This is a genomic window from Segatella copri (assembly GCF_026015465.1).
GTDB lineage: Bacteria > Bacteroidota > Bacteroidia > Bacteroidales > Bacteroidaceae > Prevotella > Prevotella copri_E.
Genome location: NZ_JAPDUQ010000002.1, coordinates 115,343 through 173,013, shown reverse-complemented (window position 1 = coordinate 173,013; position 57,671 = coordinate 115,343). Strand labels below are relative to the sequence as shown.

Annotated in this window: 44 protein-coding genes and 1 pseudogene (1 of these 45 cut by a window edge); 10 read left to right on the top strand and 35 right to left on the bottom strand. The window is 45.4% G+C overall.

The features are described from left to right. Positions 1 to 290: 290 nt before the first annotated feature. From ONT08_RS07555 to ONT08_RS07545, 3 genes and pseudogenes are all read right to left on the bottom strand, one after another. Complete coding sequence (locus ONT08_RS07555; protein WP_264959640.1) at positions 291 to 2,510, bottom strand: RagB/SusD family nutrient uptake outer membrane protein; 2,220 nt, start codon at positions 2,508 to 2,510, stop codon at positions 291 to 293. 354 nt (positions 2,511 to 2,864) lie between these two features. Further along, complete coding sequence (locus tag ONT08_RS07550; protein ID WP_147380073.1) at positions 2,865 to 3,200, bottom strand: hypothetical protein; 336 nt, start codon at positions 3,198 to 3,200, stop codon at positions 2,865 to 2,867. Next, positions 3,160 to 3,387, bottom strand: a pseudogene (locus ONT08_RS07545) (helix-turn-helix domain-containing protein); the annotation flags it as partial. The gene ONT08_RS07550 and the pseudogene ONT08_RS07545, both read right to left, overlap by 41 nt. A gap of 480 nt (positions 3,388 to 3,867) precedes the next feature. Between ONT08_RS07545 and ONT08_RS07540 the strand changes: the two are divergent. The 3 genes from ONT08_RS07540 to ONT08_RS07530 all read left to right on the top strand — a co-directional run bounded on the left by ONT08_RS07540 (position 3,868) and on the right by ONT08_RS07530 (position 7,461). Beyond that, complete coding sequence (locus tag ONT08_RS07540; protein ID WP_089543290.1) at positions 3,868 to 4,305, top strand: transposase; 438 nt, start codon at positions 3,868 to 3,870, stop codon at positions 4,303 to 4,305. 2 nt (positions 4,306 to 4,307) lie between these two features. Further along, entirely contained in the window at positions 4,308 to 5,210 is a 903-nt protein-coding gene (locus ONT08_RS07535; protein ID WP_182429326.1) for an IS3 family transposase, read from the top strand. Between the two features lie 694 nt (positions 5,211 to 5,904). Continuing rightward, a complete protein-coding gene (locus ONT08_RS07530; RefSeq protein WP_118200255.1) occupies positions 5,905 to 7,461 on the top strand; it encodes an IS1182 family transposase in 1,557 nt (518 codons plus the stop codon). A 215-nt stretch (positions 7,462 to 7,676) separates the two neighbouring features. Here the strand turns inward: ONT08_RS07530 and ONT08_RS07525 are convergent, their stop codons facing one another. The 5 genes from ONT08_RS07525 to rpsF all read right to left on the bottom strand — a co-directional run bounded on the left by ONT08_RS07525 (position 7,677) and on the right by rpsF (position 12,298). Next, positions 7,677 to 9,869: an alpha-amylase family glycosyl hydrolase gene (locus ONT08_RS07525; RefSeq protein ID WP_264959639.1), complete on the bottom strand. Its 2,193-nt coding sequence runs from the start codon at positions 9,867 to 9,869 to the stop codon at positions 7,677 to 7,679. An 89-nt stretch (positions 9,870 to 9,958) separates the two neighbouring features. Next, positions 9,959 to 10,846, bottom strand: coding sequence for an ACP S-malonyltransferase (fabD, locus tag ONT08_RS07520; protein ID WP_022121906.1), 888 nt, complete (start codon positions 10,844 to 10,846; stop codon positions 9,959 to 9,961). Between the two features lie 284 nt (positions 10,847 to 11,130). Next, the gene (gene rplI, locus ONT08_RS07515; protein WP_264959638.1) at positions 11,131 to 11,661 is read right to left on the bottom strand and encodes a 50S ribosomal protein L9; all 531 of its coding nucleotides are present in this window, start codon (positions 11,659 to 11,661) and stop codon (positions 11,131 to 11,133) included. 20 nt (positions 11,662 to 11,681) lie between these two features. Further along, on the bottom strand, positions 11,682 to 11,951 hold the full coding sequence (gene rpsR, locus ONT08_RS07510; protein WP_006847399.1) for a 30S ribosomal protein S18: 270 nt from the start codon (positions 11,949 to 11,951) through the stop codon (positions 11,682 to 11,684). A gap of 2 nt (positions 11,952 to 11,953) precedes the next feature. Then, positions 11,954 to 12,298 carry a 30S ribosomal protein S6 gene (gene rpsF / locus ONT08_RS07505; protein ID WP_006847398.1) on the bottom strand — a complete coding sequence of 115 codons (345 nt, stop codon included), beginning with the start codon at positions 12,296 to 12,298 and terminating at the stop codon, positions 11,954 to 11,956. 189 nt (positions 12,299 to 12,487) lie between these two features. Between rpsF and ONT08_RS07500 the strand changes: the two genes are divergently transcribed. After that, positions 12,488 to 12,685: a hypothetical protein gene (locus ONT08_RS07500; protein ID WP_118200024.1), complete on the top strand. Its 198-nt coding sequence runs from the start codon at positions 12,488 to 12,490 to the stop codon at positions 12,683 to 12,685. A 60-nt stretch (positions 12,686 to 12,745) separates the two neighbouring features. Here ONT08_RS07500 and rprY read toward each other — a convergent pair whose 3' ends face one another. The 3 genes from rprY to ONT08_RS07485 all read right to left on the bottom strand — a co-directional run bounded on the left by rprY (position 12,746) and on the right by ONT08_RS07485 (position 17,393). Then, on the bottom strand, positions 12,746 to 13,444 hold the full coding sequence (rprY, locus tag ONT08_RS07495; protein ID WP_264959637.1) for a response regulator transcription factor RprY: 699 nt from the start codon (positions 13,442 to 13,444) through the stop codon (positions 12,746 to 12,748). Positions 13,445 to 13,503: 59 nt separating this feature from the next. Continuing rightward, on the bottom strand, positions 13,504 to 14,997 hold the full coding sequence (locus ONT08_RS07490) for a sensor histidine kinase (RefSeq protein WP_118085843.1): 1,494 nt from the start codon (positions 14,995 to 14,997) through the stop codon (positions 13,504 to 13,506). A 233-nt stretch (positions 14,998 to 15,230) separates the two neighbouring features. Next, positions 15,231 to 17,393, bottom strand: a complete 2,163-nt coding sequence (locus ONT08_RS07485; RefSeq protein ID WP_264959636.1) for an elongation factor G — start codon at positions 17,391 to 17,393, stop codon at positions 15,231 to 15,233. Between the two features lie 228 nt (positions 17,394 to 17,621). Between ONT08_RS07485 and hemW the strand changes: the two genes are divergently transcribed. Continuing rightward, complete coding sequence (gene hemW / locus ONT08_RS07480) at positions 17,622 to 18,758, top strand: radical SAM family heme chaperone HemW (protein ID WP_264959635.1); 1,137 nt, start codon at positions 17,622 to 17,624, stop codon at positions 18,756 to 18,758. A 223-nt stretch (positions 18,759 to 18,981) separates the two neighbouring features. On the opposite strand, the gene ONT08_RS07475 is transcribed toward hemW, so the two are convergent. The 4 genes from ONT08_RS07475 to ONT08_RS07460 form a co-directional block, all read right to left on the bottom strand. Then, a complete protein-coding gene (locus tag ONT08_RS07475) occupies positions 18,982 to 20,538 on the bottom strand; it encodes an IS1182 family transposase (RefSeq protein ID WP_118200255.1) in 1,557 nt (518 codons plus the stop codon). 143 nt (positions 20,539 to 20,681) lie between these two features. Beyond that, complete coding sequence (locus ONT08_RS07470) at positions 20,682 to 21,053, bottom strand: hypothetical protein (RefSeq protein WP_264959634.1); 372 nt, start codon at positions 21,051 to 21,053, stop codon at positions 20,682 to 20,684. Positions 21,054 to 21,324: 271 nt separating this feature from the next. Then, a complete protein-coding gene (locus ONT08_RS07465; protein WP_264959633.1) occupies positions 21,325 to 22,671 on the bottom strand; it encodes a citrate/2-methylcitrate synthase in 1,347 nt (448 codons plus the stop codon). A gap of 34 nt (positions 22,672 to 22,705) precedes the next feature. After that, positions 22,706 to 24,964, bottom strand: coding sequence for an aconitate hydratase (locus tag ONT08_RS07460; RefSeq protein WP_254971255.1), 2,259 nt, complete (start codon positions 24,962 to 24,964; stop codon positions 22,706 to 22,708). 330 nt (positions 24,965 to 25,294) lie between these two features. Between ONT08_RS07460 and trmD the strand changes: the two genes are divergently transcribed. Continuing rightward, the gene (gene trmD, locus ONT08_RS07455; protein ID WP_006847387.1) at positions 25,295 to 25,969 is read left to right on the top strand and encodes a tRNA (guanosine(37)-N1)-methyltransferase TrmD; all 675 of its coding nucleotides are present in this window, start codon (positions 25,295 to 25,297) and stop codon (positions 25,967 to 25,969) included. Positions 25,970 to 26,114: 145 nt separating this feature from the next. On the opposite strand, the gene ONT08_RS07450 is transcribed toward trmD, so the two are convergent. After that, a complete protein-coding gene (locus tag ONT08_RS07450; RefSeq protein WP_117587121.1) occupies positions 26,115 to 26,966 on the bottom strand; it encodes a patatin-like phospholipase family protein in 852 nt (283 codons plus the stop codon). Between the two features lie 208 nt (positions 26,967 to 27,174). Here ONT08_RS07450 and ONT08_RS07445 point away from each other — a divergent pair, with 208 nt between their 5' ends. From ONT08_RS07445 to ONT08_RS07430, 4 genes are all read left to right on the top strand, one after another. Further along, positions 27,175 to 28,581, top strand: coding sequence for an aminopeptidase P family protein (locus tag ONT08_RS07445; RefSeq protein WP_264959632.1), 1,407 nt, complete (start codon positions 27,175 to 27,177; stop codon positions 28,579 to 28,581). An 83-nt stretch (positions 28,582 to 28,664) separates the two neighbouring features. Next, a complete protein-coding gene (locus ONT08_RS07440; RefSeq protein WP_264959631.1) occupies positions 28,665 to 29,876 on the top strand; it encodes an aminopeptidase C in 1,212 nt (403 codons plus the stop codon). Positions 29,877 to 30,140: 264 nt separating this feature from the next. Continuing rightward, positions 30,141 to 31,862, top strand: a complete 1,722-nt coding sequence (gene recJ / locus ONT08_RS07435) for a single-stranded-DNA-specific exonuclease RecJ (RefSeq protein ID WP_006847382.1) — start codon at positions 30,141 to 30,143, stop codon at positions 31,860 to 31,862. Between the two features lie 117 nt (positions 31,863 to 31,979). Further along, a complete protein-coding gene (locus tag ONT08_RS07430) occupies positions 31,980 to 33,875 on the top strand; it encodes a RecQ family ATP-dependent DNA helicase (protein WP_264959630.1) in 1,896 nt (631 codons plus the stop codon). A gap of 142 nt (positions 33,876 to 34,017) precedes the next feature. Here ONT08_RS07430 and ilvC read toward each other — a convergent pair whose 3' ends face one another. The 19 genes from ilvC to ONT08_RS07335 form a co-directional block, all read right to left on the bottom strand. Then, the gene (gene ilvC / locus ONT08_RS07425) at positions 34,018 to 35,061 is read right to left on the bottom strand and encodes a ketol-acid reductoisomerase (protein WP_089543564.1); all 1,044 of its coding nucleotides are present in this window, start codon (positions 35,059 to 35,061) and stop codon (positions 34,018 to 34,020) included. A 197-nt stretch (positions 35,062 to 35,258) separates the two neighbouring features. Beyond that, positions 35,259 to 36,059 (bottom strand): acyl-[acyl-carrier-protein] thioesterase, encoded by an 801-nt coding sequence (locus tag ONT08_RS07420; protein WP_117587124.1) that lies wholly within the window; start codon positions 36,057 to 36,059, stop codon positions 35,259 to 35,261. Between the two features lie 116 nt (positions 36,060 to 36,175). Next, a complete protein-coding gene (ilvN, locus tag ONT08_RS07415) occupies positions 36,176 to 36,721 on the bottom strand; it encodes an acetolactate synthase small subunit (protein ID WP_006847378.1) in 546 nt (181 codons plus the stop codon). A 104-nt stretch (positions 36,722 to 36,825) separates the two neighbouring features. Beyond that, entirely contained in the window at positions 36,826 to 38,541 is a 1,716-nt protein-coding gene (gene ilvB / locus ONT08_RS07410; protein WP_264959629.1) for a biosynthetic-type acetolactate synthase large subunit, read from the bottom strand. A gap of 83 nt (positions 38,542 to 38,624) precedes the next feature. Beyond that, positions 38,625 to 40,427: a dihydroxy-acid dehydratase gene (gene ilvD / locus ONT08_RS07405; RefSeq protein WP_264959628.1), complete on the bottom strand. Its 1,803-nt coding sequence runs from the start codon at positions 40,425 to 40,427 to the stop codon at positions 38,625 to 38,627. Between the two features lie 377 nt (positions 40,428 to 40,804). After that, positions 40,805 to 41,950, bottom strand: coding sequence for an OmpA family protein (locus ONT08_RS07400; protein WP_119235801.1), 1,146 nt, complete (start codon positions 41,948 to 41,950; stop codon positions 40,805 to 40,807). 238 nt (positions 41,951 to 42,188) lie between these two features. Further along, complete coding sequence (locus ONT08_RS07395) at positions 42,189 to 44,789, bottom strand: alpha-L-arabinofuranosidase C-terminal domain-containing protein (RefSeq protein ID WP_254972487.1); 2,601 nt, start codon at positions 44,787 to 44,789, stop codon at positions 42,189 to 42,191. A gap of 169 nt (positions 44,790 to 44,958) precedes the next feature. Next, the gene (folD, locus tag ONT08_RS07390) at positions 44,959 to 45,837 is read right to left on the bottom strand and encodes a bifunctional methylenetetrahydrofolate dehydrogenase/methenyltetrahydrofolate cyclohydrolase FolD (RefSeq protein ID WP_117587127.1); all 879 of its coding nucleotides are present in this window, start codon (positions 45,835 to 45,837) and stop codon (positions 44,959 to 44,961) included. A gap of 106 nt (positions 45,838 to 45,943) precedes the next feature. Then, complete coding sequence (gene ffh, locus ONT08_RS07385) at positions 45,944 to 47,296, bottom strand: signal recognition particle protein (protein WP_117587128.1); 1,353 nt, start codon at positions 47,294 to 47,296, stop codon at positions 45,944 to 45,946. Between the two features lie 142 nt (positions 47,297 to 47,438). Then, positions 47,439 to 48,098 carry a hypothetical protein gene (locus tag ONT08_RS07380; RefSeq protein WP_254972489.1) on the bottom strand — a complete coding sequence of 220 codons (660 nt, stop codon included), beginning with the start codon at positions 48,096 to 48,098 and terminating at the stop codon, positions 47,439 to 47,441. Positions 48,099 to 48,569: 471 nt separating this feature from the next. Beyond that, entirely contained in the window at positions 48,570 to 50,033 is a 1,464-nt protein-coding gene (locus ONT08_RS07375) for an NAD(P)-dependent oxidoreductase (RefSeq protein ID WP_254972491.1), read from the bottom strand. 281 nt (positions 50,034 to 50,314) lie between these two features. Then, positions 50,315 to 51,112 (bottom strand): prephenate dehydrogenase/arogenate dehydrogenase family protein, encoded by a 798-nt coding sequence (locus ONT08_RS07370; protein WP_022120890.1) that lies wholly within the window; start codon positions 51,110 to 51,112, stop codon positions 50,315 to 50,317. Positions 51,113 to 51,228: 116 nt separating this feature from the next. Further along, positions 51,229 to 52,296, bottom strand: a complete 1,068-nt coding sequence (locus ONT08_RS07365; protein WP_118085840.1) for a bifunctional 3-deoxy-7-phosphoheptulonate synthase/chorismate mutase type II — start codon at positions 52,294 to 52,296, stop codon at positions 51,229 to 51,231. A gap of 165 nt (positions 52,297 to 52,461) precedes the next feature. Next, complete coding sequence (locus ONT08_RS07360) at positions 52,462 to 53,631, bottom strand: pyridoxal phosphate-dependent aminotransferase (RefSeq protein WP_264959627.1); 1,170 nt, start codon at positions 53,629 to 53,631, stop codon at positions 52,462 to 52,464. A 99-nt stretch (positions 53,632 to 53,730) separates the two neighbouring features. Beyond that, complete coding sequence (locus tag ONT08_RS07355) at positions 53,731 to 54,564, bottom strand: prephenate dehydratase (RefSeq protein WP_264959626.1); 834 nt, start codon at positions 54,562 to 54,564, stop codon at positions 53,731 to 53,733. Positions 54,565 to 55,059: 495 nt separating this feature from the next. Continuing rightward, a complete protein-coding gene (locus ONT08_RS07350) occupies positions 55,060 to 55,341 on the bottom strand; it encodes a hypothetical protein (protein WP_022120894.1) in 282 nt (93 codons plus the stop codon). Between the two features lie 112 nt (positions 55,342 to 55,453). Further along, positions 55,454 to 56,362, bottom strand: coding sequence for a dihydroorotate dehydrogenase (locus ONT08_RS07345; RefSeq protein WP_118200035.1), 909 nt, complete (start codon positions 56,360 to 56,362; stop codon positions 55,454 to 55,456). 80 nt (positions 56,363 to 56,442) lie between these two features. Further along, a complete protein-coding gene (locus ONT08_RS07340; RefSeq protein ID WP_264959625.1) occupies positions 56,443 to 57,219 on the bottom strand; it encodes a dihydroorotate dehydrogenase electron transfer subunit in 777 nt (258 codons plus the stop codon). Between the two features lie 195 nt (positions 57,220 to 57,414). Next, positions 57,415 to 57,671: the final stretch of a helix-turn-helix transcriptional regulator gene (locus ONT08_RS07335; protein ID WP_264959624.1), read on the bottom strand. 289 nt of this gene lie beyond the right edge of the window; only the last 257 of its 546 coding nucleotides appear in the window; the start codon falls outside the window, past its right edge; it ends in the stop codon at positions 57,415 to 57,417.

The following is a 57,671-nucleotide window of genomic DNA, read 5'->3' as shown; positions in this document are numbered from 1 at the left end:
GACCATAAAATCACATTTTATCTGTCGAATAAAACATTTTCCGAAATAGAATTGTTACCTTTGCAACGTCTATCCCTATACCGGAAGCCTCGATGTGAAATTAATTTCGTATCATTTGCAAACGAAATTCCAAGGTGGACGACGATGGAGCATTTTACGTATAAGGATACAAGGGTCGAGTTGAAATACTTTGTAACCTTTACTCAACTTTTAGACTTTACAGACTACCAGAGTCTATTTCAAGAAAATAGGGAACGTTATGAAATATCAACGCTCCCTATTTTTGTATATCAATACCCTGGGTTTTGAGTCATATTTGGATTCATATTTATTTCATTTTGAGGAATAGGTAAAAGCAACTGATATTTTTCTAATCCGAGTTCTTTTATCGCCAAACCATTCCTTTTCAAGAAAGCAAAATAGTCTTGCAATTTAAGAGACTTCCTCAGTTGCTTAATTCCTTCAACAGAAACACTTGTTCCGGAAATACCATTCACATTATCTACTTCTGAAATATATTTTGAAGCCTTTGCATTATTACCCAAGTGAATTTCGCATTCAGCATATAAAAGCTTGACGTCCGTAGTAGTCATAATAGGCACTACATCTTCAGGACTTCCATCTACATATACTCTAGAGGCTCTTGACTCATTGCCAACCATCAAAGCCAATATCAAATCTTTGTTTTCAGATGTATATTTTGTTGGAACTTTTTCTATAGGATATATGCTTTTATCAACAACTTTTTGGAGTAAATTACTAGCTGCAGCCCATTTTTGCTGGTACATATATACTTTCGCCAAAAGAATACGAGCTACATCCTTCGATACGAACAGAGCATCATTGGCGTTGGTTGCAAAAGCTACACATTTCTTTTCATCCAAATTTCTTATTGCTTCTACCAGTTCTTCTTCCAGCATTTGTAGAATACTAGATTCGGATGTTCTTGAAGGATCTGCATAACTTTCAAAACCTGCATTAGGCACCACAACTACACCACCCCACCAAATCAACATTTGATAGTAGCACAAATCTCGATAAACATTCAGATAAGGAGAATATACTGCCCTATACATGGCATCTGCTCTATACAACATTGCAATTCTATTCAGCGCTTGATATGAGTACCTCCAACAATTATTGATATTCGGTTCACTGCTACTAATAGGAGCAACAAAATGAGGATCATTTATTATCTTTGTATAACGATAATTCATCTGAGCCTCAAGGGTTACAGCATTTGCCAATCTCTCCATTAATCCGGAAACCAATCTGATGCCATCACTTCCGAGTCGAGGCACTATGATTTCTGCATTAGGATTAGCTTGCTGAGTTAAGTTCAAACTAGCCACTACATTACCCATACCATCATATAAAGGAATTGAAACTGCTTGTTCCTTTCTAAAAGAGGCAGCCTTTACAACCACCTTTAAGATATTATTATTCAATTCTTTAGTATAGTTGATACAAGGTTCACTTCCGGTCTCATAAATTTCCATTCCCGAAACAGAAGTCGAATTATCGTATATATCATCACTAGGAATACTTGGTCGCTCTAAGTAAACAGGTACAGTTGTATTTACCTTTACCTCATAGCTTCCACCTTCCATAGGTACATTGATATTATTTGTTTCCAAACGGACAGGATGATTTTCAGGCGCAATTTCATTTCCTGCGGTTCCATCTCCATCCCAATCGAAATAATAGATAAGATTCTTAACGGCAACCTCTTTACCCATCTCTTGATAGCGTTTCTTGATATTCTCTGCTATTTGAGGCAATTTGCTTTCCAAAGAGAACATATCTTTACGAATTTGTAGTTTGGTAGTTTCTGAGAAATTACCATCCTCAGCAAACTCTTCTGAAAGTTGAGATAAATACTCAGTAATTTGTGCTTCAGAACGATTGTACAGAATTAAAGATGACACGGCAATAAGAGCAGCAGCTTCATCAGTACCAGAAATAATCGAGAAATGATTAACATCAGTCTTAGCATACTTTTCGAGGCCAAAAGTCTTGAGGACTTCTTCTTGTGCCTGATTGTTTGCTTCCTTAAATGACTTACCATCCTTAGCTACCAAATCCATAACTCTCTGATACTTAAGATGTGAAAGAATATTCAAATTCACATCAGCTGCATTTTGAAGATTAGCAACAGCATTTAAAGCCAAAGTTCCTTTAGAAAGTTCGCCAGTTACTTCATTAAAATAATATCCAGAAGCAGACAATTTTACATAGGGAGACTTTAACAATTTAGATCCAAAAGTAAAAGTACCCTCATTATCTGTAATCGTAGAAGTAAAAGATTCACCTGTTTCATCTAGTTCAGCATCTAAAGGCTGCATTTGAATGGCTGTACCTCTAACAAAAGGACCTTTTTCTACTTTACCACCTACATTAAAATTAGTAGGAGTGTAACCATCCAGGTCGTCATTACTAGAACAAGACTGTAGCATTGCCATCATTCCTATGGTAACAACCACAACGGCTTTCTTTAAAATTACTTTCATAATCTCATTATTTATTAGTTAAACTTTCATATACAAGAAGCGTGGTCTACATATACCACACCTAACTTTGGAGGTCCTGAGAAAACCCTGAGATACAGATATAGTAATAGTAGCCCACGCTATGCGTGAGAACCACTATGCTACCATTGTATCTCTTTTTGAAAATTTCTCAGGTTTCCAAAGTTACAAGATAAGCATAACGCCTCTTTATATTCTAATATGTCTTGGAGATGGCATACACCAAATCCGCTTCAAAATTACAAAACTTTCCCGACATAGCCACAAGTTTTGGGGGAAAATTTGCATATAAGCCTCACTTTTCTTTCCTTTTTTCTATTTTTAATCACTTTTCTTCTATCTCACCAGATATTTCGCGACCAAATCTCTAAGCATCGACTCCGGAAGATTAGATACTCCCGACTCTTGAATCAAAGCATATTCTGGCTTATTCTTTCCGATAATAAACTTACAGTCTCGCCCATCTATGCTTGCATACAAATGGAAGTTGGCTTTGTAAGCCTGCTCTATGCGAACATCAGTACAACTTTTGCCATCTATCTCAAAAGAAGCAGAACTGTTGTCTTTATCCTCCAACCCCCATGATACGAGATGAGCATTTATCGCTGACTCTATGGAACTGATCCACCTGTCATCGTTTTGTATGACGTATTCTCTGCGCTTTCTTCTCATCCTTTCTCATCAGATAAGGTGAAGGGGGTAGTTCTGGAAGCACATCATTGATGGCATCAATCTGACCCACCACCTTCAGCAAGAGGAGAAAAGTGGAAAGCGAAAGATAGCCCGCTGTACCATTCTCAAACTTGTGGATGGTGGTCAAACCAAGCCCCGTAAGCTCGGCAACCTCCTTCTGGGTGAGAGCCGCTTACAAATGACGCAGATTCGCCCATCCCTTTATCCTCGCACATAAATGTTTTTTCTTGAAAAAAGTCTCAAAGTATCATTATTTACAAATATATCACTGATACATAATGAATTACAAAATGATACTTCCAAATATATTTACAAAGAAGTATCATAGAAGTATCATGATTTCAATAGAAGTATCATTAAATCACCATGATGCATCATAAAAAAACACGAAATTATAGTCAACTAAATATAGAAAACTACAATTTGCTTGCTCAAAATAGTGCCCAAGAATCACCCCATGAAATGGGCATTCAATGCCCGCAGTACGGGCAATGAGTACCCAACACTTGGTCTATCGATGCCCGTCACTTGATCCCTTAGTGACCGTGTGACGGGCACTAAGAGACCAGCCAATGTGCTTACTTTCCTAACTACTCTATGTACTTCCCTGAAAAAGGTTGTCACTTAGGAACAAACAGAAGTGACAATGAAACGTAAGACAAGAATTGAACGTGTGTATAATGAGGACACAGGTTGGTTTGAGACCCGTGAGGTAGAGTTGAATAGCTACTCTTTTACAGATGATGATCGTATCATGATAGTTCGAGAGTATATGGAGAGTGGACTCCCAGCAGAAGAAATCATCAAGAAATACTATATAAGCAGTCGTACAGTGCTATTTTCTTGGATGGATAAGTTCTTAAATGAAAAAGATTTGTTATCTTTGCCGCCAGAAGACCAAAACCGTGACGATATGGCAAAGACAACAAATGAACAGTTGAAAGAGAAAGATGCAGAGATTAAGCGTCTCCGCAAGGCTTTGGAGTTAGAGAAGCTTCGCTCTAAGGCATTCTCCACCATGATTGATCTCGCAGAAGAAACCTTCAATATTCCTGTGAGAAAAAAATCTGGTACCAAACAGTAAGCTTGCTCCGCACAGAGTGCCAGAGCCAAGGTTTAGGCACTCTATGCGGGCTGTTTGGTTTCACCCGGCAAGCATATAATAAGCGCAATGTCTCTGACGGCTTTGCTGAAGAGGCCATTGAGTCTATCATCATTGAAAAGGCACGTGAGTATCGTAAGTCGAATCCTGGCTTAGGAGCTGCAAAGTTGCATGCCATATTGAAACAGATGTTTGAGGATACTGGCTGCTTCCCTGGTCGTGACACATTTATTGAGATGCTGCGTAAGCATGGACTCATGGTGCGTATAAAGCGCCGTAGGCGCTATAAGACAACAGATTCCGACCATAATTATCGCAAATACCCAAACCTGATTAAGGGAGTAGTTCCTACTCATCCGAACCAGATTTGGGCAAGTGACATCACCTATGTTGAAACCAATGAAGGTGTGTGCTATCTCTCGCTTATAACAGACCTGTATTCCCATAAAATTGTAGGATGGGCTGTTGGTCCAACATTAGAAACAGTATATCCATTAGAAGCGCTTAAAATGGCATATAAAAGCATTGATGAAGAAACTGCAAAAGGACTCATTCATCACTCAGACAGAGGAAGCCAGTATTGCAGTCAGAATTATGTATCTATCCTAAAAAGTCATGGCTCACAAATAAGTATGACTCAAACAGGAGATCCTTTGGAGAATGCTATAGCAGAACGTGCAAACGGCATTTTAAAAACAGAATGGCTTTATAGAATGACAATTCCTACTCGTAAAGTATGTAAGAAGGAACTGACCAGGATTATTGCGTTTTATAACGACGAAAGACCGCATATGAGTATCGGTAATCAAACACCATCAGTTGCACATACTCAAGTGGGGCCACAGCAGAAAATGTGGAAAAATCCTTGGGAAAATTCTTCTAATTAGTTGAAAATGTGTATCTTTGCATTTGAAAGAATATCATCACCGTAACCTTTCTAGGGATAGCTCCTTAAAAAGAGTAACCTAGTTAGGTATAATGGGTATTCGCTGACAACCCATATAGTGATAAAATTAAAAATGCGTAACCCATTTAGTGATACAAAAAATAGATAGTAACAAATTTAGTTTAACCATCCTAAAGGTGACAACTTTTTCACGTATAAGACACTATAAAACTGAAATACTAGACATTTCTTAGTTTTTGTGCCTGTATTTCTAGACATAAATCCTCAAAAAAGGCTTTTTTGCAAGCAACTTACCTGAGTTTTATGATACTTCTATTGAATTTATGATACTTCTATGATACTTTTTGTAAAATAAACAGAAAAGTATCATTTTTATAAACCACTATATATCAACCATATATAGCATTTTTAAACACGAATAATGAGACTTTGAGACTTTTTCAAGAAAAAAAACTTTTTATGTGCGCGAAAGAAAGAAGAAAGGAAGCGATGATGATACAAGAAAAAAGAGGGTGTGTCATAAGTCTGTGACGCACCCCTTTTTATTTTTTGCCTTTTCACAGATACGAAATCTTTAAAAAACATTTTTATTTACAACAAAGCCCAAACTTTCACAAGCTCGGGCTTTGCCTTTCCGCAAAAGATTTGTATCTTTGCAGAAAACTTCTTTAAGTATGGCAAAGATACAAATAAAATCTGAAACTCGGCACGAATTGAGCTTTTTTCCTAACTCTTTCGATGATTATGTGCCAAAAGACAGCAAAGTTCGTATGGTGGATCGTATTGTTCGCAGTATGGACATCAACCCTCTCATGGATACCTATGATGGGATTGGTGCTCCTCCTTACAGTCCGAAGATGCTTCTAAGTTTAGTTGTTTTTGCCTATATCAATGGCGTTTATTCCTGTCGTGGCATAGCGGACGCACTTAAATACGATGTTCGCTATATGTGGATTTGTGGAGGTAAGCAATTATCTTTCGCAACAATCAACCGCTTTAGATCCAATCATATGATTAAATGCATCGACTTTTATTTTGATGCAGTCGTCTCCATATTGGTTGAAAAGGGCGTGATTAGTCTGGAGGAACAATATGTTGATGGCACTAAGATAGAGTCGAAAGCAAACAAGTACACGTTTGTATGGAAGAAGACTGTGGAAAAGAACAGGGCTAAGCTCTTGGAAAAGACCTCTGCTGCATTGGCTCAGATAAAAGAACAAATTCGCCTGAATGGCGGGAGTGACATTAAGGAAGAAGACAGCGAGCCAGCCACTTCCGCCAAGGATGTAGAGAGAAGTGCACGTTTGTGTGAGAGGCAAGCTAAGAACCTTCCTAAGGCAAAGCTTACAGGAAGAGAGAAGCAAAAGCTAAATACTCAGATAGATCACTTGTTCAAAGCCTCGGACAAACTGTGCGAGTATGAAAAATCACTGGATATACTGGGCGAGAGAAACAGTTACTCCAAGACTGATCCCGATGCGACCTTCATGCGCCTCAAGGAAGATGCCATGAACAATGGGCAGACAAAGCCTGCCTATAACCTTCAAATTGCGACAGAGAATCAATATTGGACGAATTTCGCCCTTTATCCCAATCCAACAGACACCCTGACCTTCAAGCCTTTTTTGGATAAGTACAAGAAAAGATATGGAAAGCAATCCAAGAGCGTCACCGCAGACTCAGGGTATGGCTCGGAGGAGAACTACGAGTACCTAGAGATGGAAGAAATGATGGGTTATGTAAAGTACAACTGGTTTCACAAGGAACAGCATAAGCCTTTCAAGGAGGATGCCTTCAACCAAGCGAACTTCTACTACAACAGGGATGATGACTATTATGTCTGCCCCATGGGACAACACATGGAACCTTGTGGACAACGGCAAACGAAAAGTGACTCCGGCTATGTGTCTGTCATTACATTATATAGAGCACAACGATGTGATGGATGTCCGCTTGGAAGTCTCTGCAAGAAATCCAAAGGCAACAGAACCATATATGTCAACCATAAACTGAATGCATATAAAAAGGAAGCCTTCCTGCTACTAACGTCTGAAGAGGGCTTGAAACACAGAAGCCAGCGACCGATAGAGCCGGAAGCTGTATTTGGGCAGATGAAGGCGGATATGCATTATAAGCGATTCAGGCATTTTGGAATGGACAAGGTTTATATGGATCTAGGATTGTTCGGAATGGGATTCAATTTGAAGAAATATTTGGGTATAAAACGATAAAACTCAATTTTGGTTGTTTTATCGTCAGGGATAACTATGCCCTTTTGTGAACTTCTTGCCTGTTTATAATAGAGAAGATCGGAAAAAGTAAAATTTGCAGACGATATAATATGATTCCCTTTTTGGAATAGGCTACGATACTTCTAGGATTATGCAATAAATAACATAAAAGAGGGTGCGCCATAGACTTATGACACACCCTCTTATTTTATATTTTACTGAACAATCTTGAAGCGGATACGCAAAGAATGCGCATGCTCATCCCAATTGGTACCAAGCAATACGAACTTGCCAATCTGGGCGGTAGAACGGACATGCTTGCCAATACATGGACAAACATCATAATCACCTATACGAACCAGACGCAAGGTCTCGCTCGCATCATCCGGCAGACGGTCTAACTTGACGTTAGCTGGAATGTGATCACGATCTACGAACTCGTAAGTTACTGGCATATCAAGCTCTATCAGGCGATTCATCTCCGTCTCAATCTCCTTCTCCTCCTGGCGGGTAGGCTTATGATCGACTACGAAGGTCATCTTACTCTTCTTGCGCTCTACATGGGCATTCTTGCTACGCTCGCAACCAAACATACGAACCATCAACTGGTTTAGCAGATGCTCAGCCGTATGAGCAGGAGGGAACTCCTCCTTATGATGCTCATTCAATATAATATCACTTTCCTCCATCTTGACATTGAATTTATAGATTCTTACTCCGTTAGCATCCATGGATATCGGGAATACGCCATCCTTTTTCAGTTCAACCTTCTTCTTACCTCCCGAGAACAGTTCGGTAACGAGAACCTCCTCTTCAGTGATTTGGAAGAAATCGAAAGCATGACCAGGAATACATACCTGAAGCTGGCGAGCCTCCTGGGCAAAGTTGAGCACGATGAGCATCACCTCCTGATCCTTCTTGCGAAGGAAGGCAAAATTGGTACGTGGATCAAAGCCCTCTGAACCAGGATTCACATACATCAGGTCGAAAGTATCACCTTCTCGAAGCGCCTTTTCTTCATTGGCAAGACGAAGAAGTTGACGATAGGTAGCAGCCAGATACTTCTGCTCAGCTGTCAAAGTTTCATCGGCAGAATCCTGATAAGCATGCGCCAAAGTTGAAGGACTCCAGTAGTCGAATATTGTGGTACGACCATCTCTTCCGCTGAATCCCTCCTTGTCCATACCCTTCTCGCCAAACTCCTGTCCGCTATAAAGCATGAAAGGATTCTTCTGGAAGAAGAGGCTCATGGCTGCTGCAGGAATTGCCTTCATGGCATTGCCGCAGAAGAAATCGCTGGCGATGCGCTGCTCATCATGGTTTTCCAGGAAATAGAGCATGTGCTGGCGGATATCATCCACCACCTGCCATTCATGAGTGATACTGGCAGCAGGGCGCTCACCCCGAACCACACCACGCAGGCAATCATACATTCCCACCTTATCATAAAGATAATCGAATCCCGCCTTCACGTAGTTGCGATACTGGTTAGGATCATATACCTCGCCGATAACGATGATATGAGGGTACTTAGACTTCAGAATCGCAGTAGCGTATGACCAGAATGCCGTAGGCACCATCTCTGCCATATCGCAGCGGAAGCCATCTACACCCTTGCTTGCCCAGAAGAGGAGGATATCTGTCATCTTACCCCAAGTACTTGGCACTGGCTCATAATGATAGCTTCTGCCTCCGGCATCACAGTAATCCACACCATAGTTGAGTTTCACTGTCTCATACCAGTCGTTACAGCCAGGACGGTTATCAAACCGGTCGTTTCCTGTAGCTCTGGCTGGGCTCTCGGTATAGGGTTCATAAATCTTGGCATCTTTCGCAGAAAAAGCCTTGAACTCTGGTTTGGAATGACGGATTTCATTCAAATCCAAATCGCCCCATGCATAATAGAAATTATTCCTGGTAGAGAAGTGCATGTTCGGATCATCATCTTCTCCCAAATCTCGTACACCTGTTGGTTTGCAAATGGAATGATACTCTCGGGCTACATGGTTCGGAACGAAATCCATGATTACTTTCATACCTGCCTTATGAGTACGCTCTATCAGCTGCTCCCACTCTTTCATTCTCATACTGACATTCACTGCCAAGTCTGGATCGATGTCATAGTAATCGGTAATGGCATATGGCGAACCTGCTTTTCCCTTCACTACCTCTGCATGCTGAGTAGGAATTCCATAAGAAGAGTAGTTTGTCTGAGTGGCATGACGAATCACACCTGTATACCAAATATGTGTAAATCCCATATCGTGGATGCGAGCCAAAACTTCATCTGAGAAATTATTCAGCTTTCCACAACCATTCTCTTCGATGGTACCATTTTCCTTACAGGTTGTATTCTGATTTCCGAAGAGTCGTGGGAGAACCTGGTATATAATAACTTTTTCCTTCATTTAGCGGTTTTACTAAAAAAATGAAACGTTTTACCTTTCCAACAACGCCTTTGCTGAAAAGATAAAACGTTGAATAGTGATATTGTTGATTAAGCAATACCATGAGCGGCAACATTCTTGTCGATGCGGCCAATCATACCCTGCAATGCCTTGCCAGGACCACACTCTGTGAAGTCATCAGCACCATCAGCAATCATAGCCTGTACAGATGAAGTCCAACGTACAGAGCTTGTAAGCTGTGCGATGAGGTTCTGCTGAATCTCAGCTGGATCAGTATGAGGCTTACCATCTACATTCTGGTAAACCGGGCACTTAGGAGCTGAGAATGTAGTCTTCTCGATAGCTGCCTGAAGTTCATCCTTAGCTGGCTGCATCAATGGAGAGTGGAAGGCACCACCAACCTTCAAAGGCAATGCACGCTTAGCACCGGCAGCCTTCAGCTTCTCGCAAGCTGCATTGATTGCATCCACGTTACCAGAGATAACGAGCTGACCAGGGCAGTTGTAGTTAGCAGCAACTACCACGTTGCCTTCTGTGCTTACCTCAGCGCAGATTTCCTCAACCTTCTCATCTGGCAAACCGATGATGGCAGCCATAGTACCAGGGTTAGCCTCGCAAGCCTTCTGCATAGCATTGGCACGGGCAGCAACAAGTTTCAAACCATCCTCGAAAGCCATAGCACCGGCAGCAACCAATGCAGAGAACTCACCGAGAGAGTGACCTGCAACCATAGCTGGCTTGAACTCCTCACCCAGGCAAAGAGCAGAGATAACAGAATGAAGGAATACTGCAGGCTGGGTAACCTTGGTTTCCTTCAACTGATCGTCGGTTCCGGCGAACATGATATCAGTAATCTTGAAGCCGAGAATCTCGTCGGCCTTATCAAAAAGTTCTTTTGCCAATGCGTTGTTATCGTAGAGATCCTTACCCATACCTACGAACTGAGAACCCTGTCCAGGGAAAACAAATGCTTTCATTTTATCCTATTATTTTTTAAGTTTATAATAAATATTCCTGCAATATACATGAATTCTTTGAATCCGACTGCAAAGGTACAATAAAATTCTGAGAATCAGCAGAGAATATTAAAAAATAAAGTTATATATTCTAAATTACTACAAGAATGGTAAAAACTTTCCATTCTGAATGCGGAGCAGGCATAAAAAAAATCCCTAATGCCTTTCGGCAAAAGGGATCTTTATATTAATTTGCTTTACAGTGCGAAAAATATCGTACTTCATACAAATTGATTGAGCTAGGATTATTCAGCTGCTGGAGCCTCTTCCTCAGCTGCAGCCTCAGCAGGTGCCTCAACTGGAGCCTCCTCAGCAGCAGGAACTGCAACAGGAGCGTTCTCAGCAACAACGTTAACTGGAACCTTAACCTCAACCTCCTTGTGGTAGTGTACAGTAGCCTCGTACTCACCAACCTTCTTAGCATCCTTCATAGTGATGATCTTGCGATCAACCTCGATGCCCTTCTTAGCGAGTTCCTCAGCAACAGTTGCAGCGTTAACTGAGCCATAGAGCTGACCAGTAGCGCTCACCTTAGCAGCAATAGTAAGAACGATACCCTCGAGAGCCTCGCCCTTCTTAACAGCCTCAGCCTTGATAGCCTCAAGCTTGTGAGCCTGCTGCTTCAAATCCTCAGCCAACTGCTTCTTAGCAGATGGAGATGCGATAACAGCCTTACCTGTAGGGATAAGGAAGTTACGACCATAACCACTCTTTACATTTACGATATCGTTCTTATATCCAAGACCGATAATATCTTGCTTCAAAATAATTTCCATTCTTCTTTATCCTCCTTAAATTACTTCATCAAATCGGTTACGTAAGGAAGCAAAGCGATCTGGCGAGCACGCTTTACAGCCTGTGCTACACGGCGCTGATACTTCAAAGATGTACCTGTGATACGACGTGGAAGGATTTTACCCTGCTCGTTCAAGAACTTCTTCAAGAACTCTGGATCCTTGTAGTCGATGTACTTAATACCGCTCTTCTTGAAACGGCAATACTTCTTCTTCTTTGTGTCGATAGAAGGAGCAGTCAAATAACGGATTTCTGATTTCTGATCTGCCATGATTAAGCCTCCTCTTTTTTACCAAGCTTTGCACGACGCTTCTCTGCGTAAGCGGCAGCATACTTGTCAAGTTTAACAGTCATGTAACGAATTACTTTCTCGTCGCGGCGATAAGCTGTTTCGAGCTTAGCGATAACAGTTGGCTCAGCCTTGAACTCAACCAAGCTGTAGAAGCCTGATGTCTTCTTCTCGATGTTGTAAGCCAACTTCTTCAAACCCCAAGCCTCTTTGTTCAGAATCTCAGCACCATTATCGGTGAGTACCTTCTCGAACTTAGCGACCGTTTCCTTCATCTGTTCATCAGACAAAACGGGAGTCAAAATGAAAACGGTTTCGTATTGATTCATACTACTTTAAATGATTAAATATTAATATAAAAATTCTCATGCAAACCGGAAAATGTGTGCGGAAACACAGCCTTTTCACGAATTGCGGTGCAAAATTACGACTTTTTCTTGAATTAACCAAATATTTTTCGTACTTTTGCACAAAATAATTGTTAATAGTATAAAAACAACCTCTAAATTGTAAAGAATATGGCAAAAATGAACAAGAAACTGATTACTCTGCTCCATACCCTACCATCTATGGGCATGGCTTTCATCGTTTTAGGCGTCCTGCTGATGGTGGCCAGCTTTGCGTTTTCCATTCAGGGAAACAGCGTACTCTTCGCTGGCCTCTTTTTCATCCTGGCAGGAATAGCAGGATTTGTATATTCATTTAAAAAAGGATAAGCCGGTCATCGACTTATCCTTTTTATATCTTTGGGAATCTTTTCCCAATTACAGAATCATTTAATCTTCGTTAGGAACTATCAGTTTGTATCCCTTACCATGGATATTGATGATTTCAATCTGAGGATCGTCCTTCAAATGCTTACGGAGTTTGGTGATATAAACATCCATTGAGCGTGCATTGAAGTAATTGTCATCAATCCAGATGGTCTTCAGAGCAAAATCGCGCTGCAGAATTTCATTAGAGTGAGCACAGAGCAAAGCAAGAAGTTCATTCTCCTTGGTGGTAAGCTTGGTCTGCTTTTCACCAATGGTAAGAAGCTGCTTCTGTGTATCGAAGGTAAAGTCACCAATGTGATACATGGTAGACTCCTTGCTCTTCTTGCCACGTACGCGGCGGAGAATAGCCTCTACACGGAATACCAATTCTTCCATAGAGAATGGTTTGGTGATATAATCATCTGCACCAATCTTAAAACCTTCAAGGATATCTTCCTTCAATGTCTTGGCAGTAAGGAAGATGATTGGGAGGTCGGCATTGGTCTGACGAATTTCCTGTGCCAGGGTAAAGCCGTCCTTCTTTGGCATCATCACGTCGAGTACTGCAATATGAAACTTATTCTTATTGAATTCCTTATAACCTACCTCGCCATCAGGGCACAGAACTGTGGTAAATCCCTTTGCCTGCAAATATTCGCGAAGCAACATACCTAAATTTTCATCGTCCTCGCAAAGCAAGATTTTAATTTTCTCTTCCATATCTTTATTCTTTAAAATTATTAATATTCTTTTAATTCTTTATTCTGTTTCTTCAAGCCTTAACTGTGAATCACCGGCAACTTGATGGTAAAGGTTGTGCCCTTTCCCAATTCGCTGTCTACCTTAATTTCACCATCATGAAGATCTACTATCTTCTTGACATAAGCCAGTCCCAGTCCGAATCCCTTCACATCATGGACATTGCCCGTATGTACGCGGTAGAACTTGTCGAATATCTTCTTCAGATTCTCCTTCTTCATACCCAGACCGGTATCCGTAATCGAGAGATACAGATGTTCTTCATCATTCCAGGTCTTCATCGTAATGTTAAGCGGCTCGTCCGGCTTGCGGTATTTCACAGCATTGTCCATCAGATTGAAGATGACATTCTGGAAATGCACCTCGTCAACATATAGTCCCGAATCGATGGCTTCGATATCGGTATAGACCTTACCACCTGTATGCTCAACGCGGAGCGAGAAGGAATTGGCAATATTCTCAACCATCTCGTTCAGATCGAGTTCTTTCTTCTTGAACACCGCCTTCTTGCGGTCGAACATACTCATCTGCAATACCTTTTCTACCAGGAAACGAAGACGCTTCGATTCATCGTTGATCACGTTACCCAGATGTTTCTGCATCTGTTCGCTCTTTGCCACCGAAGTATCATTGAGCATCTGCGCTGCCAGACTGATACTGGCAATCGGCGTCTTCAGTTCGTGGGTCATATTATTGATGAAGTCGTTCTTTATCTCAGTATATCTCTTTTGTCTGAAGATAACCACAATGGTAAAGATGAAGGTAATCAGCAGTACCAGCGTGAAGATGACACTAGGAATCATAAAGCGCACACTGGAGAAGATATAGCTGTTCATATCCGGGAAATGCACCCTTACTACACCCATCTTCGACTGTGGGTCGTTGCGGAAAAGCACCTGTGAGTAGCTGTATTCCTCACCCTCGTCCGTATAGTCAGGACAGCGGTAAACCTCTCGTCCATCCTGGGTAGTCACGGTGAAATGATAAGGTATGTTGATACCATTATTCATCATCTCAGCCTTGAGGTCCTGATCGAGCTGCTTGAAGTTGATTCTCTCCTTCAGCGGCTTGTCTGATGCCGAATAAAGGATAGAATATACCACCTCATCTAGCAACGCTTTCTGATAGACATAGCGGTTCTTCACGATTTCCTGAAGCGACTTCTGTGTTTCTGTCAGCGATTTCTTATCGCTACGCAGTATCATCGCCTTCGGCATATTGCCAGGATGTGTGGCATTTGTCTTCAACTCGAAAGTTGAATAAACTGCCGTTCCCTTGTTCTTATCTTTATTGGCCTTACGTTCTGTCTCGTTGACATTCTTTTCGAGATAGCGCAGAGTTTCATTAAGCTCCAAATTTCTTGAAGCTTGATACAGGGCTCTGTTGACCGACTCGTCAAACTGTTCCTTCTTCATGTTTACCATCTCCTGGATGTAACTGAGCTGCAAGTAAAGCAGCGCAAGGAACGAAAAGCCCATGATAATGGCTATGGTCCAAATCGTTTTCTTCTTCATGGGGGCAAAGATAAGAAATTTCTTAATCAGTTAACTTAAAATCGTTAATTAATTATTTACTCTTTCTAGTTTTTAACATTTTTCTGTATTTTTAGTTTCATATATAAAACTATATTTTCATTTTCCATAAAAAAGAGGAAGTATACATATCACATGCACACTTCCCCATATTGGTCATATCAACATAAAATTTTAATTTATATAAGAGAGATTTTTCTCTAACCTAACAATTGCTATTCAGCATCCTTCTCCAATTCTGCCTCATGATCCGCAATCAGCTTACTCTGAATGTCGGAAGGAACCAACTCGTAGCTGGCAAACTTGGTAGTGAACGAAGCACGTCCACCAGTCAGTGAACTGAGAGAGATGGAATAGCTGGCAAGTTCCTTCAAAGGAATCTTGGCACTCAACTTCTGGTAACCGGCCTCGCTGTCCATACCCATAATGAGAGCACGACGTCCCTGGAGATCACTCATCACATCACCCATGAAATCAGCAGGCACATAAACCTCAAGATCATAGATAGGCTCCAGAATCTTCGGACCAGCCTGTTTGAAGGCATCGCTGAACGCATGGCGGGCAGCAAGCATGAACGAAAGTTCATTACTATCTACAGGGTGCATCTTACCATCATAAACGATGACACGTACATCACGTGCATAACTGCCCGTCAACGGACCATGTTCCATACAGTCCATAACACCCTTCAGAATAGCTGGCATGAAGCGGGCATCAATGGCACCACCAACCACAGAGTTGAGGAATACCAGTTTACCACCCCATGGCAAACTAACCTCTTCACGGCTCTTAATATTCATTTTGAACTCCTGACCGTTGAAGGTAAATGACGTAGGATCAGGCATACCTTCTGCGTATGGTTCAACAATGAGATGCACCTCACCAAACTGACCAGAGCCACCACTCTGTTTCTTATGGCGGTAGTCAGCACGAGCCTTCTTGGTAATAGTCTCACGATAAGGAATACGTGGCTCTTCGAAAGTCACATTGAGTTTTTCGTTGTTTTCCAGACGCCACTTCAGCGTGCGGAGATGGAACTCACCCTGTCCTCTTACGATTACCTGGCGCAATTCCTTGCTCTGATCAACAATCCAAGTAGGGTCTTCCTGGCGCATCTTCAGGAGTGCAGCCATCAGTTTCTCAGTATCCTGAACATTGGCAGCCTTGATAGCACGTGAATACTTAGGGTTAGGATATTTAATGAAGTCGAAACGCCACTCAGCCCCCTTACCATTAAGGGTATTGCCGGTCTTCACGTCCTTCATCTTCACGGTACAGCCAATATCACCGGCATTCAACTGCTCTACAGGCACACGGTTGGCACCCGCACAGGCATAAATCTGTCCGATACGCTCCTTGGAGCCACGATCTGCATTAGTCAGGTCGTCACCATTCTTGATAGAGCCGCTCATCACCTTGAAGTAGCTTACCTCACCGATATGAGGTTCCATACCAGTCTTGAAGAAGTAAACACTCTCAGGACCATTGCTGTCTGGCGTTATTTCTTCACCACGTGTATTATGCAGTTTCGGCATCTCGCTTACGAAAGGAACCACATTGCCCAGGAACTCCATCAGGCGGTGAACGCCCATCGACTTACCTGCACAAACGCAGAACACAGGGAAGATGCTACGGGTAACCAATCCCTTGCGGATGCCCTCGCGAAGTTCATCTTCTGTCAGACTCTCACTCTCGAAGAACTTCTCCATCAGTCCCTCATCGTTCTCGGCTGCAGCCTCTACAAGAGCCGAATGAAGTTCCATGGCTTTCTCCATTTCCTCTTCTGGAATATCTTCAATAATAGGAGCACCGCCCTCAGGCTTCCAGGAATATTTTTTCATCAATAAGACGTCAATGAGAGCATTGAAGCCTGAACCGGTCTCGATAGGATATTGTATCTGCACACACTTAGAACCATAAATGTCCTTCATGGTGGCTATGATATTATCAAAGTCGCACTTGTCTGAGTCGAGCTGGTTTACCAGGAAGATGACAGGTTTGCCCAACTTCTCTGTATAACGGAAGTTGTTCTGTGTACCTACTTCTGGACCATACTGACCATTGATAAGGATAACTGCCTGATCGGTAACATTGAGAGATGTAATGGCACCTCCCACGAAATCATCGCTACCTGGGCAATCTATAATGTTAAGCTTCTTGTTGTTCCACTCTACATGAAAAACTGTAGGGAACACAGAGTAGCCGTATTCCAACTCAACTGGGAAGTAGTCGCTCACCGTATTTTTCGCTTCTACAGAGCCTTTACGCTTGATAACGCCTGCTTCAAATAACATACTCTCGGCAAGTGTAGTCTTGCCGCTACCCGCACTGCCCAACAGCGCAATGTTTTTAATCTCATTTGTCTGATAAACTCTCATGACGCTTATAGATTTTTAAGGGTTATACTTAAATTTGCTAGTTGCAATCCACAGTCAAACCACCGGTTTTTCTGTTTCATGCTACTAAAGTACAAAAAAAATCGCACATTGCCAAAAGTTTTGGGCAAAAAACTTCTATTTTTTAAAACATATTAGTACTTTTGCACTTTGTTTAGACATGTTTTTGTCTTTACACCTTATTATATATAGAAAAAGAAGTTCAGAAATATGGCAGGACTATACATACATATCCCCTTTTGTGAAAGCCGGTGCATCTACTGCGGTTTTTACAGTACCACCTCCCTCAAGTTAAGGGATGATTACACTGAAGCTCTCTGCCGGGAGATGCAGATGCGCCCGGCAAAAGCCGCTCTCGGAAGCAATGAAACTATCGAAACCATCTATCTGGGCGGTGGAACCCCGAGTCAGCTCAACGGCTTCCAACTCAACCAGATTTTCTCTGCTATCAGAAAAAACTATACGCTGGCAGAGAATATGGAGATCACGATGGAATGCAATCCGGACGATGTAACCGGTGATTTCTGTGAGACGCTGAAGCAACTCCCCGTCAACAGAATCAGCATGGGAGCGCAGACCTTCAGCAATGAGCGCTTACACTTTCTGCATCGCCGTCATAACGCCAGAGAGGTAGAAGAAGCCGTCGACCGGCTCCGCAATATCGGCATCCGCAATATCAGTATCGACCTGATGTTCGGATTTCCCGAAGAATCTCTTTCCCAATGGATGAGCGATATCAGGCATGCCATACAGCTGGATGTGGAACACATATCTGCCTACAGTCTGATGTACGAAGAGGGAACGCCCCTCTACCATATGCAGAAACAGGGAAAGATTAGCGAAATAGATGAAGAAACCAGTCGCAAGATGTATGAAACCCTGATAGACCAGCTTACTGGAGCAGGCTACGAACATTATGAAATCAGCAATTTTGCCCGTCCGGGGTTCCGTTCACGCCACAACAGCAGTTACTGGCACGAGGTACCATATATCGGAATAGGAGCAGCCGCCCACTCCTACAATAGGAAGCAGCGCAGCTGGAATATCGAAAATATCCAGACTTATATTCGAAGCATCGGCGATGGCATTCTGCCTTCTGAGAGTGAACAGCTAGATATTTCCACCCGATACAACGATCTGATAACAACCGCCTTGCGAACATGCGACGGAATAAACCTCATGAAGATGGAGCAGGAATTCGGAAAAGAACTGGCAGACAGACTGCTCCAGGAAGCCCAGTCGCATATCAGCCGGGGGCTGATGAAAATAAAGAACGGCAGGCTCTCCCTCACTCGGGAAGGTCTTTACATATCGGATGATGTGATGAGTGATTTCATGATTATATAATGGTTTCAACAAACAAAAAGAGGGTGTGTCATAAGTCTGTGACGCACCCTTTTTTTGTGTGTGTTTCTATATATTCTAGTTGAATCGTAGTCTTTCTTCACAAAGGGAATCTTATTATATTGTATAGAAACTTTACTTTTCTTGTTTTATCGATAACAAAACAGCCCCAAAGCTCACAAAAGGGCATAGTTATCCCTGACGATAAAACAACCAAAATTGAGTTTTATCGTTTTATACCCAAATATTTCTTCAAATTGAATCCCATTCCGAACAATCCTAGATCCATGTAAACCTTGTCCATTCCAAAATGCCTGAATCGCTTATAATGCATATCTGCCTTCATCTGCCCAAATACAGCTTCCGGCTCTATCGGTCGCTGGCTTCTGTGTTTCAAGCCCTCTTCAGACGTTAGTAGCAGGAAGGCTTCCTTTTTATATGCATTCAGTTTATGGTTGACATATATGGTTCTGTTGCCTTTGGATTTCTTGCAGAGACTTCCAAGCGGACATCCATCACATCGTTGTGCTCTATATAATGTAATGACAGACACATAGCCGGAGTCACTTTTCGTTTGCCGTTGTCCACAAGGTTCCATGTGTTGTCCCATGGGGCAGACATAATAGTCATCATCCCTGTTGTAGTAGAAGTTCGCTTGGTTGAAGGCATCCTCCTTGAAAGGCTTATGCTGTTCCTTGTGAAACCAGTTGTACTTTACATAACCCATCATTTCTTCCATCTCTAGGTACTCGTAGTTCTCCTCCGAGCCATACCCTGAGTCTGCGGTGACGCTCTTGGATTGCTTTCCATATCTTTTCTTGTACTTATCCAAAAAAGGCTTGAAGGTCAGGGTGTCTGTTGGATTGGGATAAAGGGCGAAATTCGTCCAATATTGATTCTCTGTCGCAATTTGAAGGTTATAGGCAGGCTTTGTCTGCCCATTGTTCATGGCATCTTCCTTGAGGCGCATGAAGGTCGCATCGGGATCAGTCTTGGAGTAACTGTTTCTCTCGCCCAGTATATCCAGTGATTTTTCATACTCGCACAGTTTGTCCGAGGCTTTGAACAAGTGATCTATCTGAGTATTTAGCTTTTGCTTCTCTCTTCCTGTAAGCTTTGCCTTAGGAAGGTTCTTAGCTTGCCTCTCACACAAACGTGCACTTCTCTCTACATCCTTGGCGGAAGTGGCTGGCTCGCTGTCTTCTTCCTTAATGTCACTCCCGCCATTCAGGCGAATTTGTTCTTTTATCTGAGCCAATGCAGCAGAGGTCTTTTCCAAGAGCTTAGCCCTGTTCTTTTCCACAGTCTTCTTCCATACAAACGTGTACTTGTTTGCTTTCGACTCTATCTTAGTGCCATCAACATATTGTTCCTCCAGACTAATCACGCCCTTTTCAACCAATATGGAGACGACTGCATCAAAATAAAAGTCGATGCATTTAATCATATGATTGGATCTAAAGCGGTTGATTGTTGCGAAAGATAATTGCTTACCTCCACAAATCCACATATAGCGAACATCGTATTTAAGTGCGTCCGCTATGCCACGACAGGAATAAACGCCATTGATATAGGCAAAAACAACTAAACTTAGAAGCATCTTCGGACTGTAAGGAGGAGCACCAATCCCATCATAGGTATCCATGAGAGGGTTGATGTCCATACTGCGAACAATACGATCCACCATACGAACTTTGCTGTCTTTTGGCACATAATCATCGAAAGAGTTAGGAAAAAAGCTCAATTCGTGCCGAGTTTCAGATTTTATTTGTATCTTTGCCATACTTAAAGAAGTTTTCTGCAAAGATACAAATCTTTTGCGGAAAGGCAAAGCCCGAGCTTGTGAAAGTTTGGGCTTTGTTGTAAATAAAAATGTTTTTTAAAGATTTCGTATCTGTGAAAAGGCAAAAAATAAAAAGGGGTGCGTCACAGACTTATGACACACCCTCCTAATTTCTTTAAACCATTTTTCTTGTATACTTCATAATAAAAAGCTTTAATGCTCTTGACTACTTGTATGGTAGATTTCTTTTTCTGCAACATAGGCTTAACCAGCTGCATCACAGCAAAACAAACTACCACAATAAGCAATACTACTGCCCAAGAGAGAATCTCACTCTGAATATCCAAAATTGGCTGGAGGCCAATGCCCAAAGCCACAGGCAGGATAAAACAGACCCAATCTATCGGGCTGTCAAGCTTGGTTGATTCGATATATTCATCGCGTAATGCTTTTGGAGCATTCAAGATTAATCTTTTCTGGTGCTTATTCCAGTAATCTTCAAATTCTTTTTCCATGCAATCCATTTACTGTTTTGTCTTAAAACTAGACGGTTAAAACTTCAATACTTATACTTTTCTTTATACTTTTCGGCTACAAAGATAAGAATAATTATTCATTTCTCCAAAATTACAACATACTACTTTGAATATTTAACGTATATTAATTCTAATGGTCAAAACAAAAACTTCACTGCATCACTTGACAATAGCCTGCTTGTATATAGACAGGAAAAGGCAACACCCAACGACGGGCATTGCCTTTCTTGTATAATAACAAAGAGGAATTTTATCTCTCATTAAGTGGCTTATACACCAGTTCGCCAAGAATATTCTTATATGCAGGACGGATAATACGACGGCCTTCGAAATTGAGTTCTTCAATACGATGGGCTGTCCAACCCACGATACGTGCCATGGCGAAAATAGGTGTATAGATTTCCTGTGGCAAACCAATCATTTCATAGATAAAGCCACTGTAGAAATCAAGATTTGCACACGCTGGCTTGCTGCCTCCACGGTGTTCCTGCAGACATTTGATACCTTCCTGCTCTATCAACTTCAGGAAATTATACTCGTCTTCTCTCCTCTTTTCCTTGGCAAGTTCACCTGCCAGGCGCTTCAGTTCAACGGCACGTGGGTCACTCAAAGTATAGACCGCATGACCGATACCATAAATGAGACCTGTCTTGTCATAAGCCTCCTTGTTAAGCATTCGCTTAAGGTAAGTATCAAGTTCAGTTACATTACCCCAATCCTTGATAGCTTCTTTCAAGTGGTGGAACATATTGATAACCTTGATATTGGCACCACCATGCAAAGGACCCTTTAAACTACCGATACCAGCAGCAATAGAACTGTAAGTATCTGTACGGGTAGAAGATGTTACACGTACTGTAAAGGTTGAGTTGTTACCACCACCATGTTCTGCCTGGATAATCAGGAGAAGGTCGAGCATACGGGCATCTAGTTCGGAATAGTTTTCATGCTTCATCATATAAAGAAAGTTCTCTGCAATAGAGAGATTCTCACGAGGATGACGAATATGTAGACTTCTACCCTGAACAGAGTGACGGTAGATATTGTATGCATAAGCAATGATGGTTGGGAACTTGGCAATCAATTCAATACTCTGGCGCATCAGATTGTCACGGCTGATGTCATCCGGATTCGGATCGAAGGTGTACATTTCGAGCACACAACGGGCCAGGATGTTCATGATGTTGCTGCCTTCCAGTTCGATGATATGGGTAATCGTACGATGATCAAGCGGCATATTATCGTTCAGAAGTTCCTTGAAAGCATCCAATTCCTCCTTATCAGGCAACTGGCCCGAGAGCAGCAGGAAGGCTACTTCCTCGAATCCGAAACGCTTCTCCTTCAAGAGAGGAGTTACCAGGTCATCAAGTTCATAACCACGATAATAAAGTTTACCTTCAGTAGGGGTCAACTTACCTTCTGCATCGCGCTCATAACCCACTACATTACCAATATTGGTCAGTCCGACCAACACACCAGAGCCATCCTCATTACGAAGTCCACGCTTCACATTGAACTTCTTGAATGCATCCTTATCAATCTTGCATGAGTTTTTTACCTCATCGCTTAATTTATATATTAAATATTCTTTATTCATAACTGTTACTTTTTTAGCTGTATGGCTACAACTATTATTTTTTTGCAGCAAAGTTCAATGCAGAACCAGCCTTAAACCATGCAATCTGTGTATCATTATAAGTATGCTCAACCTCGAAACTATCCTCAGAACCATCCTTGTGCTTCAGGGTGACGGTGAGTTTAGAACCTGGAGCAAACTCCTTCAAACCTGTCAAAGAGATGCGGTCGTCCTCCTGCACCTTATTATAATCATCCTTGTTGCAGAATGTGAGGGCAAGCATACCCTGCTTCTTCAGGTTGGTTTCGTGGATGCGGGCGAAACTCTTGGCGAGAATCACCTTCACGTTGAGGAAACGAGGCTCCATAGCTGCATGCTCACGGGAAGAACCTTCACCATAGTTATCCTCTGCCACCACGATGCTGCTGATGCCTTTTGCCTTGTAAGCCTTGGCAGCGGTAGAAACCTCGACATAAGCACCATCCAACTGGTTCTTCACCTTATTACTCTCACCGTTAAAGGCATTAACGGCACCCATTAAAAGGTTGTCGGAGATGTTCTGCAAATGTCCACGGAACTTCAGCCAAGGACCCGCCATAGAGATGTGGTCGGTGGTACATTTGCCCTCGGTTTTGATAAGAAGCGGCATATCTGTCAGGTCTTTTCCATCCCATGGAGCAAACGGAGCAAGTTTCTGGAGTCGGTTGCTGTCAGGCGCAATAACTACCTCTACATTGGCATTTTCTTCGCTTGGAGCAATGAATCCCTTATCCTCTACGGCAAAACCCTTAGGTGGGAAGGTGAAACCTGTAGGCGCATCGAGCATCACGCTGTTGCCCTCCTTATCCAACAAGGTATCGGTAGCCGGATTGAAGTCGAGACGGCCCGCAATGGTGAGAGCCACGGTGAGCTCTGGACTGCCGATGAAGGCAAACGTATTAGGGTTGCCATCAGCACGGCGGCGGAAGTTTCGATTGAAAGAAGTGACGATGGCATTCTTGCGCGTATTATCGTCGGTATGACGCTTCCACTGTCCGATGCAAGGACCGCAGGCATTGGTCATGATGAGGGCTCCAATCTTCTTGAAATCATCAAGGATGCCATCACGCTCGGCTGTATAGCGAATCTGCTCTGAACCTGGGTTGATGATAAGCTGTCCCTTCACCTCAATACCTTTCTCATAAGCCTGACGGGCAATGCTGGCAGCACGGGCCAAGTCCTGATAAGAAGAGTTGGTACAGCTACCTACCAATCCTACTTCTACTACCATCGGATAATCGTTGGCAGGACCTTTTGCCTTCATGTGAGAGATTGGTGTGGCTGCATCTGGAGTGAACGGACCGTTAAGATGAGGTTCAACCTTAGAAAGGTCGATTTCAACAATCTGGTCGTAGAAAGCAGACGGATCTGCCAACACCTCATCATCAGCACGGAGTTCGGCTGCATTCATCTGTGCGAGAGATGCAATTTCTTCACGGCCTGTCTTGCGGAGATACTCGCTAGCATTCTGGTCGAATGGGAAGATAGAGCATGTGGCACCCAATTCGGCTCCCATGTTACAGATGGTAGCCTTGCCAGTGGTAGAGATGCTGTCCAATCCCTCGCCGAAGTATTCGAGGATGGCATTGGTTCCGCCCTTTACGGTAAGGATGCCGAGGATTTCGAGAATCACATCCTTAGGAGTGGCCCAGCCAGAGAGTTTACCTGTGAGATGCACACCAATGAGACGTGGCATCTTGAGTTCCCAAGGCTGACCGGTCAACACATCTACGGCATCAGCACCACCTACACCTACTGCCACCATACCGAGACCACCGGCATTAGGAGTATGAGAATCGGTACCCACCATCATACCTCCAGGGAATGCATAGTTTTCGAGCACTACCTGATGGATGATTCCGGCACCAGGTCCCCAGAATCCGATATGATATTTCTGAGAAACAGATTTCAGAAAGTCATATACCTCTTTATTAGTCTTACATGCCTCAGGAAGGTCTTGCGTAGCGCCCACATCGGCACGAATCAAGTGATCACAATGTACGGAAGCAGGTACGGCCACCTTGTCCTTACCCGCATTCATGAACTGCAAGAGTGCCATTTGCGCAGTCGCATCCTGCATCGCCACGCGATTAGGACGGAAGTCAACATATTCTATACCTCTTTTATATGGTCGCAACTGTGTAGGGTCGAAAAGATGCGCAAAGAGCACCTTCTCGGCATAAGTAAGAGGTCGTTTCACCGTAGCCTTAGCCTGGGCTACACTTTCCGAATACGAAGCGTAAAAGCTTCTCAGCATTTCAATGTCCAATATCATCTTGTTCACAATTTTAATTAATTATACACTCTTTCGAGCAATTCTGTTTGCAAAAATACAACTTTTTCTACAAATAGTAGCATGTTTTATCGAAAATTTATCATTTTGATATGATTTTTCTGTTTTTTGATAATTTTGTTGCATATTTATACGTTAATCACTCTCTTTCTCCGGAAAAGCAGGATTATGATATGAAAAGACAAGAATGGCTACGGAAAGGCAGGAAAACAGAGAAAAAAGAAAGGAAAGTGAAGAAAAGAGAAGTAAAAATGAAAGAAAAAGCAAAAATTTTTGGTGCTCTCCGCATTATTTATTATTTTTGCAGATGTTATGAGAATAGACATTATTACAGTATTACCAGAGATGCTGGAGGGATTCTTCAATGAGTCCATTCTGGCACGTGCGCAGAAGAAGGGTCTAGCGGAGATTCATCTGCACAACCTGCGTGACTACACATTAGATAAATGGAAGCGTGTGGACGACTATCCATACGGCGGAAGTGCCGGCATGGTGATGCAATGTGAACCAATAGACCGCTGCATTGCTGCGCTGAAGGCAGAGCGCGAGTATGATGACGTGATTTATGTTTCGCCAGATGGTGAAACTTTCAACCAGAAGATAGCCAACGAAATGTCGATGCAGGGTAACCTCATCATCCTCTGCGGTCACTACAAGGGTATTGACCAGCGTGTGCGCGATCATCTCATTACCCGCGAAATCAGTGTAGGTGATTATGTGCTGACGGGTGGCGAACTTGCTGCAGCCATCATCTCAGATGCCGTCATCCGACTGGTTCCGGGTGTTATCAGCGACGAACAGAGCGCACTTTCCGACTGTTTCCAGGACGACATTCTTGCCGCCCCTATCTACACCCGTCCTGCCGACTACAAGGGATGGAAGGTTCCGGAGATTCTGCTCAGTGGCAACGAAGCCAAGATTCGCCAGTGGGAATTCGACCAGGCCATGGAAAGAACCAAGCGCCTGCGCCCTGACCTGCTGAAATAAGAAGAAATCATTGCTGATTACTATCATACCCAGAACGGTGATTTTTAGGCACGGTGTAATCCGTTCCAAAAAATCACCGTTCTACTCATTCTCAAGCCATATACTAAAACTCTACACCTTATTTATCAACTACACCTTATTAATATTATTCTTTTTCTACGCATTTTTCGCAGAAAGCCTCACCCAGCATGAAACCTTCTTCGTAGAGGCGTTCCAGTTTATCGGTATCCTTCTCTATTCTGCCAACTTCCAACGGACGGATTGGACGGATACAGGTAATCTTACCCGCAGCCTCCAGATCATCTACAAGCTGGATCTGTTCGTTATAAGCCCGATGACGGTGACTCAGAGCCACACGCAGGCGAGGATAGTTCTTATATAAATAAGGTATCTTATGGTCTTTGCCCATATCACGCCATCCTTTGTTGCGAGTCAGGACAACCACATTGTGTTGCCACCCCATGTCAATGGCGTGCTGTACCGGAATACTGTCCGCAATACCACCATCCAACATCGGAATGCCATCCACTTCCACAATCTTGCTCACATATGGCAAACTGCTGGAAGCACGCACAACATCCAGTGCACGCTGCCTGTCATGATTCTCGGAAAGATACATAGCCTTGCCCGTAAGACAATTGGTAGTAACCATCTCGAAACCATCGGCATACTTAAAATAGGTATCAAAATCGAAAGGCAAGAGCTGGTTCGGAAACTTATCGTAGAGCAATTTGCGGTCAAAGATACACCCCTGAGTCACCAGATGGCGAATACCGATATACTGGTATCGGGCCAGATAATCGATGTTAGAGATACGGGCACGCCGAGGCTGGCGGCTCATATACGACATGCCATTACATGCCCCAGCCGATACAGCCACCGTATAAGGGAAATAAACATCATGCTTCATGAAGGCATCCAGTACCCCACTGGTGAAGACCCCTCGCATGCCTCCTCCCTCAAGAACCAAACCTGTTGTTTTCAAATTTAATTTCATAACACACTCTCTGCTTTTAAAATTCTGAAAATAATTATATTTTGCTCGCAGCATAGACAATTTTCTTACATTTTGTCTAGCTAAAAGCCGTTTTTATATTAATTATTTATAAATTTACGCGTTTTATTCAATTTTGCTTGCAAAGATACGTATTTTTTGGGAAATAATTGCTAACTTTGCAAGCAAAATAATGTAAAATACTAAAAATATGTTCAGCAAAGAGACTTACATCAGCCGCAGACAGGAGCTGAAGAAGCTTGTGAAAAGCGGCGTAATTATACTTTTCGGAAACAACAATTCACCATGTAATTTCCCTAATAATGGATATTACCCTTTCCGTCAGGACTCGACATTCCTCTATTATTTCGGATTGCAGCGCGACGGTCTGGTAGGTGTGATAGATATAGACAATGATATTGAAACCCTGATTGGCGACGACATCGACCTCGTAGACATCGTATGGTACGGAAGCGTTGACAATGTTCACGATCTTGCAGCGCAGGTAGGCGTTCACAACTCAGCACCTATGAAAACGCTCAAGACTATCTGCAACGACGCCATGTCGAAGAAGCGCAAGATTCATTTCCTGCCACCTTACCGCTACGACATCAAGCTGCAGGTATTCGACCTTCTGGGCATCCATCCTAACCAGCAGAAAGAAGAGGCCAGCATGGACCTCATCAAGGCTGTTGTGAAGATGCGTTCAACTAAGACCCAGGAAGAAATCGAGGAATTGGAGCGTGCTGCTGTCATCGGATACAAGATGCATACCACAGCGATGAAGCTCGTACGTCCGGGTGTGACAGAAAAATATGTTGCAGGTCAGGTAAGCGGCATTGCCCACTCTTACGGAGCCATGGTCAGTTTCCCAACCATATTCAGTCAGCACGGTGAAATTCAGCATGGTTATCCATCTATGAATGTACTGGAAGAAGGCAGACTGGCACTTTGTGATGCAGGTGCAGAAACTATGAACAACTACTGTTCAGACAACACCCGCACCATGCCGGTGAGCGGAAAGTTCAGCCAGCGCCAGTTGGAAATCTACTCTATTGTAGAAGAATGCCACGACCATGCGCTGGATGTAGCCAAGCCAGGCGTAAAATGGGCTGACGTACACTTCTCTGTTTGCCGCCTGCTCTTCGACCGCATGAAGGAGCTCGGACTTGCAAAGGGTGATACAGAAGAGGCTGTAAAGGCTGGAGCACACGCCATGTTCCTGCCTCATGGTTTGGGCCACATGATGGGAATGGATGTTCACGACATGGAGAACCTCGACCAGATTAACGTTGGTTTCGACGAAGAGGTACGCCCTAATCTGGAGCAATTCGGTACCAACTGCCTGCGTATGGGTCGCCGTCTGCAGGAAGGTTTCGTGGTAACCGACGAGCCGGGAGTTTACTTCATCCCTGCCCTCATCGACGACTGGAAGGCATCCGGTCACTGTGCAGAATTCCTCAACTTCGACAAGATTGAGACCTATAAAGATTTCGGTGGTATCCGAATTGAGGACGATGTACTCATCACCAAAGATGGTTGCAGATTCCTGGGCAAAGACCGCATACCTTATCATCCAAAAGATGTTGAGGAGTTCATGGCAGCCAACAAGGAATAAAATTTCTGAAAGAGAAATCATTTCAGAAAAAGGAATCAGAGAGAAGATATAACAAGAACATTAATATAAAGAGAAAAGAATTCATGAAGAAAACTATGATTGTTGCAGCCTTGATGGCTTTGGTAGCCACAGGAGCAAATGCGAAGAAAGCTGCAGACTCTGCAGAAGTAGCAAAGAACAAACCTGTATTTACTGTAGTAAAGCAGAATCCTATCACTAGCATCAAGGACCAGAACCGCAGTGGTACGTGCTGGGCTTACTCTACCCTCAGCTACTTCGAGAGCGAAATCTTGAAGAAGACAGGCAAGACCTACGACCTCAGCGAAATGTTCGTAGCCAACAAGACTTATATGGACCGCGCCACAGTGGCTGTAAGAATGCACGGCGACGTGAGCTTCTCTGAGGGTGGTAGCGCCTACGATGTACTCTATGCTTTGCAGCACTATGGTATTGTACCTGAGTCTGCCATGCCTGCACCAGGTTCATTGACAGGTGACTCTTTGGCTAACTTCGGTGAGTTCTTCAATGTAATGACTCCATACGTAGAGGCAGTAGCAAAGAGCACAGCTAAGAAGCTTTCTCCAGCCTGGAAGAGCGGTCTTCAGGGCATCATCGACTCTTACATCGGTAAGGCTCCTGAGAAGTTTACATACGAGGGCAAGCAGTATACTCCACAGAGCTTCTGCCAGAGCCTCGGTTTGAATCTTGATGATTATGTAACCATTACCAGCTACACCCACCACCCAATGTGGAGCAAGTTTGCTGTTGAGGTACAGGATAACTGGCGCTGGCCTTTGAGTTACAACGTTCCAATGGAAGACATCTGCAAAATCATCGACAACGCTGTAAACAACGGTTACACAGTAGCTTGGGGCGGTGACGTAACAGAAGATGGTTTCACTCGCAAGGGTCTCGGTATCGCTTACGACGTAAAGAAGGTTCGCTCTATGGCCGGTACAGATGCTGACCATTGGTTCAAGCTCTCTAAGGACGAGAAGAAGGAGAAGTTTGATTCTCTCGGCGTAAATGCTCCTGAGATTGTTCCTACACAGGCTATGCGTCAGGAAGCATTCGACAATTGGGAGACAACTGACGACCACGGTATGCACATCTACGGTACCGCTAAGGATCAGAACGGCAAGGAGTACTACATGGTTAAGAACTCTTGGGGCGAGTATGGTGACTACAAGGGAACCTGGTACATGACCAAGGCTTTCGTAGCTTACAAGACTATGGACTTCATGGTTAACAAGAACGCCCTTCCTAAGGACATCCGCAAGAAGCTCGGAATCTAGGAGAGTTTTAATAGTTAAAAGTTATAGTTAACAGTCTATAGGTTTTCTATGGACATTCTCCTAAACAAAAATATCCAAGGGGCAGCAAACCGATGAGTTTGCTGCCTTTTTTGTTGCCAAGAAAAACTCTCATTTACTTATTTTGGGTTGCCAACAAGTCTTATTTTACTTATTTCTAGGTAATTTAGTAAAATTCCTCCCTAAACATTTCCTTTTGTCATTTTATTTTCGTAACTTTGGGGGCAGAAATAAAAAATAATTAAAATGCATTTTAAATGGAATTACGAATCACCAACACCTGAACAGCAAAAAGCAGCTGAAGAATTAGGCGCCAAGCTAAATATGAGCCCAGTTCTTGCCCATTTGCTCATCAAGCGCGAGATTACGACAGAGTCTGCAGCCAAACGGTTCTTCCGTCCACAACTCTCAGATCTCATCAATCCATTCCTGATGAAAGACATGGATATTGCCGTAGACCGCCTGAACGATGCTATGGGTAGAAAGGAACGTATCCTTGTTTATGGAGACTATGACGTAGACGGATGCACCGCCGTTGCCCTGGTGTACAAATTCTTGCAGCAATTCTATTCAAACATCGACTACTACATTCCCGACCGCTACGACGAAGGTTACGGAGTGAGTAAGAAAGGAATTGATTTTGCTCATCAGACTGGTGTAAAACTGATTATTATTCTAGACTGCGGAATCAAGGCTATTCAGGAGATAGAATATGCCAAGAGTCTGGGAATAGACTTCATCATCTGCGACCATCACGTTCCTGACGATGTGATGCCACCTGCTGTGGCCATACTCAATCCGAAACGTCCTGACGATCCATTCCCATTCAAGCATCTCTGCGGATGCGGTGTAGGATTCAAGTTTATGCAGGCTTTTGCCAAGAACAACAACATTCCGTTCTCCAGGCTCATTCCTCTGCTCGACTTCTGCGCCGTGAGTATTGCTGCCGACATTGTGCCGGTGGTAGATGAGAACAGAATACTCGCCTTCCATGGTCTTAAGTTGCTAAATACCAACCCAAGTATCGGTCTGAAATCCATCATCGACATCTGCGGACTGAACGGACGCGAGCTCTCTATGAGCGATATTGTGTTCAAGATTGGTCCCCGCATCAATGCTTCAGGCAGAATGGAGAACGGCAAGCTGAGCGTAGATCTGCTGGTAGAAAGAGACTATTCCTCAGCCCTGCGCATGGCCAGACACATCAATGAATACAATGAGCAGCGCAAAGATATAGACAAGCAGATGACTGAAGAAGCCAACGGCATCGTATCGCGTCTGGAAAGCATGAAACACAATTCCAGCATCGTGCTCTATGATGAAGGCTGGAAAAAGGGAGTCATTGGCATTGTTGCTTCCCGACTCACCGAAATCTACTTCCGCCCTACCATTGTTCTGACCCGGGATGGTGATATGGCTACAGGTTCAGCACGTAGCGTAACGGGATTTGACATCTACTCAGCCATCAAGAGTTGCCGCGACCTCCTGCTCAATTTCGGTGGTCATACCTATGCTGCCGGACTTACCTTGAAGTGGGATAAGGTTAGAGAGTTCAGAGACAGGTTCCAGCATTATGTGGAAGAACATATTTCGCCTCAACAGACAGAACCGATGCTCAACATAGATGCTGAAATTGACTTTAAAGACATTACCAAGCATCTGCAGGCCGACTTGAAGCGCTTCTCTCCTTTCGGTCCATGTAACCAGAAACCTATTTTCTGCACCAACCGGGTATATGATTATGGTACCAGCAAGGTGGTGGGCAGAGAACAGGAACACATCAAGTTGGAACTGGTAGACTCAAAATCGAGCACGGTCTTAAACGGCATCGCTTTCGGTCAGAGTGCAGCTGCCCGCTACATCAAGAGTAAGCGAAGTTTCGACATAGCCTTCACCATAGAAGAGAATATTTTTAAGAAAAACCAAGTTCAACTTCAGATAGAAGACATCCGTCCAAACGAAGGATGAGGTACTTAGCCCTATGCATGGATTAGGCACTGAGTACTCGGATTACACGGATTTGTAGAGCAAATCCGTCTGGACGCGCAAAAGCATCGAAATCTGCAAGGGCAAAAGTTTCAAAAAATGGCAGATAAATATCAAGAAATACTACGTACATATTGGGGGTATCCTGACTTTCGCGGCATACAACGAGACATCATCGAAAGTATAGCCCGAGGTGAGGATACCCTCGGTCTTATGCCTACAGGTGGCGGTAAATCCATCACCTTCCAGGTTCCAGCCCTTGCCCAAAAGGGCGTCTGCATTGTGGTAACTCCACTCATTGCGCTGATGAAGGATCAGGTACAGCATCTCAAAGCCCGCAACATCCTGGCTGAAGCCATCTACACAGGATTGTCGCGCCAAGAGATTCTCCGAATATTGGAAAATTGTATTTTCGGTGAAATCAAGTTTCTGTATGTTTCACCAGAACGTCTTTCTTCAGAATTGTTCCAAACTAAACTGCGCCACATTCCGGTGAGTTTCATCACGGTAGATGAAGCTCACTGCATCAGCCAGTGGGGTTACGATTTCCGCCCGTCTTATCTCGAAATTGCAAAAATAAGAGATATGAAGCCCGGTGTACCAGTCCTTGCTCTTACGGCTACGGCCACTCCCGATGTAGTAGAAGATATCCAGAACCAGCTTCACTTCAAGAAGCAAAACGTATTTAAAATGAGTTTTGCCCGCAAGAATCTTGCCTATGTAGTGCGCACCACCAACGACAAGTTGACCGAAATGGTTCATATCCTACAGTGTACCCAAGGCTCAGCAATCATTTACGCGAGAAGCCGAAAACGAACCAAGGAGATGGCAGAACTTCTGAACAAACAAGGTATTTCTGCTACATTTTACCATGCCGGACTGGATTCCGACGTGAAGGATATCCGACAGAAAAACTGGCAAAATGAAGAGATAAGGGTAATGGTAGCAACCAATGCTTTCGGCATGGGAATAGACAAGTCAGATGTGAGAATGGTAATTCATATAGATTGTCCAGACTCACTGGAAGCCTATTTTCAAGAGGCGGGACGAGGCGGAAGAGACGGCGAAAAAGCTTATGCTGTGCTGCTCTACAACCAGAGTGATGAAAACAAACTCATGAAACGCATAGACGAAACCTTCCCAGACAAAGAATTCATCAAAGACGTATACGAGCATCTTGCTTACTTTTTCCAGGTGGCAGTTGGAAGCGGAACGGGACAGACTTTCATGTTCGAGATAGAGAAGTTCTGCTTCACCTACAAGTACTTCCCTACTCGCGTAGACTCGGCTCTGCGCATTCTGGAGCGCTCAGGCTATATCCACTACGAGGACAATCCTGACGGAAAAGCAAGAATCAGATTTAACATCAGCCGAAATGATCTCTATCTGCTAGAGAATGTTTCGGAGAAGGAAGAGTCTGTTATTACGGGGCTTCTGCGTAATTACGGCGGTCTGTTTACCGACTATGTTTACATTGATGAGTCGCTGATAGAGCGTGTAAGCGAACTAAACCGTCAGCAGGTATACATGATTCTGAAAAATCTGAGTGCCCGCCACATCATCGACTTCATTCCCCGCCGCAAGACACCTTATATCAGCTACACGCGTCCTAGGGAAGATGGTTTCAGAGTTATCATCCCTGAGGAGGTATGGGAAGTACGCAAGAAACAGTTTACTGCCCACATCAAGAGCATTATCAGTTATGCAAAGAACGACAGCATCTGCCGTTCGCGCCAGCTTCTGAGTTATTTTGGCGAAAAAACGAAAATGAAGGACGACTGCGGGATATGTGATGTCTGCATAGACCACAAAATACCCCAGAAGCAAACCATTATATCAGAAATTCTAGACTTGCTGAAAGACGGAAAGCCACATGACATTACAGAATTAAACCAACTGAAATATGATTCAGAAGATATGGCTGCAGTTCTTGAAGAAATGGTTGCAGAGAATATGTTTTATGTCGAGGGAGACAAAATCGTTCATGACCCATAAATGAAATAGCAGAAAGGTGTATCATAAGTTATACTTTATGAGCCCGCTCCCATATGAAATCACTAAAGCCCCTTATAAACAGAAAAAAGGGAACGACACCTCTCGGGCCATTCCCTTTTCAACATTATGTACGAGAAAAAAATTAGTTATTCTCAGGGCGAAGTTTACGAACTGTAACACCAGCCTGCCACATTTCCTTGTTGCGCATAGCCTCGAGTTCAGCGTTCAACTTCTCGCGGTAATCAGCCTGAGAGTTCTTGTCGATAGAAATCTGAGCCTCGTTACCTGTCTTTACAGAGTAGTACAACCACTCCATTACAGGCTTGATAGCCTCACGGAAACGAGGAGCCCAGTCAAGAGCACCACGCTGAGCTGTTGTTGAACAGTTAGCATACATCCAATCCATACCCTTAGCACCGAAGAGAGGGCCAAGGCTCTGTGTGAGCTCCTCAACAGTCTCGTTGAAAGCCTCAGATGGTGAGTGACCATTCTCGCGGAGCACGTCATACTGTGCCTCCAACAATCCCTCAATTGCACCCATCAATGAGCCACGCTCACCTGTGAGGTCAGAAGTAGCCTCACGCTGGAATGTTGTCTTGAACAAATAACCGGCACCGATACCGATACCGAAGGCAATAGTCTTCTCCTCTGCCTTGCCAGATGCATCCTGGTATACAGCGTAAGAGCAGTTCAAACCACGACCCTCGCAGAACATAGTGCGGAGAGAAGTACCAGAACCCTTAGGAGCAACCATGATTACATCAATATCCTTAGGTGGAACAACGCCTGTTCGGTCGCTCCAGTTGATAGCGAAACCATGTGAATAATACAAAGTCTTACCTGCTGTGAGGTGTGGCTTAATCTTTGGCCAGCATGCAATCTGACCGGCATCAGAAAGCAACATACAGATGATAGTACCCTTTTCAGCAGCTTCCTCGATAGAGAACAATGTCTTACCAGGAACCCAACCATCCTTCAGACACTTCTCGTAGGTCTTACCCTGACGCTGTCCGACGATGACGTTGAAACCATTATCGCGAAGGTTACAAGCCTGACCAGGACCCTGGATACCATAACCGATAACTGCGATTGTTTCGTTCTTCAATACTTCACGTGCTTTCTCCAATGAAAATTCATGACTGGTGACAACAGTTTCCATTACGCCACCGAAATTCATTTCTGCCATATTTTTTTATTTTTTTGTGCGGCTTGCCGTTTGTGGAGCCGCGGGTTATACTTGTCCATACGGATGCGAGCTGTATTCTTATCCAAAGAGAGCCTGTTTGATCCGTCCACCCCCTATCCAAGAAGGCGGCTCTGGGTTTATTTTTATTTTCTGAGTGCAAAGGTAAGCAAATAAAATGAAACTACCAAATTTTTCTTTCAATTTTTAATAAATTTAGCCTTACTTCTTACAACTTCCACCTCATTTGCGTCATTTTTGCCGTTTTTTGTTATCTTTATGCAGTATTCTTGCATTTTTTCTGCCTCACTTGTTTCTTCCAAATAGAAATGAAGTTGGTCTCCCTGGTGACTTTCTGCTACGTAAGCTATCTCAAATCTTTGCAAAAAGTGATTTTTGTAATAATCCAGATCAAAGAGGTCGAGGATATGTTCGATGTATTTCACCGAGTTGATGTGCCCGTTAACATCTACATCATGATAATAGGTGTCAATGGTTCTCACCAGCTTGGCATTCTTGCCCATTTTCACTCTCGAACTTGCCTGGATAGGACAAGGTTTTTCTGAATCAATATATTCCTTGATGAGCCCGTCGTGAATTTCAAAAATATCAACAGGCTGTCGGGTCTCCGTATCAATCATTGCCCACACGCTCTTGCCGTAACCGTAAACCTTGGCTTCTGATGATGATGTCTTGCCGCAGATTTTGAAATCTCGGGATGTGAAATATTTCATGGCACTCTCGCACCAGGTTTCTACCACAAAGCGGTCGTAAGACTTAGGCATCTCTGTCATCTCAATGGCCAGTCGGCTGAGAACCCATGTTTTGTGTCGGGGCATGAGGTAGTTCATACCGAACCCGCGGTCATTGCTGTGAAAATCGGCAGCATTGAGTAGATGATTTCCGAGATGCCCCATAAAGAGGTGGCTGCTGAAATCGCAGTGGAAAGGCTCAGATAGGAATTCGTAACGCCCTACCTTATCTAATATTTTCTGTTCCATAATATCTGTCTCGTCCTTTTATCTTGTTGTTTGTCTTGTTGTTTTAAACCGAAAAAGCCCCCTGCTCCGCTAGTTTGAAGCCAGGGGAACAAAGGGCATCAAAATATGAAAGAAATCTAATCTTCTGAATTCTGCTTGAGATAATCAGAGATGGGTTCGTCAAAACTTCTCGTAACAGCGATTCTGCCGCTTCGGGTATACTGAAGGAGGCAGTTGTAGCTGTTGAGCTGCTGGAAGAGGTCGGCGATGTCTTCGGTAAGTCCTGCCAGAAGCACGGTGCTGTAGGTAGGATTCACCTCCATCATGCGGGCATCATGCTTGCGGATGGTGCGCGAAACCTCTGGATTTTCTAGCAATACCGGAGTGGAAATCTTGAAGAGAGCCACTTCATGGATGAAGATTTGGTCGTCGGTGTAGTAATCGCTCTTCACCACGTCAATCTTCTTCTCTATTGCCTTGTTGATTTTCTCAATCTGCTCTTCATCACTCCAAACCGTGATGGTATACTTGTGTATATTCTTGATACTGCTGGCCGAAACATTCAAGCTCTCGATATTTACCTGTCTGCGAGTAAACACGGCAGTAATCTGATTCAGAATACCGGCAATGTTTTCTGAGTAAACAAGCAATGTATATAATTTCTTTTCGTTGTTATTCTCCATTTTTCCAAATTTTAAAATAATCGGTTACTTTTCGGAGTTTTTCCTTTTTGGAGGATGCTTCCTCATGAAGGAATTTACACCTTATTATATATAGCCGAAAGCTTTTAATAATTCAACTCGAGTTGCATCTCATCTACACTCTTGCCCGGCAGCGTCATCGGAACGATGTCTTCATTCTCCTTGATGGCGCACTCCAACAGGTAAGGACCCTTGGTGCTGATCATCTTCTCCACCTTAGCCTGAAGGTCCTTGCGGTCTATTACCACATCGTATGGTATGCCGTAGGCCTTGGTAATCTCTGCATAATGAGGATTCATCATGTGGGTGAAGGAGTGACGGCCGCCGAACATCAGGTCTTGCCACTGGCGAACGTTGCCCAAATAGTTGTTGTTCAGCAGAATCATCTTTACCGGTGCCTGCTGCTCCATGATGGTGCCTAGTTCCTGGATGTTCATCTGGAAACCGCCGTCGCCGAAGAAACAGCAGATGGTGCGGTCGGGAGCTCCGAAGGTGGCACCGATGGCTGCCGGAAGGCCGAAGCCCATGGTTCCGAAACCACCACTGGTTACGATGCTCAGCTTCTTGGTAAACTTGAAGTAGCGGCTACTGATCATCTGGTTCTGACCTACGTCGTTTACGAGAACTGCTTCATTATGAGTAGCTTCCGTTACCACGTTGGTCACCTCGCCCATAAGCAGCGGTCCCTCTGTAGGGTGGATATCCTTCTCTATTACCTTTTCCTGTTCCTGCTGGCGGTATTCCTCGAAGGAATCTCTCCACTCGCGGTGAACATTCTTGTTCAGCAGACGGGTAATGGCTGGCAGACTCTGCTTGCAGTCGCCCACAACAGCCACATCGGTCTTGATAACCTTATCAATCTCAGCCTTGTCAATGTCCAGGTGAATAATCTTGGCCTGGGGAGCATACTTAGAAGGCACGCCTGTGATACGGTCGCTGAAACGCATACCGATGGCGATGAGCACATCACACTCCTGGGTTTTCATGTTGGTAGCATAAGAACCGTGCATGCCGAGCATACCCATGTTGAGCGGGTGGTTGCTAGGCAGGGCAGAAAGGCCGAGCAGGGTTCTGCCGGCAGGGATATCTGCCTTCTCGAGGAATTCGATGAGTTCATTATGTGCACCGCCAAGCTCTACTCCATGACCCACGAGGGCGAATGGTTTCTTGGCATTGTTGATGAGTTCGGCAGCTTCAGCCACCGCCTTTTCATCTATCGTAGGATAAGGGTTGTAAGATGTAACCTTCTCACATTTCACTGGTTCCCACTCGCATGTAGCCACCTGCGCATTCTTTGTAAAGTCGAGCACCACAGGTCCCGGACGTCCGCTGCGGGCGATGTAGAAAGCACGGCTCACAGCCCATGCCACATCCTCGGCACGGCGTATCTGGTAAGACCACTTGGAGATTGGCTGGGTAACACCCACGAGGTCTACCTCCTGGAAGGCATCGGTACCCAGGGCACCTACGCCTACCTGTCCGGCGATGACTACGATTGGTGTAGAATCCATCATGGCATCAGCGATGCCGGTCAATGTATTAGTAGCTCCAGGACCACTAGTGACAAGAGCGACGCCCACTTCGCCGCTGACTCGGGCATAACCCTGTGCAGCGTGAGCAGCAGCCTGCTCGTGACGTACCAAGATGTGGTCAAACATCTTCTTTTCACCTCTCGTGTAACCGTACAGTGCATCAAACACTGGCATGATGCTGCCGCCCGGATATCCGAAGATGGTTTTAACATCCTCGTTTTTCAGGGAGCGCATCAGTGCTTCGGCTCCTGTTATTACTTCTTTTGCCATTTATATGTTATTATTCTGAATAATTCAAAAACTTTTCTTTTCTCAAAGACTCTAAAAACTGTCTTTTCAAAGACTCTCGAAGATTAGTCGATGATTCTCACACCGCCCTTATCTGCCGAACTTACGCTCTTGGCATAAGCGCGCAGTGCCTTGCTAACCACGCGGTTGCGCTTCAGTGGCTGCTGTGGGCGTGCTGCGAGTTCCTCGTCAGAGAGCTTCACATTGATGGAGCGACTAGGGATATCAATGACGATGATGTCGCCATCCTTAATCTTGCCGATGTTACCACCTGCTGCAGCCTCAGGACTGATGTGACCGATGCTCAAGCCTGATGTACCGCCTGAGAAGCGGCCGTCGGTGATGAGGGCACATTCCTTGCCCAGGTGACGGCTCTTGATGTAAGAGGTTGGGTAGAGCATCTCCTGCATGCCAGGGCCACCCTTCGGACCCTCGTGGGTGATAACTACGCAGTCGCCTGAGTTAACCTTGCCGCCAAGGATGCCTTCGCATGCATCTTCCTGAGAATCAAAGCATACGGCCGTACCCTCAAAATGCCAAAGCACTGGGTCTACGCCGGCTGTCTTTACTACGCAACCGTTCTGGGCGATGTTGCCGAAGAGCACTGCCAGACCGCCATCCTTGGTGTAGGCATGCTCAAGGTCGCGGATACAACCCTCAGCACGATCGGTGTCAAGACTCTCCCACTGAGCGTCCTGGCTACCCATCTGGGTAGAGAACTTTCTGCCCGGTGCTGAGTGGTAGATTCTGTCAGCCTCGGCATCAATCTCTGTGCCGGTAATGTCGTATTTCTTCATCTGCTCATCGAGTGTCTTGCCGTCAACACGCTTTACGGCGCTGTTGATCAGACCGCCCTTGTTCAGCTCGTTCAGGATACCGAGGATACCACCTGCGCGGTTGCACTCCTGTACACTGTATTTCTGGGTGTTAGGGCTCAACTTGCAGAGGCAAGGCACCTTGCGGCTCAACTGGTCGATATCTTCCATCTTGAAGTCTGCGCCAGCTTCCTGAGCTACTGCCAGCAAGTGGAGCACGGTGTTGGTGCTTCCGCCCATGGCGATGTCCAGGGTCATGGCGTTGAGGAATGCGTCGCGGGTAGCTATATTGCGTGGCAATACGCTCTCGTCGCCGTCCTCATAATATGCATAAGCGTTCTTAACTATCTGGCGTGCTGCATCTTTAAAAAGTTGGATACGGTTTTTGTGGGTAGCAAGAATGGTTCCGTTGCCTGGCAAACTCAGACCGATGGCCTCGGTGAGTGAGTTCATTGAGTTGGCGGTAAACATACCTGAGCAGCTACCGCAACCTGGGCAGGCGCACTGCTCAATCTGCGTCATCTCCTCGTCAGAAACGCTTGTATCAGCACCCTTAATCATAGCTGTAATCAAGTCGGCGTTCTCACCCTTCCAGCGTCCGGCTTCCATAGGTCCACCTGAGCAGAACACGGTAGGAATGTTCAGTCGCATAGATGCCATGAGCATACCTGGAGTTACCTTGTCGCAGTTTGAGATGCAAATCATGGCGTCGGCTTTGTGAGCATTGACCATGTATTCTACAGAGTCGGCAATGATGTCACGGCTTGGGAGGGAATAGAGCATTCCGTCGTGTCCCATTGCGATACCGTCGTCAACGGCAATGGTATTGAATTCGGCTGCGTAGCACCCCATAGCTTCGATTTCCTTCTTGACGATCTGACCGATTTCATGAAGATGGGTATGACCTGGCACAAACTGAGTAAAGCTGTTCACGATAGCAATGATTGGTTTACCAAACTGCTCGTGTTTCATACCTGCAGCTACCCAGAGTGCTCGGGCACCTGCCATTCTTCTACCTTCAGTGCAGACGCTACTTCTTAATGGATGTTTCATATCTTTTTTCTTTTATTTCCTTGCTTAAAAGGGCTCTTTCGAACCCATTTGTTATAATTTGCCTGCAAAGATACAGAGAATTTATGTAATAGCCAACTAATTTCGTATAAAATTTCAGAAAACTTCGTTTTTTTGTTAGAAAAACAAATAAAATGCTTACAATTTATCACGATAGATACTCATTTCTGCTGATTTTGTGCAAAAAAACAAGAAAGAGCTTATTAACCACACTGAACTCTTATCTTATTAAGATTACCTGACGAAAAAGTATAAAGCGAGGCGGCCAGACATGTAAGAAAGGTAAGAAGAAAAAAAATCCTCCTAAACCGAAGTTTAGGAGGACCTGGTCACAAGACCAAATATCTGAAACTACTTATTTATTCAGCTGCATTGTTATCATTAAATGTAGCAACACGGTTGAACTCAACCTGCTTGAAGAGCTTGTCAGTAGCACCCATACCCTTAGCCTGCAGACGATTTGCGCTAATCTTGTAAGTCTTAACGAGAATGTTCTTTACAGCATTGGCACGAGCCTCAGAAAGTTTCTGGTTAAGTTCCTTAGAACCCTCTGGAGATGCATAACCCTTAATTTCAACCTTAGCATCTGGATGATTCTTCATATACTGAGCAATCATCTCGATGTTTGGCATCTGGCTACGCTCTACTTTTGACTTACCTACAGTAAACAATACTGTTGGCTGCAAATTGGTAGCAGTAGCTGGCTTTACATACTTAGGAGCCTTCTGGCACTCATTGAGCGCATTCTGGAGATCCTTGATCTGCTTGTCCTTAGCTGCGAGTTCAGAATCCTTGCTATTCAAGTCGTTGCGGAGGTTGTTGATCTGACCATTCAAACCATCAATCTCGTTCTGGTCGCGTGGAGTTACGATAGTGAAGTTGTGAGAGTTGTTAGAACCCTTGAACTTGTAGTTAACACCCACCTTAACCTGGAAAGCAGACTTGTTAACATCAAACTGGCAACCATTGCAAGCACTCTTGTTGTCGTGAAGGAACCAATTCATAGATGGCTCTACATATACCTGCCAAGCCTTGTTTGCGCCAAGGTTGAATGCGAAGTCAACACCTGCGTTAGCTGTGAGGGCATTGAGGTTGCCATTATGAAGGTTGAAAGAGTGGTAACCGCCGATGCCTGCCAATGGGATGATTTCGAATTTACGTGGCTCACCCTTGTAACCCAAGAAGAGGTTTGTTGCATTGATAGTACCGATGAACTTACCGCTTGCACCACGAACCAAAGTCTTATGTGTAAAAGGCAGGTTGCGGTTACGAGCATAGAGGTCAGCCTCTACAGCAGCACCCCAAACTGGAGTAAACCACTTTCCGAGACGTACACCTACTGAAGGATTTACGTTCTTGAACCATGCATTGTGAGTAGTCTTTGTAGCAGCTCCAACGTTTACACCAAGATACCAATTGTCAAAGAACTTGCTCTCCTGTGTAGTCTGAGCAGATGCAGATACTGCCATTACGGCAGCAGCAAACATTAATACTAACTTTTTCATTTTCTCTCTAAAATTTGATTTTATATAAATTACTTAAAACTTCATTTTCAGGGTGCAAAATAATAAAAAAAATTATTAACTACCAAATTTTTGGCCATATTTTATGCTGTAAAATATAAAAAATGGAGAAAAAGAACATTTTAATATCCTATTTCTCCATTCTATTTTACTCAAAATGAATAATCTGAGCCATTATTGGTTCTATCCGTTTCTATCAGAAAACATCTTCTGAAGAAAGCTAAAGTTCGAAAACCTGAGCGCTTCTGCCTGCGATGGTTACCTGCTTGTTGCCCAAGCCAAAAACCGAGAGTTTCAGCGTGCGAGGCAAGGCATTCACCACTTTAAGCCAGGTTTTGCCCGATTTAGAATCCTTCACCACACTGGTGCCCACATATTTCTTCAGCGCATCCGGCAGACTGAGCACGGATGAGATGTAGAGGTCACCGGCATGCTGACCGAACATCTTCTGCATCTTGTAGCTCTCGCTCGCGCGTACATTATTATTATCAAAGTAAATCATGTCCGGCTGCCAGTTGCTGTATCCGTCCTTACACAAGAGAGGAGCATAGGATGTCATTTCTACCACATCGCCGTTGCGCTCTACATTGCAGAGGTGGATGCCCTCAGCCAGCGCATTGTCTACCGCATTGGCACCGCGAGATGCATATTCGCCCAGATAAACCTTAGGAGCCTTGCGGTCGTAATGGTCGTAATAATCCTGATGGTTCAGGAACCAGCCCGGCTGCTCATAATAATGCTCGTCTACGGCATCAATCCAGCGCTTGTTTTCGCGGGCAATCTTCCAACCCTCAATATAATCGGAAGACGGGAAGTGGAACGGACCTACGGTACCCACCACCTCTATCTGAGGATACTTCTGCTTCACTGCCTTGCAGATCATCAGGTAGCGCTGCTCGAAATCGGTAGAGATAAGGTCTTCGTTGCCGATGCCTATCATCTTGAGGTTGAACGGAGCCGGATGCCCCGCATCGGCTCTCATCTTAGCCCACTTAGAGGTGGCAGGGTCGCCATTCGCCCATTCTATCAGGTCTAGCACGTCCTGAATATACTGCGGCATCTCGCTCATCGGGATTCCGCCCTGCTGACCAGCCACTCCGCGCTCATCTGCCACAGAGTTCTGACAAGGAACACCTGCCGCCAATACAGGCAGCGGCTCGGCTCCCATATCCTCGCACCACTGGAAATACTCATAGAAACCCAGCTGGCGGGTCTGATGGTATCCCCAGATGTTGTAGGCTGGCTTGCGATCTTTCTGCGGACCCACGCTCTCCTTCCAGTGATAAATGTTCTTGAGCCCCTGACCGTGGAGCATGCAGCCGCCCGGGAAGCGCACGAAGCGAGGCTTCAGGTCGGCAATGGCCTCGGCAAGGTCTTTACGCAGTCCATGCCCCTTGTAAGTATCTTGTGGTTTGAGACTTACCAAATCTACCGCCACTTTCTGCTCGCCCTTAGGCAAGATGGCGAACCGGATGTTCTTGCCCAGTTTGCCTTCCTTGGTGATGGCTTCGCTGGCGAGTTCGCCCTCATATTTATCGATAACGATGAGCTGCGCCTTATATTCCTTCCAGTCAGTTCCCTGCACCTTAATCTTGGCCTGGCATACCGGCAATCCCTCCTGGTTTACGAGCGCCAGGGTGAGATCTTTCTTCTTGGCATCGAAGCAGCGGGCGTGCAGGCTCACCTCGTAGATGGCCGGCTGATGCTTACCCTCCTTGCCCTCAACGGCAGCTCCGCGACGTATGGCGATGCCGTCCCAACCTATATTATAAATAGGTGTGGCGCCCAGAACGGCATAATGGGGATTGTTCTGGCTCACCCCGTTTTCGGTGGCGATGCCCTCTTTCTCTACCCCCACCCATGCCGTGGTGGCATTCCACTGGTGGCGGTGGTCTTCCTTGTTATACTCAAAGTCGCCGTTCTGCAACATTTCTGCAGAGAGTCCTCCGTCGGCAGCGTGGCTGATGTCTTCGAAGAAGATACCCATCAGCTTGTTGGAGATGCGGTGGGATTTCTGTGGATTGATGCTGAGGTTGGCAGGGATTTCCGAATCTTTCGGCAGGTCGATGTGGTTGTCCTCGGCATAAGCTGCGAGGTCGGCATCGGTCTTCGGCATCGGCTGGGCGTTGAGTTTTGCCTCTTCAGAGAGGGCGTGGAACCAGGAGCGAATGTAGTTGAGATGTACGGCCGGCACCTCGAAATCGCAGCCCTGGAAGAGTTTTCCGCCTATGGTTGCGGTGTCGCGCTGCCAGAGTATCTCATCAGCTGAAGCCTCCAGCGTATCTTCCTTGAAGGTACGGAAATCGTTGCTTGCCTGTACATATCGCTTGCCTTTGGATGTCTTGAGATAGATGTCGAAGTTGCCGTCATCCATCTGATAGGCAGCCACATCCTTCACGCCCTTTTCGCGGATGATGGGATAATCCTGCGGGCGCCAGATGATGAGATCTTCTGAATAGGCTACGGCAAACTGCGGTGCATGCTGGTTCACGCTCCAGAGTGCGCGCCATGTGCCGTCGTTGGCTTTTACCACGAAGGGGTTATACATCTTCTTTTCAGCTCCCCACGGACCGTAGTCGCTGGCGCAAAGCTGTCCTACATCCACCCAACGCTCATCGTCGGTGAAATAAGCCAGATGCAACCCCTGGTTGGGTGCTGGCGAATAGATGAATATCTGGCAGATGGAATCCTTGCCCTGTATGGTGTATGCAGGGGCATCCTTGTCTATTTGCTTCTGCATCTGCTGCCTGCTGACAGCCTGACTGGCACTGGCAGCTGCCACGAGCAGCGCTGATGTAAATATGTACTTTAATTTTATCATGTTTCTATATTTTTAGATTAATATTGTTTGTTCATTTTACACTATTTCTCTCGGCTTGATAAAAAGGCAGAGTGCATCCCTGCACCCTGCCCCACAAATTAGAGAGTTATAAAAAATCAAGTATGCAGTGACTTAAGCACTGCTTCTTTCTGAAATAATTATCTTCTTTTTAGCTGTAATATTCCTTCTTGCCGGCAGCCAGCGTATTCTTCATCAGCGAGCAGATGGTCATCGGACCAACGCCTCCCGGAACAGGAGTGATGAAGGAACACTTCTCTGCCACCTCGTCGAATTTCACATCACCGTTCAAGCGGAAGCCGCTCTTCTTCGTAGCATCAGGCACGCGGGTGGTACCCACATCAATGACTACGGCTCCCGGCTTCACCATATCGGCTGTCACGAAATCAGGACGGCCTATGGCTGCGATGATGATATCTGCCTCCTGACACTCTTTCTTCAAATTCTTGGAATGGGAGTGGCATACGGTGACGGTAGCATCGCCATACTGCTTCTGCATCATCAGCTGAGCCATTGGCTTGCCTACGATGTTGCTTCTGCCCAGAATGACGCATTTCTTGCCACTGGTCTCTATATTGTAATGCTGCAGCAGGGTGAGGATACCGAGCGGAGTGGCAGAGATGAAACAAGGCATGCCGAGCGACATTCTGCCCACGTTTACCGGGTGGAATCCGTCTACATCCTTGCGGTAATCTATTGCCATGGTCACCTTCTGCTCATCGATGTGCTTAGGCAGAGGAAGCTGAACGATGAATCCGTCAACATCATCATCCTGGTTCAGCTTGTCTACACACTGCAGGAGCTCTTCTTCGGTAACATCCTCCTCATAACGGATGAGGGTCGACTTGAATCCACACTTCTCGCAGGCCAGCACCTTGTTCTTCACATAGGTTTCACTGCCTCCGTCGTGCCCTACGAGCACGGCTACCAGGTGTGGCTGCTTGCCTCCGTCGGCAACAATCTGTGCCACCTCCTGGGCTATCTGTTCCTTGATGGCGGCTGCCGTCGCCTTTCCGTCGATTAACGTCATTCTTTCTTTAGTTTATAATTTATAATTTATAGTTTATAGGGCATTCTTGCCTATCGCAAGTTTGCTATACGGCAAAGCCGCTATAAACTATTAACTATCAACTGATTTACATTCCCGGCATCTTAGGCATGCCTGGCATACCCTTCATGCGGCTCATCATCTGCGCCATTTTGTTGCCGGTCATCATCTGCATCATCTTGCGGGTCTGGTCAAACTGCTTGATGAGTTTGTTCACCTCCTGGATGTTGGTGCCCGAACCCTTAGCGATGCGCTGGCGGCGTGATGTGTTGAGGATGGCTGGGTTGGTGCGCTCCTTAGGAGTCATACTCTGGATGATGGCCTCTACGCCCTTGAATGCATCCTCTGGGATATCTACGTCGCGGATGGCCTTACCCACGCCCGGAATCATCGCTGCCAGATCCTTGATGTTACCCATCTTCTTAATCTGCTGGATCTGGTTGTAGAAATCGTTGAAGTCGAACTGGTTCTTTCTGATCTTCTTCTCCAGTTTCTTGGCCTCTTCCAGGTCGAACTGCTCCTGTGCGCGCTCTACGAGGGATACCACGTCACCCATGCCGAGGATTCGGTCTGCCATACGAGCTGGGTGGAACACGTCAATGGCGTCCATCTTCTCGCCGGTACCTATAAACTTGATTGGCTTGGTTACCACGGTACGGATACTGAGGGCAGCACCACCGCGGGTATCACCATCGAGCTTGGTGAGAACAACGCCGTTAAAGTCGAGGCGGTCGTTGAATTCCTTAGCTGTGTTTACGGCATCCTGACCGGTCATGGAGTCAACCACGAAAAGGGTTTCGTCTGGACGGAGATGATTCTTGAGATTGCTGATCTCGTTCATCATCTGCTCATCAATGGCGAGACGTCCGGCTGTATCGACGATTACCACATCGTTGCCGTTGGTCTTAGCCTGCTGGATAGCATGGTCGGCGATACTGAGCACATCCTTGTTCTCTGGCTCGCTGTATACCGGAACCCCTACCTGCTCACCTACTACATGGAGCTGCTGGATAGCTGCCGGACGGTAAACGTCGCAGGCCACTAACAATGGTTTCTTGCCTTTCTTGGTCTTGAGCATGTTGGCAAGCTTTCCGCTGAAGGTAGTCTTACCCGAACCCTGCAGACCGCTCATGAGGATGACGGCCGGATGACTTTCGAGCTTCAATGGGGCTTCTTCGCCGCCCATGAGTTCTTCCAGTTCATCGTGCACCAACTTAATCATCAGTTGTCCCGGCTTTACGGCAGTAAGTACATTCATGCCGAGTGCTTTCTCCTTCACCTTGTTGGTGAATTCCTTAGCCACTTTAAAGTTTACGTCGGCGTCGAGGAGTGCACGGCGCACATCCTTCATAGTTTCCGCCACGTTGATTTCTGTAATTTTTCCCTCGCCCTTCAAGATTTTGAACGAGCGTTCCAGTCTATCACTTAAATTTTCAAACATTTTTCTTTCTTTATATTTTTGGCTACAAAGATACGATTTTTTTTCGAGAAAGCCAACTTGTTTATGCTTTTTTTTATCCCGTCGGCTAAAATAGCTGTCGCTCTGCCTTTCCCGAGTTCATTTCTTCAGTTTTCTCTTGTGCTTATTTTTCTGGATTCTCCTTCTTTTTCGATTTTGATTCAGCATCAGAAGTTGCTTTTTTCTCTTCTGTAGCCATTTCAAAAGGAGGATCTTTCTTAAAAGCCGAGACATCATACGGATTAGTCAATTCATACTTTTTCCCCGTTGCTTTTTCATAAGCAGCTATCACAGGATCCTTATGTTCCATTTTTTCAAATACCTTTTTAGCCTGTTGCAAATGCTTCTTATCACGTTTTCCCTGTTTATCCATCCATCCGAAAGCATCAAAACCAATGCCAGTAGATGAAGTTGGCAAAGAGTTTATCTTCTCCTTAATATCCTCTTCCATGTTTTTGATGCCTTCCTGATTCTTGCCCCAAACTGTCACTTCGCCTAATTGTTTGGCATCCGGCAAGAGAAACAGAGTATCCGGCAGTTCCTTGTACCGGATAGTTGCCTTCATAAAACCAGGTTTCGATACGGTTGCTGAATCAAACTGATAGCGCATCGTCCAATAGCCCCGATAATCTGTTCTTGCCCAATGATTGTTATTGGTATGAATAAGTGCTTCACGAATAGGCACATGATTTTCTGCCGATGCGATGACACACGTTTTCTGCGCATAGGCTACCTGCCCTAACATGGCAAGCAATACTGTTAAAATCAATATGATACGCTTCATGCTTTTTCTCTGATTTATATCTTTTCTTTGTACCAGACAAATTACTTCTTCTTAAATATGAATCTGATACAAAAGTAATGATTAAATCTGATATTTCATTAAATTCCCCAAGAAGTTTAAGTTCATTTAAAGAGTAATGTAATAAAATTAAGCGTCTATAACAGTTGGCCTATTTATATAGCATCATTCAAAGGTATATAGTATCATTCAAAGGAAAGATATGGTGTTTTCAACACTAAGAAATATTTTATAAGTAAAAGCATATAGTTTTTAGAGTTCTTGCATATAGTCTTTTTAGTCAAAACACATAGTTTCCCAGATATTACCACTAGGCTCAGCAACTCTGCCAAGCCTAGTCAGCAGGTCTGCCGACTGCAGTCAGCACATCTGCCGAGCCTAGTGACAACTCTCTGTTAAACCAGTTCCGTTACTGCAGAAATAATTCACTTATATTCTATTGAGTTCATTTGATTATTCTACTATTCCACGTTGCTCGATTCTCTTAGCCTCTTCAAGAAGCTTAATGGCATCTACATACTGAGCGATGCCCTGAGCCACCTCCTTGGCAGCCTTCATTGCCAGGACTACAGTCTGCGGACGGTGTACCACATCACCTCCGGCAAACACACCGCGACGGGTGGTCATACCGAACGGACGTTCAACAACTTTTACATATCCCTTCTCATCCACCTCGATTCCGGCAGTGGTAGAAACGATACGGTTGGCTGGTCTTGAACCGATGGCGAGATAGATTCTGTCGAATTTTTCTACCCTTTCACCCTCAGGAGTGTTCAGCACACAGCTTCCCAGACGGCCGTTTTTACCCTTCAGAAAAGCCTCGACGGTAGTTTTCCACTCAAATTTCACGCCTTCCTTCACAGCATCTTCATATTCGCTCTTGATGGCCGGCATCTCTTCCTGGGTCTTACGGTACAGCACAGTTACATCGGCACCCAGACGGATAGCAGTACGGGCAGCATCCATGGCCACGTTTCCGCCGCCAATGACACCCACCTTCTCGCCGTCGCGCAGCGGAACCATGTCGCGGGTCAAAGCGCCTTCGTTATAGGCATTCACGTTATGCAGAAAGTATGTACTCTGGCTCACACCGTGGAGCTTTGAGCCCGGTGTAGAGTCCATGTTCTGAGGCACGCTGGTACCTGTGCCCATAAAGATGGCGTCGTAGCCTGCACGGAACAGACTGTCGATGGTTACATTGTTCTCGCCCACCATGCAGTTGGTGATAAACTGCACACCGAGGGCAGCAATCTTAGCCACCTCATCGCGCACTACCGACTTAGGCAAGCGATACTCAGGAATACCGTACATCAACACGCCTCCCGGCTCAGCCTGCCCCTCGAAAATGGTGACGTTGAAGCCCTGACGCGCCAGATCGCCGGCTACGGTCAAGCCGGCAGGACCCGAACCGATGACTGCCACACGGCCACGTGTTTTCTGTGGCAACTTCTCGCGCGAAAGATTCATCTTGGTATCAAAATCGGCAATAAACTGCTCCAGTTTGCCAATCTGTACCGGTTTGCCTTTCTTTCCGAGCACGCAGCTGCCCTGACACTGTTTCTCATGAGGACATACACGGCCGCAGATGGCCGGCAGGTTGCTCTTGGCATTGATGATGCTCATCGCCGCACCCATGTTACCCATAGAGAGTTCGTGTACGAAATCAGGTATGTCGTTGCCTATCGGGCATCCCTTCTTGCACTGCGGAATCTTGCAGTGTAGGCAGCGTTTTGCCTCTTCAATGGCTTCGTGGGTCGAAAAGCCCTCGTTCACTACCTGGAAGGCTGCAGCATCTGTCTGCTGTTCAGCTGCATCATTCTGTTTTGCAGCATCGGCAGTTTCCGTCTGCTTCACTATTGTTTCTGTTGTATTCTGCCCAGCGGTCTGTGCCTCTGCAGCATTCTTAATATTTTTCATTTCTTTCTGTTCACTCATAATAGAACTGCTCTCCTGTTTTATTGATTCTACAATCTATCCTTTGATTTGTGGGTGCAAAGGTACGAATAATATTTCATAAATCGCCTATCCTCCTTACATATTTTCATTTTTTCCGCTTTTTTCCTTATTATCTACAAAAACAAAGCCCTACATTCACATGCAAGGCTTAAAACAATATAAGCCCTACATTCATATGCAAGGCTTATGAAAGTAACACAGAGGGGGCAATTGTTAAGGTTGCCCCCTCACAAATAACAATTTTATTTTTCTTTAATCTCAATATCTTCCTTCACATGATTCCGAATCTTGGTGAGGAAGAGTTTCATACGCTTCGCATCCTTGTGGTCGATGATGTCGATGAGCTCAGCAAGCTCCTCTCTGATCTGTGCCACCTGACCCGATGTGTATGGGTTGAAGAGGATTTCCTGCAACAGGTAATCATCTTCGTTGAGCACGCCCTTAGCTATCTGCATGTGGCGCTTGAAGGTGGTGCCCGGAGCATCCTGGTGCTTCATCACTGCCGCAAAGGCAAAGGTGCTCACGAAAGGAATACTCAGCGAGTAAGCCACCGTCTGGTCGTGCTCATCAAATGTATACTCATGCAGACTCAACCCCAACTTCTGGTAGAGGTCCTTGAAGAATATCTTGCCCATGTAGTCACCCTCCTTGATGATGACTGCATTCTCCTCTGAAAGCTGGTTCAGATTGGCAAAGGTTGGGCCGAACATAGGGTGCGTGCTCACGAAGCGGAAACCGCTCTTCTCGTAAAACTCCTGCAGTCCGGTCTTTACCGAAGCTATGTCGCTGATAATGCAGTCGTGAGAGAGATGTGGCAACACCTCTTCGAAGGCTGGCAGCGTATATTTTACCGTCACCGCATTGATGACCAGTTCGGGGCGGAACATCTCTATCTCTTCCATCTTGGTGAAGCGGTAACAGTTGTAGGTGAAGCGCAGTCGCTTGGCATCCTTCTCGTAAACCGCCACCTCGTGGTCGAAACTGAGCAGGTCGATGAAGAAACTTCCCATCTTACCTGCTCCCATAATTAATATTCTCATTTTTTTATAAAGTGAAGAACGAAGAGTGAAGAACGAAGAATTCTCTTGTTTAAAGAACAAAGAACCCATAAAAGCATATGAATTCTTCACTCTTCGTTCTTCACTCTTCACTTAATTTACTTCTGGTTCAGGATTTCCAACTGCTGGCGGACACTCTCCTCATGGATGTGCTCGAAAATCTGAGCGGCAAACTCAGGGCTCATGCCGCAGAGGGCTGCCTGGGCACCACGCTTGTCGAGAATCTCGTTGTAACGGTTGGTCTGAACGATGGTCATGTTGTGCTCCTTCTTGTAGGTACCAATCTCGCGGCAAACGCGCATACGCTTAGCCAGGAGATCCATCAGCTGGTTGTCGCATTCGTCAATCTGACCGCGCAGCTGGTGCAGACCCTCTGTAGAATAATGCTCATCGCGCACTACGAGGAGGCTGAGGATGTAATCCAACACCTCTGGGGTAACCTGCTGCTTGGCATCGCTCCATGCATCGTCTGGGCTGCAGTGGCTCTCAACGATGAGGCCGTCGAAACCTAAGTCCATTGCCTGCTGGCAGAGAGGGGCGATGAGGTCGCGTCGGCCGCCGATGTGGCTAGGGTCGCAGATGATTGGCAACTGTGGTATGCGGCGGTGCAACTCGATAGGAATCTGCCACATAGGGAGGTTGCGGTAAATCTTCTTGTCGAAGCTGGAGAATCCACGGTGGATGGCACCGAGTTTCTTGATGCCTGCCTGGTTGATGCGCTGCAGGGCACCGATCCAAAGCTCGAGGTCTGGGTTTACCGGGTTCTTAACGAGCACAGGCACGTCTACGCCCTGAAGACTGTCGGCAAGTGCCTGCATGGCGAATGGGTTGGCAGATGTACGTGCGCCTACCCAGAGAATGTCGATTCCATATTTCAGTGCGAGCTCTACATGCTCTGGGGTAGCCACCTCAGTAGCTGTCAGCATGCCTGTTTCTTCCTTCACCTGCTTCATCCAAGGCAAGGCTGTTTCACCGTTACCCTCGAAGCCTCCCGGTTTGGTGCGTGGCTTCCACACACCTGCGCGGAACATGTGGCAACCTTTGGCAGCCAACTGCTTAGCGGTAGTCATAACCTGCTCTTCTGTCTCTGCCGAGCAAGGGCCGGCAATGACGCAAGGGCGTTCCTGATCACTAGGAAAATTCAATGGTTCTAATTCTAATTCCATAGTCGTATATTTTTATTTTTTACTTTTTTCCTTTTTTATCTTTAAGATTAAAGCCCGGGGGGACCAGCGATGGAATCGCTGGGAACGGGGGCGGAAAGGCTCTTTTTACCTTTCAAAGGGGTTAAGGCCCTTTTTACCTTTTTACCCTTTTACCTTTTTACCTTTTTACCTTTCAAAAACCTTCCTGATTCTTTCCAGGGCCTCTTTCATCTTCTCATCCTTGGCACAGAGGCTGATACGGATGTAACGCTTGCCGTTGGTTCCGAAGATGAAGCCTGGGGTGATGAAGACGCGAGCCTCATGCAACACCTTCTCTGTCAGGTCTTCTACATCGGCATATTTCTCAGGTATCTTGCCCCAGAGGAACATGCCTACCTGGTTAGGGTCAAACTGGCAGTCGAGCACCTTCATGATCTCCTCAGCAATGTCGCGGCGGCGGCGGTAGTTCTGGATGTTGTTCTCGCGGTGCCATTCATCCGTGTTGTTAAGCATCGCCTCGGCTGCAGCCAGCTGTATGCCTCGGAAGCTTCCGTTATCGATGTTGCTCTTCACCTTCAGAATCCATGAGATGAAGGTCTTATTGCTCGAAATCATCGCCACACGCCAGCCTGGCATGTTGTGGCTCTTGCTCAGAGAATTGAACTCGATGCAGCAGTCCTTAGCTCCCGGCACCTGCATGATGCTCATAGGGTGCTCGTTGAGGATGAGCGAATATGGGTTGTCGTTCACCACCACGATGTTGTGCTTCTGGGCGAATGCCACCAGCTTTTCGTAGGTTTCGCGCTTTGCCACACCGCCTGTCGGCATGTTAGGATAGTTGGTCCACATCAGCTTTACGTGGCTCAGGTCCATCTTCTCCAGGGCATCGAAATCGGGCTGCCATCCGTTATCCTCTCTCAGGTCGTAGTAGGTAATCTTGGTACCCAGAATCTTGTTGATGGCGGTGTAGGTAGGGTATCCCGGGTTCGGGATGAGTACCTCATCGCCCGGATTGCAGAAGGCGAGCGTTACGTGCAAGATACCTTCCTTGCTACCTATGAGGGGCTGGATTTCTGTAGCCCAGTCGAGGTCTACATCATACCAGCGCTTATAGAAACCAGCCATTGCTTTGCGCAACTCTGGTATGCCCACCGTAGGCTGATATCCGTGTGCGTTTGGATTGTTGGCTACCTCGCAGAGCTTGTCAATGGTCTGCTTAGAAGGCGGCATGTCTGGGCTTCCGATGGCCAGACTGATGATGTCTTTGCCCTCGGCATTAAGCTTAGCCACTTCCTTCAGCTTGCGGCTGAAGTAGTATTCCTGTATTTCCGTTACTCTATTGGCTGGTTGTATCATAATTTTCAATGAATAATTTATAATTAATAATGTATAAATGGGCTTTCACCCTCCGAACTGGCGAATTCTTCACTCTTCGTTCTTCACTCTTCACTTATTTTACTCCTTCTCCTCATATTCTCCCAACACCTTTATCTTCTTCACGAGCGGCGTTATGGCGTCGATGCTCTGGCGGTATCGGGTCAGGTTGTCGAAGGTGAGGTCTACGTAGAAGAGGTATTCCCACTCATGTCCGATGTTTGGCAGCGACTGAATCTTGGTGAGATTGATGTCGTAGAAACTCAGGATGGTGAGCACCTTGGAGAGCGATCCCTTATCGTGAGCCAGACTGAAGACGATGCTCGCCTTGTTGGCCTTTTCGATGGGACGGAGCAGGGCTGCCTTCTGCGGATTGCAGACCACGAGGAATCGGGTAAAGTTGTGCGGATTGTCGTGGATGTCTTCCTGCAGCACCTTCATACCGTACATGTGGGCCGCATAAGAAGAGCAGATGGCTGCCCATCCCCTTACCTTGTGCTGGGCGATATAGGCTGCCGAGCCTGCGGTATCTTCTGCCTCCACCGCCTTGAGGTCGGGATGGTTGGCTAGGAACTTGCCGCACTGCATGAGGGCTACCGGATGGGAGTGAACCTCCTGCAGGGTGCTCCAGTCGTCTTCTGGCAGACAGCAGATGCTATGCTCTATATGGAGCTTGTGTTCGCCTACCACGGTGGTTCCGCTCTGCCGGAGCAGTTCGTAATTGTGGAGCAGGCTGCCCGCAATGGTGTTTTCTATGGCGCAGATGCCTACTACAGTAGGGTCGCGCTTGATGTTTTCGAACACCTCTTCGAAGGTAGCACAACAGATGATTTCAATCTGTTCGCCCTCGAAATACTGGTGGGCGGTAATGTCGTGGAAAGATCCCAACTCTCCTTGAATTGCTATTCTCTTCATGTTTCTTTTATCTTGTCTAATGTTACGAAAAACGGTCCTACTCAATAAGAGCGGGACCGTTTCGATGATTTCAAGAATCTAATATCCTAAGTTGAAATTTACACGCAACTTCCCGCTTTACAATTATTTGCAAAGTAAAAGTAATAGCTAAAAAAGAATGCGTTAAACTTCTTCATTGTCTTTACATTTTATATGTTACTCACTTTTGTTCTTTCCGAGCCCGTTTCTCCTTTATTATATAAGGAGCTTATCTGTGCTCAGATTTCGAGTCTCGACTAGCAAAAATCTCAACTCGATTGCAAAAGTAACATTTTTCTTTGATACTACCAAACAATTTGATATATTTTTCTTCATTTTCCTTATATTTTATGCTAAAAAACATATTTTCGCCCGATTTTTATCATCAGAATACGGAAAAATGCAGAAAAATGTACTCAAAAGCCAGGCGCTAGGGAGAGACGCAACGCCGGAATCCGTGAGACAAGCCCTCTTCCTTTATCTGCAATGTTCTCTGCCTTCAGCCTTGAATTCCCCTGTCAGCTCCCCTACTTTCTCCGGGTTCAGTTCCAGGTAGCGCTTCATGTCCTTTCCGGCACCATCCTTGTCGCCCATCTGCATCAGCAGATTGCCGCGCTTCAGGAGGTTCTCGCTCAGAGAGGCTTTTACAGACGAGTGTTCCGCAGAATCCTTCTGTTCTGCCAATTCTTTCTCCTGCTCTACAATCTGCTGCGTCAGCGTAGCAAGCAACAGAACAGGGTTTATCTGATTCAAATCCATAACCTTATATTTTACGAAAAGTTATTCTGTTGTATATCACGGAGTTAACCCACTTGACGCCCTAAAACAGGGCGTCAAGGTATGAGCCACTCCTTTTATAATAAGGTGTAATTTACTTGATGGCCCCGATAATCTCAGTCACACTCTTGCATCCGTGAGCATCAAGCCACTCGTTGATTCCATCCTTCACCTTCTTCGTAACCGCAGGATCAATGAAGTTGGCTGTACCAATCTCAATGGCCGTAGCACCGCACATCAGGAACTCAATGGCATCCTTGGCAGAAGAAATGCCGCCCAGACCAACAACCGGAATGTTTACGGCATGAGCCACATCCCAAACCATGCGCAGGGCAACAGGCTTAACGCAAGGACCGCTCAAACCACCCGTGCGGATGCTCAAGAGAGGCTGGCGCTTCTCAATGTCCACCGCCATACCCATCAGCGTGTTGATGAGCGAAACAGAATCGGCACCCTCAGCCTCCACGGCACGGGCGATGTCGGCAATGCTGGTAACATTAGGCGAAAGCTTCACGATGAGGGTCTTCTTATAAACCTTTCTCACCGCCTTCACCACGCTGGCTGCACCCTCGCAGGTTACACCGAAGGCCATGCCGCCATCCTTCACGTTAGGACAGGAGATGTTCAGCTCTATGGCCGGAATCTTATCCAGCTCGTTGATGCGCGCCGCACACTCGGCATAACTCTCAGGCGAATGTCCGCTCACGTTGACAATCATATTGGTATCAATGTCCTTGATCTGAGGATAAATGTGAGAGCAGAAATACTCCACACCCTTGTTCTGCAAACCTACGCAGTTGAGCATGCCCTGAGGCGTTTCAGCCATACGCGGATAGTCGTTTCCCTCGCGCGGTTCCAGGGTAGTGCCCTTCACGATAATACCGCCAATCTCCTCCAGAGGAACGAAATCGGCAAATTCTAATCCGTAGCCGAAAGTACCCGATGCAGTCATCACAGGGTTCTTCAACTTCAAATCCTTTATCTTTACACTTAAATCAGCCATATCTTCTGTTTTACTTAAAAATGTTTTTACAAACAAAGACAAGAGAATTCTTCACTCTTCGTTCTTCACTCTTCACTCTATTAGATTTCCCAAGTAAGTTTCTTGATGTTGATGACAGGTCCATCCTTGCAGACGCACTGGTTACCCTCGGTAGTTTTCTCTACGCAGCAGAGGCAGGCACCCACACCGCACGCCATCTTGTTCTCGAGAGAAACCTCACACTCCACGCCAGCCTTCTTGGCAAAGCGAGCCACGCTCACCATCATCGGCTTAGGTCCGCAGGTAGAAATCATATCAAACTTCTCGTTCTCCAAAACAGAGTGGTTGGTAACGAAACCTACCTCACCAGCCGAGCCATCCTCGGTAGTGATGCATACCTTTCCGATCTTGGCAAACTCATCCAGTTCGAGCAGATCTGTAGCCTTGCGCGCACCCAGCAGGAAGGTAACTTCAGCCCCGAAATCCTTGATGAGTTTTCCGAAATAGAGGAGCGGAGCCACACCTACGCCACCACCTACGAGCAGATATTTCTGGCTCTTCCCGGTAGGCATGGTGAAGCCGTTGCCGAGAGGCAGCATACAGTTGAGCACATCGCCCTCCTTGAGCTGTCCGAGCTGACGGGTACCGTCGCCCACCATTGCTACGAGCAACCAGAGCTGATTATTTTCACGATCCACGAAATTGATGGAGATAGGACGGCGAAGCATGGTAGTAGGCGAATGGTCTACTCTTACTTCTACGAATTGGCCAGGCAAGATTTCAGGCAAAGGTTTCTCATCGGTAAGCTTAATCAAAACATGCTTATCGCTAAGCGCCTCTACAGAAACCACCCTGAGGTCGAGAACATATTTTTTCATCTTATTGCTAATTTTTAATATGCTTATTATATAATGTACGTATATTATAATAGGTACGCGTAGCTTCCGGTTACGCCCACCTACGTTTCTACGATGCAAAGGTACATCAAAAATCCGAATTTACGAAAAGAAAAGAGATATTTTTTCTTTATAGCCGATCCTATGTGATTGTTTTAGGGTTCTCCAATCCCTACTTTATTTCTTAGGAACGAAGGTTTCCCAGGTCTGATCATCGTAGAAAATACGGATTTCGGTAATCTTTCTTTGCGGTTTGTCTACATATTTTACCGCCGCTTGGGCGATATTTTTAGGTGTACGATTTACACCCTGCATTTGAGACTGGTCAAAGAGCGAGGGAGAAGTAGGGGAGGCTGTGGCTCCTTCGGCTCCAAAATCGAGCATAGGCTCGGCAGAGGCGGCTCCAGAAGGCTGACTGCCCTGCTTCATCCCCT

What these genes read in the sequence shown, in the direction of transcription:
- ONT08_RS07400 (WP_119235801.1), bottom strand. Translation starts at nt 41,950, where the DNA reads ATGAAAAAGTTAGTATTAATGTTTGCTGCTGCCGTAATGGCAGTATCT.
- ONT08_RS07420 (WP_117587124.1), bottom strand. Translation starts at nt 36,059, where the DNA reads ATGGAACAGAAAATATTAGATAAGGTAGGGCGTTACGAATTCCTATCT.
- folD (WP_117587127.1), bottom strand. Translation starts at nt 45,837, where the DNA reads ATGACGTTAATCGACGGAAAGGCGACGGCAGCCGCCATCAAGGAACAG.
- ONT08_RS07500 (WP_118200024.1), top strand. Translation starts at nt 12,488, where the DNA reads ATGGCAAAAATGAACAAGAAACTGATTACTCTGCTCCATACCCTACCA.
- ONT08_RS07475 (WP_118200255.1), bottom strand. Translation starts at nt 20,538, where the DNA reads ATGGCAAAGATACAAATAAAATCTGAAACTCGGCACGAATTGAGCTTT.
- ONT08_RS07345 (WP_118200035.1), bottom strand. Translation starts at nt 56,362, where the DNA reads ATGGCTGATTTAAGTGTAAAGATAAAGGATTTGAAGTTGAAGAACCCT.
- ONT08_RS07450 (WP_117587121.1), bottom strand. Translation starts at nt 26,966, where the DNA reads ATGAAATTAAATTTGAAAACAACAGGTTTGGTTCTTGAGGGAGGAGGC.
- ONT08_RS07370 (WP_022120890.1), bottom strand. Translation starts at nt 51,112, where the DNA reads ATGAGAATATTAATTATGGGAGCAGGTAAGATGGGAAGTTTCTTCATC.
- ONT08_RS07555 (WP_264959640.1), bottom strand. Translation starts at nt 2,510, where the DNA reads ATGAAAGTAATTTTAAAGAAAGCCGTTGTGGTTGTTACCATAGGAATG.
- ffh (WP_117587128.1), bottom strand. Translation starts at nt 47,296, where the DNA reads ATGTTTGAAAATTTAAGTGATAGACTGGAACGCTCGTTCAAAATCTTG.
- ONT08_RS07525 (WP_264959639.1), bottom strand. Translation starts at nt 9,869, where the DNA reads ATGAAGGAAAAAGTTATTATATACCAGGTTCTCCCACGACTCTTCGGA.
- ONT08_RS07380 (WP_254972489.1), bottom strand. Translation starts at nt 48,098, where the DNA reads ATGAAGCGTATCATATTGATTTTAACAGTATTGCTTGCCATGTTAGGG.
- ONT08_RS07365 (WP_118085840.1), bottom strand. Translation starts at nt 52,296, where the DNA reads ATGGAATTAGAATTAGAACCATTGAATTTTCCTAGTGATCAGGAACGC.
- fabD (WP_022121906.1), bottom strand. Translation starts at nt 10,846, where the DNA reads ATGAAAGCATTTGTTTTCCCTGGACAGGGTTCTCAGTTCGTAGGTATG.
- ONT08_RS07550 (WP_147380073.1), bottom strand. Translation starts at nt 3,200, where the DNA reads ATGAGAAGAAAGCGCAGAGAATACGTCATACAAAACGATGACAGGTGG.
- ONT08_RS07360 (WP_264959627.1), bottom strand. Translation starts at nt 53,631, where the DNA reads ATGATACAACCAGCCAATAGAGTAACGGAAATACAGGAATACTACTTC.
- ilvB (WP_264959629.1), bottom strand. Translation starts at nt 38,541, where the DNA reads ATGGCAAAAGAAGTAATAACAGGAGCCGAAGCACTGATGCGCTCCCTG.
- ONT08_RS07445 (WP_264959632.1), top strand. Translation starts at nt 27,175, where the DNA reads ATGTTCAGCAAAGAGACTTACATCAGCCGCAGACAGGAGCTGAAGAAG.
- ONT08_RS07375 (WP_254972491.1), bottom strand. Translation starts at nt 50,033, where the DNA reads ATGAAAAATATTAAGAATGCTGCAGAGGCACAGACCGCTGGGCAGAAT.
- ONT08_RS07460 (WP_254971255.1), bottom strand. Translation starts at nt 24,964, where the DNA reads ATGATATTGGACATTGAAATGCTGAGAAGCTTTTACGCTTCGTATTCG.
- ONT08_RS07540 (WP_089543290.1), top strand. Translation starts at nt 3,868, where the DNA reads ATGAAACGTAAGACAAGAATTGAACGTGTGTATAATGAGGACACAGGT.
- recJ (WP_006847382.1), top strand. Translation starts at nt 30,141, where the DNA reads ATGCATTTTAAATGGAATTACGAATCACCAACACCTGAACAGCAAAAA.
- ONT08_RS07430 (WP_264959630.1), top strand. Translation starts at nt 31,980, where the DNA reads ATGGCAGATAAATATCAAGAAATACTACGTACATATTGGGGGTATCCT.
- ONT08_RS07490 (WP_118085843.1), bottom strand. Translation starts at nt 14,997, where the DNA reads ATGAAGAAGAAAACGATTTGGACCATAGCCATTATCATGGGCTTTTCG.
- ONT08_RS07340 (WP_264959625.1), bottom strand. Translation starts at nt 57,219, where the DNA reads ATGAAAAAATATGTTCTCGACCTCAGGGTGGTTTCTGTAGAGGCGCTT.
- ilvN (WP_006847378.1), bottom strand. Translation starts at nt 36,721, where the DNA reads ATGGAGAATAACAACGAAAAGAAATTATATACATTGCTTGTTTACTCA.
- rprY (WP_264959637.1), bottom strand. Translation starts at nt 13,444, where the DNA reads ATGGAAGAGAAAATTAAAATCTTGCTTTGCGAGGACGATGAAAATTTA.
- ONT08_RS07440 (WP_264959631.1), top strand. Translation starts at nt 28,665, where the DNA reads ATGAAGAAAACTATGATTGTTGCAGCCTTGATGGCTTTGGTAGCCACA.
- ilvC (WP_089543564.1), bottom strand. Translation starts at nt 35,061, where the DNA reads ATGGCAGAAATGAATTTCGGTGGCGTAATGGAAACTGTTGTCACCAGT.
- ONT08_RS07470 (WP_264959634.1), bottom strand. Translation starts at nt 21,053, where the DNA reads ATGGAAAAAGAATTTGAAGATTACTGGAATAAGCACCAGAAAAGATTA.
- rplI (WP_264959638.1), bottom strand. Translation starts at nt 11,661, where the DNA reads ATGGAAATTATTTTGAAGCAAGATATTATCGGTCTTGGATATAAGAAC.
- hemW (WP_264959635.1), top strand. Translation starts at nt 17,622, where the DNA reads ATGGCAGGACTATACATACATATCCCCTTTTGTGAAAGCCGGTGCATC.
- ilvD (WP_264959628.1), bottom strand. Translation starts at nt 40,427, where the DNA reads ATGAAACATCCATTAAGAAGTAGCGTCTGCACTGAAGGTAGAAGAATG.
- ONT08_RS07485 (WP_264959636.1), bottom strand. Translation starts at nt 17,393, where the DNA reads ATGAGAGTTTATCAGACAAATGAGATTAAAAACATTGCGCTGTTGGGC.
- ONT08_RS07530 (WP_118200255.1), top strand. Translation starts at nt 5,905, where the DNA reads ATGGCAAAGATACAAATAAAATCTGAAACTCGGCACGAATTGAGCTTT.
- ONT08_RS07355 (WP_264959626.1), bottom strand. Translation starts at nt 54,564, where the DNA reads ATGAAGAGAATAGCAATTCAAGGAGAGTTGGGATCTTTCCACGACATT.
- ONT08_RS07350 (WP_022120894.1), bottom strand. Translation starts at nt 55,341, where the DNA reads ATGGATTTGAATCAGATAAACCCTGTTCTGTTGCTTGCTACGCTGACG.
- ONT08_RS07395 (WP_254972487.1), bottom strand. Translation starts at nt 44,789, where the DNA reads ATGATAAAATTAAAGTACATATTTACATCAGCGCTGCTCGTGGCAGCT.
- ONT08_RS07465 (WP_264959633.1), bottom strand. Translation starts at nt 22,671, where the DNA reads ATGAATAAAGAATATTTAATATATAAATTAAGCGATGAGGTAAAAAAC.
- rpsF (WP_006847398.1), bottom strand. Translation starts at nt 12,298, where the DNA reads ATGAATCAATACGAAACCGTTTTCATTTTGACTCCCGTTTTGTCTGAT.
- trmD (WP_006847387.1), top strand. Translation starts at nt 25,295, where the DNA reads ATGAGAATAGACATTATTACAGTATTACCAGAGATGCTGGAGGGATTC.
- rpsR (WP_006847399.1), bottom strand. Translation starts at nt 11,951, where the DNA reads ATGGCAGATCAGAAATCAGAAATCCGTTATTTGACTGCTCCTTCTATC.